At 63.6% G+C, this 53,250-nt stretch carries 68 protein-coding genes, 1 tRNA gene and 1 riboswitch (1 of these 70 only partly in view); of the genes, 37 read left to right on the top strand and 32 right to left on the bottom strand.

Annotated elements, in window-relative coordinates; translation table 11 throughout:
- A partial coding sequence (locus L630_RS0113345) for a helix-turn-helix domain-containing protein (RefSeq protein ID WP_034330344.1) occupies positions 1-184 on the bottom strand: 184 nt, incomplete at its 3' end.
- Positions 185-250: 66 nt separating this feature from the next.
- Here L630_RS0113345 and L630_RS0113350 point away from each other — a divergent pair.
- From L630_RS0113350 to L630_RS0113370, 5 genes are all read left to right on the top strand, one after another.
- Positions 251-817, top strand: coding sequence for a hypothetical protein (locus L630_RS0113350; RefSeq protein ID WP_144708663.1), 567 nt, complete (start codon positions 251-253; stop codon positions 815-817).
- A 360-nt stretch (positions 818-1,177) separates the two neighbouring features.
- Positions 1,178-1,396 (top strand): helix-turn-helix domain-containing protein, encoded by a 219-nt coding sequence (locus L630_RS23170; RefSeq protein ID WP_024848755.1) that lies wholly within the window; start codon positions 1,178-1,180, stop codon positions 1,394-1,396.
- Positions 1,393-1,671 (top strand): hypothetical protein, encoded by a 279-nt coding sequence (locus tag L630_RS0113360; protein ID WP_024848756.1) that lies wholly within the window; start codon positions 1,393-1,395, stop codon positions 1,669-1,671. The genes L630_RS23170 and L630_RS0113360 overlap by 4 nt, the downstream gene beginning before the upstream one ends.
- A gap of 1 nt (position 1,672) precedes the next feature.
- On the top strand, positions 1,673-1,846 hold the full coding sequence (locus tag L630_RS22875; protein WP_156941762.1) for a hypothetical protein: 174 nt from the start codon (positions 1,673-1,675) through the stop codon (positions 1,844-1,846).
- On the top strand, positions 1,846-2,937 hold the full coding sequence (locus L630_RS0113370; protein WP_051473265.1) for a tyrosine-type recombinase/integrase: 1,092 nt from the start codon (positions 1,846-1,848) through the stop codon (positions 2,935-2,937). Before L630_RS22875 ends, L630_RS0113370 begins: the two co-directional genes overlap by 1 nt.
- A gap of 23 nt (positions 2,938-2,960) precedes the next feature.
- Here L630_RS0113370 and L630_RS0113375 read toward each other — a convergent pair.
- Positions 2,961-3,045 (bottom strand) — tRNA-Leu (locus L630_RS0113375).
- Positions 3,046-3,312: 267 nt separating this feature from the next.
- Between L630_RS0113375 and L630_RS0113380 the strand changes: the two genes are divergently transcribed.
- On the top strand, positions 3,313-3,819 hold the full coding sequence (locus L630_RS0113380) for a disulfide bond formation protein B (RefSeq protein ID WP_024848758.1): 507 nt from the start codon (positions 3,313-3,315) through the stop codon (positions 3,817-3,819).
- Positions 3,820-3,825: 6 nt separating this feature from the next.
- On the opposite strand, the gene L630_RS0113385 is transcribed toward L630_RS0113380, so the two are convergent.
- Together L630_RS0113385 and L630_RS0113390 are read right to left on the bottom strand one after the other, a co-directional pair.
- On the bottom strand, positions 3,826-4,383 hold the full coding sequence (locus L630_RS0113385) for an HNH endonuclease (RefSeq protein ID WP_024848759.1): 558 nt from the start codon (positions 4,381-4,383) through the stop codon (positions 3,826-3,828).
- Positions 4,384-4,481: 98 nt separating this feature from the next.
- The gene (locus L630_RS0113390; RefSeq protein ID WP_024848760.1) at positions 4,482-5,156 is read right to left on the bottom strand and encodes a DNA-3-methyladenine glycosylase; all 675 of its coding nucleotides are present in this window, start codon (positions 5,154-5,156) and stop codon (positions 4,482-4,484) included.
- Positions 5,157-5,242: 86 nt separating this feature from the next.
- Between L630_RS0113390 and gluQRS the strand changes: the two genes are divergently transcribed.
- Entirely contained in the window at positions 5,243-6,121 is an 879-nt protein-coding gene (gene gluQRS / locus L630_RS0113395) for a tRNA glutamyl-Q(34) synthetase GluQRS (RefSeq protein ID WP_024848761.1), read from the top strand.
- Here the strand turns inward: gluQRS and L630_RS0113400 are convergent.
- Positions 6,096-6,407: a hypothetical protein gene (locus L630_RS0113400; RefSeq protein WP_144705171.1), complete on the bottom strand. Its 312-nt coding sequence runs from the start codon at positions 6,405-6,407 to the stop codon at positions 6,096-6,098. The two genes, gluQRS and L630_RS0113400, sit on opposite strands and share 26 nt — an antisense overlap.
- A 154-nt stretch (positions 6,408-6,561) precedes the next feature.
- Between L630_RS0113400 and L630_RS21455 the strand changes: the two genes are divergently transcribed.
- Positions 6,562-7,425: a DMT family transporter gene (locus tag L630_RS21455; RefSeq protein WP_034330346.1), complete on the top strand. Its 864-nt coding sequence runs from the start codon at positions 6,562-6,564 to the stop codon at positions 7,423-7,425.
- Here the strand turns inward: L630_RS21455 and L630_RS21460 are convergent.
- Positions 7,422-8,288, bottom strand: coding sequence for a YihY/virulence factor BrkB family protein (locus tag L630_RS21460; protein WP_034330347.1), 867 nt, complete (start codon positions 8,286-8,288; stop codon positions 7,422-7,424). The genes L630_RS21455 and L630_RS21460 overlap by 4 nt on opposite strands.
- Positions 8,289-8,410: 122 nt before the next feature.
- Between L630_RS21460 and L630_RS0113415 the strand changes: the two genes are divergently transcribed.
- The 6 genes from L630_RS0113415 to L630_RS0113440 all read left to right on the top strand — a co-directional run bounded on the left by L630_RS0113415 (position 8,411) and on the right by L630_RS0113440 (position 12,854).
- Positions 8,411-8,605 carry a twin transmembrane helix small protein gene (locus tag L630_RS0113415; RefSeq protein ID WP_024848763.1) on the top strand — a complete coding sequence of 65 codons (195 nt, stop codon included), beginning with the start codon at positions 8,411-8,413 and terminating at the stop codon, positions 8,603-8,605.
- A 13-nt stretch (positions 8,606-8,618) separates the two neighbouring features.
- A complete protein-coding gene (locus tag L630_RS0113420) occupies positions 8,619-9,200 on the top strand; it encodes a cob(I)yrinic acid a,c-diamide adenosyltransferase (protein WP_024848764.1) in 582 nt (193 codons plus the stop codon).
- Between the two features lie 33 nt (positions 9,201-9,233).
- Positions 9,234-9,995 carry a rhomboid family intramembrane serine protease gene (locus tag L630_RS0113425; protein WP_024848765.1) on the top strand — a complete coding sequence of 254 codons (762 nt, stop codon included), beginning with the start codon at positions 9,234-9,236 and terminating at the stop codon, positions 9,993-9,995.
- Positions 9,996-10,147: 152 nt separating this feature from the next.
- Positions 10,148-10,894 (top strand): electron transfer flavoprotein subunit beta/FixA family protein, encoded by a 747-nt coding sequence (locus L630_RS0113430; protein ID WP_024848766.1) that lies wholly within the window; start codon positions 10,148-10,150, stop codon positions 10,892-10,894.
- A gap of 22 nt (positions 10,895-10,916) precedes the next feature.
- The gene (locus L630_RS0113435) at positions 10,917-11,846 is read left to right on the top strand and encodes an electron transfer flavoprotein subunit alpha/FixB family protein (RefSeq protein ID WP_024848767.1); all 930 of its coding nucleotides are present in this window, start codon (positions 10,917-10,919) and stop codon (positions 11,844-11,846) included.
- A gap of 126 nt (positions 11,847-11,972) precedes the next feature.
- Positions 11,973-12,854, top strand: coding sequence for a 3-hydroxybutyryl-CoA dehydrogenase (locus L630_RS0113440; RefSeq protein WP_024848768.1), 882 nt, complete (start codon positions 11,973-11,975; stop codon positions 12,852-12,854).
- A 9-nt stretch (positions 12,855-12,863) separates the two neighbouring features.
- On the opposite strand, the gene L630_RS0113445 is transcribed toward L630_RS0113440, so the two are convergent.
- Entirely contained in the window at positions 12,864-13,526 is a 663-nt protein-coding gene (locus L630_RS0113445) for a GGDEF domain-containing protein (RefSeq protein WP_186445262.1), read from the bottom strand.
- A 263-nt stretch (positions 13,527-13,789) separates the two neighbouring features.
- Positions 13,790-14,470 carry a TlpA disulfide reductase family protein gene (locus L630_RS0113450; RefSeq protein WP_024848770.1) on the bottom strand — a complete coding sequence of 227 codons (681 nt, stop codon included), beginning with the start codon at positions 14,468-14,470 and terminating at the stop codon, positions 13,790-13,792.
- Positions 14,471-14,510: 40 nt separating this feature from the next.
- Between L630_RS0113450 and argH the strand changes: the two genes are divergently transcribed.
- The 4 genes from argH to L630_RS0113470 all read left to right on the top strand — a co-directional run bounded on the left by argH (position 14,511) and on the right by L630_RS0113470 (position 20,065).
- Positions 14,511-15,920 (top strand): argininosuccinate lyase, encoded by a 1,410-nt coding sequence (gene argH / locus L630_RS0113455; protein ID WP_024848771.1) that lies wholly within the window; start codon positions 14,511-14,513, stop codon positions 15,918-15,920.
- Positions 15,921-15,966: 46 nt separating this feature from the next.
- A complete protein-coding gene (locus tag L630_RS0113460) occupies positions 15,967-16,179 on the top strand; it encodes a hypothetical protein (protein WP_024848772.1) in 213 nt (70 codons plus the stop codon).
- A gap of 11 nt (positions 16,180-16,190) precedes the next feature.
- Entirely contained in the window at positions 16,191-17,456 is a 1,266-nt protein-coding gene (gene lysA / locus L630_RS0113465; RefSeq protein ID WP_024848773.1) for a diaminopimelate decarboxylase, read from the top strand.
- Positions 17,457-17,551: 95 nt separating this feature from the next.
- Complete coding sequence (locus L630_RS0113470) at positions 17,552-20,065, top strand: TIGR02302 family protein (protein ID WP_024848774.1); 2,514 nt, start codon at positions 17,552-17,554, stop codon at positions 20,063-20,065.
- A 4-nt stretch (positions 20,066-20,069) separates the two neighbouring features.
- Here L630_RS0113470 and L630_RS0113475 read toward each other — a convergent pair whose 3' ends face one another.
- Both L630_RS0113475 and rpmB read right to left on the bottom strand, forming a co-directional pair.
- Positions 20,070-20,687: a queuosine precursor transporter gene (locus tag L630_RS0113475; RefSeq protein WP_024848775.1), complete on the bottom strand. Its 618-nt coding sequence runs from the start codon at positions 20,685-20,687 to the stop codon at positions 20,070-20,072.
- An 80-nt stretch (positions 20,688-20,767) separates the two neighbouring features.
- Positions 20,768-21,061, bottom strand: coding sequence for a 50S ribosomal protein L28 (gene rpmB, locus L630_RS0113480; RefSeq protein WP_024848776.1), 294 nt, complete (start codon positions 21,059-21,061; stop codon positions 20,768-20,770).
- Between the two features lie 198 nt (positions 21,062-21,259).
- Here rpmB and L630_RS0113485 point away from each other — a divergent pair, with 198 nt between their 5' ends.
- The 3 genes from L630_RS0113485 (at position 21,260) to L630_RS0113495 (ending at position 23,628) form a co-directional block, all read left to right on the top strand.
- Complete coding sequence (locus L630_RS0113485; protein ID WP_024848777.1) at positions 21,260-22,009, top strand: DUF3108 domain-containing protein; 750 nt, start codon at positions 21,260-21,262, stop codon at positions 22,007-22,009.
- Between the two features lie 78 nt (positions 22,010-22,087).
- The gene (locus L630_RS0113490) at positions 22,088-22,963 is read left to right on the top strand and encodes an EamA family transporter (RefSeq protein WP_024848778.1); all 876 of its coding nucleotides are present in this window, start codon (positions 22,088-22,090) and stop codon (positions 22,961-22,963) included.
- Complete coding sequence (locus L630_RS0113495) at positions 22,960-23,628, top strand: lysoplasmalogenase (protein ID WP_024848779.1); 669 nt, start codon at positions 22,960-22,962, stop codon at positions 23,626-23,628. The genes L630_RS0113490 and L630_RS0113495 overlap by 4 nt, the downstream gene beginning before the upstream one ends.
- A gap of 6 nt (positions 23,629-23,634) precedes the next feature.
- On the opposite strand, the gene gloB is transcribed toward L630_RS0113495, so the two are convergent.
- Entirely contained in the window at positions 23,635-24,402 is a 768-nt protein-coding gene (gene gloB / locus L630_RS0113500; protein ID WP_024848780.1) for a hydroxyacylglutathione hydrolase, read from the bottom strand.
- 104 nt (positions 24,403-24,506) lie between these two features.
- On the opposite strand from gloB, the gene L630_RS0113505 reads away from it, so the two are divergent.
- Together L630_RS0113505 and L630_RS0113510 are read left to right on the top strand one after the other, a co-directional pair.
- Positions 24,507-25,271 carry a methyltransferase domain-containing protein gene (locus tag L630_RS0113505; protein ID WP_024848781.1) on the top strand — a complete coding sequence of 255 codons (765 nt, stop codon included), beginning with the start codon at positions 24,507-24,509 and terminating at the stop codon, positions 25,269-25,271.
- On the top strand, positions 25,268-25,765 hold the full coding sequence (locus L630_RS0113510) for a peptide deformylase (protein WP_024848782.1): 498 nt from the start codon (positions 25,268-25,270) through the stop codon (positions 25,763-25,765). The genes L630_RS0113505 and L630_RS0113510 overlap by 4 nt, the downstream gene beginning before the upstream one ends.
- Here the strand turns inward: L630_RS0113510 and L630_RS0113515 are convergent.
- Together L630_RS0113515 and metA are read right to left on the bottom strand one after the other, a co-directional pair.
- Positions 25,762-26,730, bottom strand: coding sequence for a glutaminase (locus L630_RS0113515; protein WP_024848783.1), 969 nt, complete (start codon positions 26,728-26,730; stop codon positions 25,762-25,764). The genes L630_RS0113510 and L630_RS0113515 overlap by 4 nt on opposite strands.
- Positions 26,731-26,819: 89 nt before the next feature.
- Positions 26,820-27,758: a homoserine O-succinyltransferase gene (metA, locus tag L630_RS0113520; RefSeq protein WP_024848784.1), complete on the bottom strand. Its 939-nt coding sequence runs from the start codon at positions 27,756-27,758 to the stop codon at positions 26,820-26,822.
- Between the two features lie 56 nt (positions 27,759-27,814).
- Positions 27,815-27,892, bottom strand: a riboswitch (SAM riboswitch).
- Between the two features lie 79 nt (positions 27,893-27,971).
- Between metA and hisC the strand changes: the two genes are divergently transcribed.
- Positions 27,972-29,075 carry a histidinol-phosphate transaminase gene (gene hisC, locus L630_RS0113525; protein WP_024848785.1) on the top strand — a complete coding sequence of 368 codons (1,104 nt, stop codon included), beginning with the start codon at positions 27,972-27,974 and terminating at the stop codon, positions 29,073-29,075.
- Positions 29,076-29,079: 4 nt separating this feature from the next.
- Complete coding sequence (locus L630_RS0113530; RefSeq protein WP_024848786.1) at positions 29,080-30,009, top strand: prephenate/arogenate dehydrogenase family protein; 930 nt, start codon at positions 29,080-29,082, stop codon at positions 30,007-30,009.
- A gap of 4 nt (positions 30,010-30,013) precedes the next feature.
- Here L630_RS0113530 and L630_RS0113535 read toward each other — a convergent pair whose 3' ends face one another.
- On the bottom strand, positions 30,014-30,997 hold the full coding sequence (locus L630_RS0113535) for a DUF2125 domain-containing protein (protein WP_024848787.1): 984 nt from the start codon (positions 30,995-30,997) through the stop codon (positions 30,014-30,016).
- A gap of 65 nt (positions 30,998-31,062) precedes the next feature.
- On the opposite strand from L630_RS0113535, the gene L630_RS0113540 reads away from it, so the two are divergent.
- Positions 31,063-31,584: a gamma-glutamylcyclotransferase gene (locus L630_RS0113540; RefSeq protein ID WP_024848788.1), complete on the top strand. Its 522-nt coding sequence runs from the start codon at positions 31,063-31,065 to the stop codon at positions 31,582-31,584.
- Here L630_RS0113540 and L630_RS0113545 read toward each other — a convergent pair.
- The 4 genes from L630_RS0113545 to ftsE all read right to left on the bottom strand — a co-directional run bounded on the left by L630_RS0113545 (position 31,571) and on the right by ftsE (position 34,887).
- A complete protein-coding gene (locus L630_RS0113545) occupies positions 31,571-32,371 on the bottom strand; it encodes a 1-acyl-sn-glycerol-3-phosphate acyltransferase (protein WP_024848789.1) in 801 nt (266 codons plus the stop codon). The two genes, L630_RS0113540 and L630_RS0113545, sit on opposite strands and share 14 nt — an antisense overlap.
- Before the next feature lie 86 nt (positions 32,372-32,457).
- On the bottom strand, positions 32,458-33,171 hold the full coding sequence (locus tag L630_RS21470) for a YdcF family protein (protein ID WP_051473271.1): 714 nt from the start codon (positions 33,169-33,171) through the stop codon (positions 32,458-32,460).
- 89 nt (positions 33,172-33,260) lie between these two features.
- Positions 33,261-34,235 carry an ABC transporter permease gene (locus tag L630_RS0113555; RefSeq protein WP_024848791.1) on the bottom strand — a complete coding sequence of 325 codons (975 nt, stop codon included), beginning with the start codon at positions 34,233-34,235 and terminating at the stop codon, positions 33,261-33,263.
- Positions 34,228-34,887, bottom strand: a complete 660-nt coding sequence (gene ftsE, locus L630_RS0113560; RefSeq protein WP_024848792.1) for a cell division ATP-binding protein FtsE — start codon at positions 34,885-34,887, stop codon at positions 34,228-34,230. The genes L630_RS0113555 and ftsE overlap by 8 nt, the downstream gene beginning before the upstream one ends.
- Positions 34,888-35,066: 179 nt before the next feature.
- Here ftsE and L630_RS0113565 point away from each other — a divergent pair, with 179 nt between their 5' ends.
- From L630_RS0113565 to L630_RS0113575, 3 genes are read left to right on the top strand one after another with little or no spacing between them, the layout of a single operon-like run.
- Complete coding sequence (locus L630_RS0113565) at positions 35,067-35,684, top strand: hypothetical protein (protein WP_024848793.1); 618 nt, start codon at positions 35,067-35,069, stop codon at positions 35,682-35,684.
- Complete coding sequence (gene hpt / locus L630_RS0113570; RefSeq protein WP_024848794.1) at positions 35,684-36,226, top strand: hypoxanthine phosphoribosyltransferase; 543 nt, start codon at positions 35,684-35,686, stop codon at positions 36,224-36,226. The genes L630_RS0113565 and hpt overlap by 1 nt, the downstream gene beginning before the upstream one ends.
- A complete protein-coding gene (locus L630_RS0113575) occupies positions 36,227-36,589 on the top strand; it encodes a response regulator (RefSeq protein ID WP_024848795.1) in 363 nt (120 codons plus the stop codon).
- 79 nt (positions 36,590-36,668) lie between these two features.
- Here the strand turns inward: L630_RS0113575 and L630_RS0113580 are convergent, their stop codons facing one another.
- The 4 genes from L630_RS0113580 to L630_RS0113595 form a co-directional block, all read right to left on the bottom strand.
- On the bottom strand, positions 36,669-37,667 hold the full coding sequence (locus L630_RS0113580; protein ID WP_024848796.1) for an esterase-like activity of phytase family protein: 999 nt from the start codon (positions 37,665-37,667) through the stop codon (positions 36,669-36,671).
- On the bottom strand, positions 37,664-39,553 hold the full coding sequence (gene cobT, locus L630_RS0113585; protein WP_024848797.1) for a cobaltochelatase subunit CobT: 1,890 nt from the start codon (positions 39,551-39,553) through the stop codon (positions 37,664-37,666). The genes L630_RS0113580 and cobT overlap by 4 nt, the downstream gene beginning before the upstream one ends.
- Positions 39,554-39,604: 51 nt before the next feature.
- Positions 39,605-40,585 (bottom strand): cobaltochelatase subunit CobS, encoded by a 981-nt coding sequence (gene cobS, locus L630_RS0113590; RefSeq protein WP_144705127.1) that lies wholly within the window; start codon positions 40,583-40,585, stop codon positions 39,605-39,607.
- 84 nt (positions 40,586-40,669) lie between these two features.
- Entirely contained in the window at positions 40,670-41,287 is a 618-nt protein-coding gene (locus tag L630_RS0113595; protein WP_024848799.1) for a J domain-containing protein, read from the bottom strand.
- A 142-nt stretch (positions 41,288-41,429) separates the two neighbouring features.
- Between L630_RS0113595 and L630_RS0113600 the strand changes: the two genes are divergently transcribed.
- Positions 41,430-41,732: a BolA family transcriptional regulator gene (locus tag L630_RS0113600; protein WP_024848800.1), complete on the top strand. Its 303-nt coding sequence runs from the start codon at positions 41,430-41,432 to the stop codon at positions 41,730-41,732.
- 3 nt (positions 41,733-41,735) lie between these two features.
- On the opposite strand, the gene L630_RS0113605 is transcribed toward L630_RS0113600, so the two are convergent.
- From L630_RS0113605 to L630_RS0113615, 3 genes are read right to left on the bottom strand one after another with little or no spacing between them, the layout of a single operon-like run.
- Positions 41,736-42,611, bottom strand: a complete 876-nt coding sequence (locus L630_RS0113605) for a transporter associated domain-containing protein (protein WP_034330362.1) — start codon at positions 42,609-42,611, stop codon at positions 41,736-41,738.
- Between the two features lie 17 nt (positions 42,612-42,628).
- Entirely contained in the window at positions 42,629-43,759 is a 1,131-nt protein-coding gene (gene aroB, locus L630_RS0113610) for a 3-dehydroquinate synthase (protein ID WP_024848802.1), read from the bottom strand.
- Positions 43,756-44,361 carry a shikimate kinase gene (locus tag L630_RS0113615; protein WP_024848803.1) on the bottom strand — a complete coding sequence of 202 codons (606 nt, stop codon included), beginning with the start codon at positions 44,359-44,361 and terminating at the stop codon, positions 43,756-43,758. The genes aroB and L630_RS0113615 overlap by 4 nt, the downstream gene beginning before the upstream one ends.
- A gap of 143 nt (positions 44,362-44,504) precedes the next feature.
- Here L630_RS0113615 and L630_RS0113620 point away from each other — a divergent pair, with 143 nt between their 5' ends.
- A complete protein-coding gene (locus L630_RS0113620) occupies positions 44,505-44,654 on the top strand; it encodes a hypothetical protein (RefSeq protein WP_024848804.1) in 150 nt (49 codons plus the stop codon).
- Here L630_RS0113620 and L630_RS22880 read toward each other — a convergent pair.
- From L630_RS22880 to L630_RS0113640, 4 genes are all read right to left on the bottom strand, one after another.
- Positions 44,642-44,794 (bottom strand): hypothetical protein, encoded by a 153-nt coding sequence (locus L630_RS22880; protein ID WP_156941763.1) that lies wholly within the window; start codon positions 44,792-44,794, stop codon positions 44,642-44,644. The genes L630_RS0113620 and L630_RS22880 overlap by 13 nt on opposite strands.
- Positions 44,795-45,060: 266 nt before the next feature.
- Positions 45,061-46,023 (bottom strand): PAS domain-containing sensor histidine kinase, encoded by a 963-nt coding sequence (locus tag L630_RS0113630; RefSeq protein ID WP_024848805.1) that lies wholly within the window; start codon positions 46,021-46,023, stop codon positions 45,061-45,063.
- Between the two features lie 194 nt (positions 46,024-46,217).
- Complete coding sequence (locus tag L630_RS22485) at positions 46,218-46,385, bottom strand: DUF1328 domain-containing protein (RefSeq protein WP_024848806.1); 168 nt, start codon at positions 46,383-46,385, stop codon at positions 46,218-46,220.
- A 125-nt stretch (positions 46,386-46,510) separates the two neighbouring features.
- A complete protein-coding gene (locus L630_RS0113640) occupies positions 46,511-47,305 on the bottom strand; it encodes a response regulator (protein ID WP_024848807.1) in 795 nt (264 codons plus the stop codon).
- A gap of 229 nt (positions 47,306-47,534) precedes the next feature.
- Between L630_RS0113640 and L630_RS0113645 the strand changes: the two genes are divergently transcribed.
- Positions 47,535-47,726 (top strand): NepR family anti-sigma factor, encoded by a 192-nt coding sequence (locus tag L630_RS0113645; RefSeq protein ID WP_256366549.1) that lies wholly within the window; start codon positions 47,535-47,537, stop codon positions 47,724-47,726.
- Between the two features lie 2 nt (positions 47,727-47,728).
- Positions 47,729-48,292, top strand: coding sequence for a sigma-70 family RNA polymerase sigma factor (locus L630_RS0113650; RefSeq protein ID WP_024848809.1), 564 nt, complete (start codon positions 47,729-47,731; stop codon positions 48,290-48,292).
- Here L630_RS0113650 and L630_RS0113655 read toward each other — a convergent pair.
- Positions 48,270-48,659 (bottom strand): response regulator, encoded by a 390-nt coding sequence (locus tag L630_RS0113655; protein ID WP_024848810.1) that lies wholly within the window; start codon positions 48,657-48,659, stop codon positions 48,270-48,272. The genes L630_RS0113650 and L630_RS0113655 overlap by 23 nt on opposite strands.
- A 239-nt stretch (positions 48,660-48,898) precedes the next feature.
- Here L630_RS0113655 and L630_RS0113660 point away from each other — a divergent pair, with 239 nt between their 5' ends.
- From L630_RS0113660 to L630_RS0113670, 3 genes are all read left to right on the top strand, one after another.
- Positions 48,899-49,237, top strand: a complete 339-nt coding sequence (locus L630_RS0113660; RefSeq protein WP_024848811.1) for a DUF883 family protein — start codon at positions 48,899-48,901, stop codon at positions 49,235-49,237.
- A 9-nt stretch (positions 49,238-49,246) separates the two neighbouring features.
- Positions 49,247-49,702: a hypothetical protein gene (locus tag L630_RS0113665; RefSeq protein WP_024848812.1), complete on the top strand. Its 456-nt coding sequence runs from the start codon at positions 49,247-49,249 to the stop codon at positions 49,700-49,702.
- 65 nt (positions 49,703-49,767) lie between these two features.
- On the top strand, positions 49,768-49,965 hold the full coding sequence (locus L630_RS0113670) for a hypothetical protein (RefSeq protein ID WP_024848813.1): 198 nt from the start codon (positions 49,768-49,770) through the stop codon (positions 49,963-49,965).
- Here L630_RS0113670 and L630_RS0113675 read toward each other — a convergent pair.
- Positions 49,962-50,873 (bottom strand): diacylglycerol kinase family protein, encoded by a 912-nt coding sequence (locus L630_RS0113675; RefSeq protein WP_024848814.1) that lies wholly within the window; start codon positions 50,871-50,873, stop codon positions 49,962-49,964. The genes L630_RS0113670 and L630_RS0113675 overlap by 4 nt on opposite strands.
- A gap of 186 nt (positions 50,874-51,059) precedes the next feature.
- Between L630_RS0113675 and L630_RS0113680 the strand changes: the two genes are divergently transcribed.
- Positions 51,060-52,142 (top strand): PRC-barrel domain-containing protein, encoded by a 1,083-nt coding sequence (locus tag L630_RS0113680; protein ID WP_024848815.1) that lies wholly within the window; start codon positions 51,060-51,062, stop codon positions 52,140-52,142.
- A 63-nt stretch (positions 52,143-52,205) separates the two neighbouring features.
- On the opposite strand, the gene L630_RS0113685 is transcribed toward L630_RS0113680, so the two are convergent.
- Positions 52,206-53,250, bottom strand: partial view of an alkaline phosphatase family protein gene (locus L630_RS0113685; protein WP_024848816.1) — the 3' portion only. 509 nt of this gene lie beyond the right edge of the window; 1,045 of the gene's 1,554 nt are visible here — the last part of the coding sequence; its start codon lies beyond the right edge, outside the window; the stop codon is at positions 52,206-52,208.

Raw genomic sequence — 53,250 nt, forward strand, 5'->3', positions numbered from 1 at the left:
ACAGCCGCTCGGCATAGGCATCAAGCTTGCTCGGCCGATCCGGCACCTGGAAGCGGGGCTCCACCTCGTCGGATCGCAGGTATTTGCGGATCGTGTTCCGCGACAGTCCCGTGCGCCGTGCAATCTCCCGGATCGAATGTCCATCCCGCAGATGCCAGCGTCGGATAACGCTCAGTAACGCCATGTCTATCACTCCAAAATCCCCTGCGATCAACCAGCAGGGGTGGGTTCAAACATGGGTCACTTCTCAATGGAAAAACCGCCCAATCCCGGGTCAGTTCTCGGCGGAAATCAACAGAATAGCTTTATGGGCGCTGTGGCAGGGATATACGATGCGACTGGCGCACGGATCGGCTTCTTTAACAGGGCCGAAGACGCCGAGTATGTCGTGTCTTTGTCCGCCCACATCGAGGCCCTAGAGGCGCGGCTTGCCGAGGCGAAGGCAGAGCGCGACGAGTACTACGCCCGAGGCTTCGGCCTGCGCTCCCATGTGGTGCGCTACCTCAACAGGAACGTATCAAAAGAAACGCTGCGCGAGGCATTCATGAGGTGGGAGAGCGCATCCGGTACTCGCTTTTCAATCTCCCCGGCCGCCCTTGAAGCCACCCCGCCCGCGCCGATGGTGACGGAGGCGCTGACTATAGCGCACGAGGCGCTTGAAGCGGCAAGCGACCAGATACTGGAAAGCTACAGGACGTGGGTAGCCGACGATAAGGATGCCAAACCCCGATACGGCCAATACCCGCGCTATGACCAGGTAAACGCGGCAATCCGCGTTGTTTCCGAAGCCCTCACAGCATCGGAGGCCAAACAATGATGCGCCTTCTCTGCTGGCTTGGGCTGCATCAGTGGCGACCCACATCCACCTTCACCTGCAACCCTCACGACACCGGCTATTGGTGCCGTCGCTGCTACCGGGAGGCCAAAATGACAGATCCTGGGGGATTGTTCGCGAGGAGGAATACTGGAGTGAAGTGGCTTCTTGAGAAGTGGCGGGCACGACGGAACCTCCGTCGCGCACAAAAATGGGCGGAGGAGAATGGTCGACCACTTGGCCCTCTGCTGCGCATTGATGAGTTCCGCGACGGCAAGAAATTCCGGGTCTACGAACTACCAGCGACAGACAGTCGACCATCTGACGTTCTTTTCGTTCCAGATTGATAGAGGTGCACAAGCGATGTGCAAGTTCTGCGACAAGCGAGAGCAGCGCAGGAAAGCGCTCCTGAATGCGCTGAAGCCTAACACCGTCGTGACGTCAGACCAGCTTGCCGGGGTGCTCGGTGTCACCCCGCGCTCGGTCTATCGCCAGATCCGCGCTCTGCGCCAGTCAGGCATCCGCGTCGATGGTCAAGCTGGCGTCGGCTACATGCTGCGCAGGGAGCGTGCCCGCGCATGAGCATCGCCCGAGAAAACGGCCTCCTGCAGGTCTGCTGTGATTCCTGCCCGGCCAGCTACCCGAACACGTACCTTGCCGAGGATTTCAGCGTGATGATCGCCGACGCGAAGACCGCCGGCTGGATCATCCGCAAGGCAGGCCCGGCACGCGACGACACCGGCACGGCTGACCTGTTCGGTTCCGCGCCGCGCGTCGCCGGCACGAAGCCGGACGAGCCCTACACCCACACCTGCCCCGACTGCGCAAACCCGATCGAAACCGGAGGTTTGTTGTGACATGACGAGATCGCTCGCCATCACCCAGCGCCAGGCTCAGGTTCTTCTGCGCGCCGCCGAGGCCGAGAAGGCGATCGTCGAGGTGAAGATCGACGACAAGACCTTCCGCCTCATCCCGTCCTGCCTCGCGCAGACCGAGCAATCGCTTGCAAAATACAGGGATATCGATCTTTGATGATCACCATGCCGCGCAAGCTGCCGCTCTACGTATTCGCAGAAACGACCCGCCACGGAAAGAAGGCCTATTACTTCCGTCGCGGGAAGGGAAAGCGCGTCCGCATGCCGGATCCGTCCGCAAGAGACTTTGCGGCGGCATACGCGGCAGCGATTGCCGAGCACGCACCGGACAAGGACAGTCACGGCCGCTCGGCCCCGTCTCACTCGCTGCGCTGGCTGGTGCTGCGCTACAAGGAAAGCGCCGCCTGGCGGCAGCTGAGCGACACGACGCGCTACCAGCGCGACAGGATCTTCCTCAACGTGCTCGAGAAGTCGGGCGACGTGCCTTACGTCGCGATCGACCGGCGCACGATGCTGCGCGCCATGGACAAGCGCGCCGACACGCCGGCCATGGCGAACAGTTTCCTCAAGGCGATGCGCGGCCTGTTCGATTGGGCGCTGCGCAATGAGCACGTCCAGGTGAACCCGTGCGACGGCGTCGACCGCGTCAAGGAAGACGGTGAAGGTTTCCCGGCCTGGACTGTCGAGGACGTCATCGCCTATCGCAACTGCCACTCCATCGGCACCAAGCAGCGGCTCGCCATGGAATTCATGCTCCTCACCGGACTGCGGCGCGCCGACATGTCGAAGGTCGGCCGGCAGCACATCCGCGACGGCATCTTCTCGATGCGCACGGGCAAGAACGGCATCTGGGTGACGATCGCGCTGCCGCAGTATCTCCTCGACATGATCGAGGCGACCCCGCTGAGGGGCATGCACCTCATCGGCCAGGAAGAGAGCGGCGAGCCCTATACGGTCGAGAGCTTCGGCAACAACTTCCGCGACTGGTGCGACGAGGCAGGCGTCGACAAGAGCGCGCACGGCCTGCGCAAGCTGTCAGCGACACTTGCCGCCGAGGGCGGTGCAGCCGCTCACGAGCTGATGGCACAGTACGGCTGGACGAAGCTCGCGACGGCCGAGATCTACACGCGCGGCGCCGACCGCGCCCGCCTCGGCAAGAGGAATTCGACGATCGTCGCGGCCCAAATCGAGAACATATCCGCCCCGCACCTTATCCCGGCCGCCCCGCACCTTAAGATAAACATCTGAAAATAAAGGGGATTTTTTGGCGGTGGTGCCCCTGGCCGGGATCGAACCAGCACTCCTTGCGGAACTCGATTTTGAGTCGAGCGCGTCTACCAATTCCGCCACAGGGGCCCATAAGGAGATCCGGCACAGCCGGATGACGCGGACTATACGAGCCGCGGTGCTCGCGTCAATTGCAATTCAACCGCATCTCACGAAACCTTCACGCTTTTGGCAATAAAGCCGGAGGGCATTGCGGCGTGCGGTGCAGTATGGTGAAACATCCCCCGCGCCGAAGAACCAGTGGTTGCACCCGAAAACGAGTCGCTACCGTTCCCCGGCACGCAAGAAGACGAACCGAACCGGCATCTGCAGCTGCCGGAGACTATCGAGGTGGGAATGTCGCTAGCAACTGCAACCGGCCGAACCCAAGCGATCAGCGCCGCACTTTCAGCAGCCGGCATGGCGATCACCGTTGGCACAGCACTCGGCTTTCAGCACATCGGCGGCTTCATTCCCTGCAAGCTCTGCCTCGAGCAACGCATCCCCTACTATGTCGGTGTGCCCGTCATGCTGCTCGCGCTGGTCTCGTCCGTGCTGAAACTGCCGCCGCTCGCCACTCGCGGCCTGCTGCTCGTCGGAGCGCTGCTGATGACCTGGGGCATCTGGCTCGGCGTCTATCATTCCGGCGTCGAATGGGGGTTCTGGCCGGGACCCACCGACTGCGGCGCGGTTGCGCCGTCGTCCGGCGGAGGCAGCCTGCTTGACCAGCTCGATGCGGTGGTTCCGCCATCCTGCGATCAGGCGGCTGGGCGCTTCCTTGGGCTGTCCTTCGCAGGCTGGAACGTGGTCGCCAGCGCCATCCTTGCGGCGATGTCCTATGCCGCGGCTTTCAGGAAGGACTGAGCGGGCCTACGGCTCCAGTTCGACATCCCAATAGAGAAAGTCCATCCAGCTTTCGTGCAGATAGTTGGGTGGGAACAGCCTGCCGTTGTTGTGCAGGTCCTGCACCGTCGGCTGGTACGGAGGCTGCCGCGGCCACATCTGAGCCTGGGCCGGAAGCAGCCCGCCCTTCCTGAGGTTGCAGGCCGAGCAGGCTGCAACGATGTTGTCCCAGGTAGTGGCACCGCCGCAGCGGCGGGGAATGACGTGGTCGAAGGTCAGCTCGTGATGCGCGCCGCAATACTGGCACTGGAAGCGGTCACGCAGGAACACATTGAACCGCGTGAAGGCCGGGTATCGGGACGGCTTGACGTAGCTTTTCAGCGAGACGACGCTGGGCAGCTTCATCTCGAAGGACGGCGACGAGACCGAGTGTTCGTATTCGGCGACGATGTTGACGCGGTCGAGGAACACCGCCTTGATCGCGTCCTGCCAGGACCACAACGACAAGGGGTAGTAGCTTAGCGGACGGTAGTCCGCATTCAGCACCAGTGCCGGCAGGCTGTCTGGTGACACTGCGATCGTCACTAACGTTCCTCCTCGGGCTCGTATTTCGACGATGCAGATAATGTAATCCCGCTGTTGCACTATTGTGAAGCAAGAATCTCACAGTGAATGCTCGGGCATTACCTTGATTTTGCAGCCGCTTCTGCTGTCTCGACTACCGGCGCTGCATCGCGCCCCCGCCATTTGCGCCAGTGTGCCCAGAACAGGCGCGCCGCGACCGAACGCCAAGGCGACCATGATTCGGCCATCGCCGTTAGCTCCCTGATCGTCGGGCGGCCATCGAGCCCCAAAGCATCGGCCACCGCGCCCTGCAGCGCAACATCCCCTGCCGGGAACACGTCGGCATGACCGGCAGCGATCAGCAGGTACACATCAGCCGTCCACGGGCCGATGCCGTGGATGGCAGTGAGCCGCTCCCTGGCCTCTTCCGCGGAAAGATCGGTGAGGGTGTCGAGATCAAGTTCGCCCTCGACGATTGCGCGCGCCAGCGTCATCAGCGTCGCTTGCTTGGGCCGCGACATGCCGGCCTGGCGGAACGCCTCCTCGCCGCAGGTAAGTACGGTCGCAGCATCAAGCGGGTCGACCAGCCGCGTGAAGCGGGCAAGGATTGCGTCGGCGCTCGCGCGCGAGATCTGCTGCGCGGCGATGATCGACACCATAGCCGCAAATCCGCCTTCCGAACGGCGCAGCGGGATTTCGCCCGCCTCGGCGATCACCGGCTGAAGCCTCGGGTCGAGCCGGGCAAGGGCTTGCAGCCCCTTGGCAATGTCGGCCTCGGTTTCGATCCTGCGCATGTCGTCTCACTCCCGGGCTTGCGGGCAGCCCGTGGGAAACGTAGCAATCGTGCATTGGAAGCCACAACCCGTTTCACACCGGCCTCATGACACGTCCTGTCTTCCGCTTCGCGCCGAGCCCGAATGGCGAGCTCCATCTCGGCCATGCCTACTCGGCCCTGCTCAACGACCGGCTGGCGCGCGCGAGCAACGGCAGGCTGCTGCTGCGCATCGAGGACATCGACCTCACCCGCTGCACGCCGGAGTTCGAGGAAGGCATCTACCGCGACCTCAGCTGGCTTGGCATCCGCTGGGAGGAGCCGGTGCGCCGCCAGTCCGAATATTTCGAGGACTATACCCGTGCGCTGGAGACACTGGTCGATGCGGGGCTCGTCTACCCCTCCTTCATGAGTCGCGGTGAGGTACGCGCGATCATCTCGGAATCCGAAGCCGAGGGAAAAACGTGGCCGCGCGATCCCGACGGCGTCCCATTGTTCCCGCTGGCTGAACGGCATCTGTCCGAGAAGGAGCGCCGCTGGCGCATCGCCGAGGGCGAAGCCTATGCCTGGCGCATCCACATCGACGAAGCCGCGCGGCATGTCGGCAGCGCGCTTACGTGGGAAGAACAGGGCGAAGGTCCGGACGGCGAAAGCGGCACCATCCGCGCCAACCCGCAGGCCTGGGGTGACGTCGTCATTGCCCGCAAGGAGGTGCCGACCAGCTATCACCTGTCGGTGGTGATTGACGATGCGCTGCAAGGCATCACTCATGTCGTGCGGGGACGCGACCTCTTCCATGCCACCGGGATGCAGCGGCTCCTGCAGGAACTGCTCGGCTTCAGCGCCCCTGTCTATCTCCACCACGACCTGGTGCTGGCAGACGACGGCCGCAAGTTGTCGAAGAGCCGGCGCGACACCGGACTCGCGGCACTCCGGGAGGCGGGCCTCACGCCGGAGGATATCAGGCGGATGGTCGGTCTGGATTGAGATTGCCCAGCCGTTTGACGAGGGCCTTCAGCAGCATCAGCGCCGTGAGGCAGAGGAACGCGCCGACAAGCCCGCAGGCGACCGCGAACTTCTTGTCAGTGAGGTTCCAGCCGAACCGGATCATCAGGAACATCGAGAAGAAGAAACCCGCGGTGATGACGACCGCGTTTCCGGTAGCACCAAAACCGTCTTCGCCAACGATTGCGTCGAGCCCCAGCGACACGATGAACGAGAGGATGCCGACCATCGATATCGCGAGCAAAAGGCTCATAGCATCGAGTTTCAAGAACATCACAAATCCTTTCCGTCAAACGGATCAGGAAGCCCCGCTGTGTCCCGCACAAGAGGGCGTGAGCATGTGAGGTAATTCTTACATTTTAATTGCTTTCGTTGCTGGTATTGGATCAATAGCACTCTTTCCCGCCTGGACATTCCCTGACATGAAACGCGCCGTTCGACTTATTCCGCCCCTGTTTGTGCTGCTGTGGGCGACAGGTTTCATCGGCGCGCGCTACGCGATGCCGTGGGCCGAACCACTGACATTTCTTGCAGCACGGTTCGCGCTGGCGGCCGGCATTCTTTCCCTGCTGATCGTCGCATTCAGGGCAAAGTCGTTGACCCCGAAGCAGGCGATGCACGCGGCATTTGCGGGCGCGCTGATCCACGGCGCCTATCTTGCCGGCGTATTCTGGGCGATCCGCAACGGCATGCCCGCGGGCCTCTCCGCGCTCATCATCGGCCTGCAGCCGCTGATCACGGCAGTGATGGCCGGCTGGACCCTCGGGGAAAAGGTAATGCCCCGCCACTGGGCAGGCCTTGCCGTCGGCTTCGTCGGCATCGTCATCGTGCTGGCGCCGAAATTTGGCGACGCAATGGGCGGCGTGACGCCGATCACCTTTGCCGCCTGTGTCGCTGCAGCCATTGCCATTAGCGCCGGCACGATTTGGCAGAAGAAGTTCGTCGGCAGCGCTGACCTCGTCACCGCGACGCTGTGGCAATATGTCGGCGCAACCGCGCTGATGGCCGTTGGGCCCCTCGCCTTCGAGACCCGCACCTACACCCTCAACGGCGAGCTGATCTTTGCGATGGCCTGGCTGGTGCTGGTGCTGTCGATCGGCGCGATCTTCCTGCTGATGACGATGATCCGGCAGGGCGAGATGGCCAAGGTCGCTTCACTGTTCTACCTCGTCCCGGCTGTCACCGCCGTTATCGCCTGGGGGCTGTTTGGCGAGACGCTTTCGCCCGTTCAGCTCGTCGGTATGATCATCACGACCGTCGGCGTCGGCCTTGCGACGCGCGCCTAGAAGTCGGCCGGCCGCGTGACCTTGGCCCGCGCGTCGAGATAGCGCCGGATCGCGGCGTTCAGCTCGCCGCCGAGAATGAAGATCGCCGAGACGATGTAGAGAAAGACCAGCGCGACCATGATCGAGGCGAGGCCCGCATAGGTCGTCACGTAGGACGAGAAGTAGCTGAGATAGGTGGCAAACACCGTCGAGCCGACCACCCAGGAAATCAGAGTAAACGCCAGCCCCGGCAGGATGTCGCGCAGGCTGCGCTGGCCGGCTGGCAGCCACAGATGCACAGCCACCAGCGCCAGCACGATGACGACTGAGGCGATGATGAAGCGCCAGATGGTGATGGTGCCAAGATAGGGCCGGATCCACGGCAGGTGTCGCTGCGCGATATCCACCGCGATAGGCGCGACGACCAGCAGTGACGAGACGATCAGAAACCCGGCGGTGGCGATGATGACGAAGGCAAGGCTCTGCGCGCGCAGCCAGAAGATCGACCTTGTGTCGATCACTCGATAGGCGCGGTTGAGCCCGACCCGCAGCGCCTCGATACCGTTCGAGGCGAAGAAGGCGGCCGCGATGATACCGATCGTCAACACGTCGCCGCGCGGCACCGTCAGCACGCTCGTCACTTCCCGCGCGATCGGCTCGGCGATCGTGTCCGGCCAGGTGTCGAAGACGAGGTGGACGGCTGTGTCGGAAAAGGCCTGCGCGCCGAGAAAGCTTGCCAGAGACGTCGCAAAAATCAGGAACGGGAACAGCGCCATGAGCGCCGACAGCGCCAGATGGCTCGCCAATGCCCATCCATCATCGTTGTTGAAGTGCCCGAGAGCGTCACCCAGGATCCGTTTCGTAACAGCAAGTGAGCGAAGCATCTGTCCGGCCGATTGTGTCGCTGGCGCGAATATGGGAAGGAAAGCCCTCAAAAGGCAAGCGTGGGGATGGGAACGCCCCTTGCCGGTAGCCAGTTCCCGGCCGCGCAGGAGGAATAAGGCCCGTGTCCACAGCTTTCAACATCATCGCCGTCATCTTCATGATCGCGGTCGTGTTCGTTCTGATCCGCGGTCTCATCAACATGATGCGCGGCGGGTCAGGCCGGACTTCGAACAAGCTGATGCAAGCGCGCATTGCCCTGCAGTTCTTCGCGCTCGTGTTCCTGCTGCTGACGATCTATTTCGCCCGCAATAGCTAAAAGGTTTCGCTCCATGGTCGTCCTGAACAAGATCTACACCCGCACCGGCGACGATGGCACGACTGCGCTTGGCTCGGGCGAACGCCGGCCAAAATATGACCTGCGCATCGCCGCCTACGGCACGGTCGACGAGGCGAACGCATGCATCGGCATGGCGCGCATCCACACGGCCCAAAGCCACCCGGAACTCGACGCCATGCTCGGGCGCATCCAGAACGACCTGTTCGACCTCGGTGCCGATCTTGCGACGCCCGACACCGGCGAAGACCTTGGCTACGAACCGCTGCGGATCATAGCCTCGCAGGTGGAACGCCTCGAGGCCGACATCGACGCCATCAACAAGCCTATCAAGCCGCTTCGCACCTTCGTCCTGCCCGGCGGCTCGCCGGCCGCGGCCGCGCTTCACCTTGCCCGCACCGTCGCCCGTCGCGCCGAACGGCTGATGGTCGAGCTTTCGCACAAGGAAGGCGAGAAAGTCAGCGCCGAGGCGATCAAGTATATGAACCGCGTCTCCGACTTCCTGTTCGTTGCCTCGCGCGCCGTAAATGACAATGGGGACAGCGACGTGCTATGGGTGCCCGGGAAGAACCGGTAGCCCGCTTACGCGTGCGGGAGGAGAGCGGAACGCATGTTCATACCCCTGCATGACGCCAACGAGTTCCGCTACATCAGGGTCCAGTACGTCACGATGGCGATCATCGCCGTCAACGTCATCGTCTACCTTCTGACCACGCTCGGTAGCGAGGATTTCGTCAACGCCGCGGTCTTCGGCTTTGGCTACATTCCGTCGACCATCTTCGACATCGCCGAGCGCCCACCGGAGATGGTGATCGTCCCCGACGACTGGACGTTCCTGACCTACTCCTTCCTGCACGGCGACATCTGGCATCTCGGCGGCAACATGCTGTTCCTCTGGGTCTTCGGCGACAATGTCGAGGACGCGCTCGGACACTTCCGCTACCTGATCTTTTACTTTGCCTGTGCTGCCGCGGGCGCACTGATGCACGGGCTGATCGCGCCGGATTCGGAGGCACCTCTGATCGGCGCTTCGGGCGCCATCGCCGGCATCGTCGCGGCCTACCTGATCCTGCATCCGCGGGTGAAGGTCTGGGTGCTGGCGCTCGGCCGTATCCCGCTCAGGCTTCCCGCCTGGATCCTGCTTGCTTTGTGGATCGCTTTCCAGTTCGCAATGATCTTCATCGGCGGAGACGAGAGCATTTCCTGGGCGGCGCATGTCGGCGGCATCATCGCGGGCGCCGTGCTGGTGCTGATCCTGCGCCGACGCCCGATCCCGATCGCCGACGAGATCATCGTCACGCCGCGCGCGGTCGAGGTCGAGCGTCCTGCCAGCCCCGAGGCAGAGGTCCGTTCACCCTGGGGGCGCCATTAGGTCACCCCCTTTCAAACGGTTTGATCTTACCGTTTGTATTGACGGCTGTAAGCCGGATGACTACAGCCCTACCCATGTCGTTTTCCGGCAAGCAAGCAGCTTCAGCGGCTGTTAGCCAGTCCTGACGAGTTTCTCGGAGAGGTTTCTTACCCATGAAAGTACTAGTCCCAGTCAAGCGGGTCGTAGACTACAACGTTAAGATCCGTGTGAAGTCGGACGGCTCTGGCGTCGAGCTTGCCAACGTCAAGATGTCGATGAACCCGTTCGACGAAATTGCCGTCGAGGAAGCGATCCGCCTGAAGGAAGCCGGCAAGGTCGAGGAGATCGTCGTCGTGTCGATCGGCCCGGCTCAGGCTGCCGAGACGATCCGTACGGCGCTGGCGATGGGTGCCGACCGCGGCATCCTCGTCAAGGTCGACGATGTGGTCGAGCCGCTGGCGGTTGCCAAGATCCTCAAGGGCGTGGTCGAGGCCGAAGGCCCGCAGCTTGTCATCCTCGGCAAGCAGGCGATCGACGACGACGCCAACCAGACCGGCCAGATGCTGGCAGCCCTCCTCGGCTGGGGCCAGGGCACGTTTGCCTCCAAGGTCGAGCTGGGCGATGGCTCTGCCAAGGTCACCCGCGAGGTCGACGGCGGCCTGCAGGTCGTCGACATCAAGCTGCCGGCGATCGTCACCACCGACCTTCGCCTCAACCAGCCGCGTTATGCCTCGCTGCCGAACATCATGAAGGCGAAGAAGAAGCCGCTGGACGAAAAGACCGCGGCCGATTTCGGCGTCGACGTTGCCCCGCGCCTGAAAGTTCTGAAGACCGAGGAGCCGGGCGGCCGCAAGGCGGGCGTCAAGGTTAAGGACGTCGCCGAGCTCGTCGCTTCGCTCAAGTCCGCTGGCGTCATCTGATTTCGGGAAAGGGAGTTTTACCATGGCCATTCTTCTCGTTGCCGAACACGACAACGCCACCCTTTCCGACCAGACCGCGAAGGCACTCACGGCTGCTTCGCAGATCGGTTCGGACGTTGACGTCCTCGTCGCCGGCAAGGGCGCGCAAGCTGTCGCCGATGCCGCTGCCAAGCTGGCCGGTGTGCGCAAGGTCCTGCTCGCCGATGCCGACGAGCTCGCGGAGCGTCTTGCCGAGCCGACGGCGGCCCTGATCGTCTCGCTTGCTGGCGGCTACGACGCAATCGTTGCGCCTGCGACCACCACCGGCAAGAACGTGCTGCCGCGCGTTGCAGCTCTGCTAGACGTCATGCAAATCTCGGAAATCATCGAGGTCGTCTCGGCTGACACCTTCAAGCGTCCGATCTATGCCGGCAACGCCATCCAGACCGTGCAGTCGAGCGACGCCAAGAAGGTCATCACCGTTCGCACCGCGTCCTTCTCGGCCGCTGGCGAAGGTGGTTCGGCTGCGATCGAGACGGTTGCCGCTGCTGCAAACCCGGGCGTTTCGACCTTCATCGAGAACAAGCTGTCAGAGAGCGATCGTCCGGAGCTGACCTCGGCCAAGATCATCATATCGGGCGGCCGCGCGCTCGGCTCTGCCGAAAAGTTCCAGGAAGTGATCCTGCCGGTTGCCGACAAGCTCGGCGCTGCCGTTGGCGCATCGCGCGCCGCAGTCGACGCGGGTTATGCCCCGAACGACTGGCAGGTTGGCCAGACCGGCAAGGTCGTCGCGCCTGAGCTCTACATCGCCGTCGGCATTTCGGGTGCAATCCAGCACCTCGCCGGCATGAAGGACTCAAAGGTCATCGTCGCCATCAACAAGGACGAGGAAGCGCCGATCTTCCAGGTCGCGGACTACGGCCTCGTCGGTGACCTCTTCACCATCCTGCCGGAGCTTGAAAAGGCGCTCTGAGCGGGCATGGTAGCCTTCGGCTACTCATGCTAATGAACCCAAGGGCGGGGTAGACATTTGTCGCCCCGCCCTTTTTCATCTGACACACATACGGGCCGGTGAACGGCGTACGACGGGATCATCACGATGACGGGCAAGATCGCAACGATTGGTATCATTGGCGCAGGTCAGATGGGTGGCGGCATTGCACATGTGTCGGCGGTGGCCGGCTACACTGTGAAGCTCTACGACATTTCGGCCGAGCGGATCGAAGCAGGCATTGCCACGATCAGCGGCAACATGGCTCGCCAGGTATCGTCCGGCAAGATGGAGGAGAGCGTCCGCCAGGGCGCGCTGTCACGCATCATCGGTGCGCCGGAACTCAACGACCTCGCAGACTGCGACCTCGTCATCGAGGCTGCGACCGAAGACGAGACCATCAAGCGCAAGATCTTCGCGCAGCTCTGCCCGATCCTGAACCCGGAAGCGATACTGGCAACCAACACCTCCTCGATCTCGATCACGCGCCTTGCGGCGCAGACCGATCGTCCGGAACGCTTCATCGGCATCCACTTCATGAACCCGGTCCCGGTCATGAAGCTGGTCGAGGTCATCCGCGGCATCGCTACCGAGGAGAGCACCTTCGAGACCGCCAAGGAATACGTCACCCGCCTGGAAAAGACGATGACGGTGGCCGAAGACTTCCCGGCCTTCATCGTCAACCGCATCCTGCTGCCGATGATCAACGAGGCGATCTACACGCTTTATGAGGGCGTCGGCACCGTCGAGGCGATCGACACGGCGATGAAGCTTGGCGCGAACCACCCGATGGGCCCGCTGCAGCTCGCCGACTTCATCGGCCTCGATACCTGCCTGTCGATCATGCAGGTGCTCTACGAGGGGCTTGCCGATTCCAAGTACCGCCCCTGCCCGCTGCTGGTGAAATATGTCGAGGCCGGCTGGCTTGGCCGCAAGACCGGTCGCGGCTTCTACGACTACCGCGGCGAGCAACCGGTTCCGACGCGCTAAGCTGCGCCGTCAGCGCGGCGGGCGGTTCTGGTTCGCCTGCCGCAGGCGCGGCATCGCCCGAGCTTCAAAACCTTCCTCAAGCGTGGCGACACGCACCCGGTCGCGGCCCTGTTCCTTGGCGACGTAGAGTTCGTCGTCCGCCACAGCGAACAGTTCGGCATAGGTCGTTGCGCGGGAATGGACCGCGCAGCCGACACTCATCGTCAGCCGCAAGTTCTCCGCACCATGGTACGGCACGAATGTAGCCGCGGAGACGGCTGCACGGAGCCTTTCCGCAAGTTCGACCGCAATCGGCACCGTCGCGTGCGACAGGTAGACGCCGAACTCCTCGCCGCCGATACGTCCGCAAATGTCCTCCGGCCGCACAACCGAGCGGATCGCAGAGGCAATCACCCTGAGCGCCTCATCACCGCGTTCATGGCCGTAAGTATCGTTGATCGCCTTGAAGTAGTCCGCGTCCATGATCAGGAACGCGCCTTCCGCTGAGCCGTGCAGCCACTTCTCAACGCGCGTCTGGAAGGTGCGCCGGTTGAGGCAGCCGGTCAGGCTGTCCAGCGAAGCCAGATCGTTGAGCTTGTGATTGGCGATCGCGAGTTCACGCAGCTTCAGCGAGTGAAGGAAGAACAGCGGCGCGGCGATGATCAGCGGCAGGATGAAAGCTGTGATTATCACCCGCCGAAGATCCCCGGGCGGAAGATCCCGGAAGTTGAACCAGACGAACACCACGCAGATCGCGGCACAGATCAGTGGTCCCAGGGCCGTCCACATCAACACACGGCGCCAGGCTCTCGGTGACACGCCGTAAAACCGCGACAGCATTCTCGCCTCTCTTCCGGGAGGACACAGGTCCCCAAGAAGGACGGTCGCAATACATTCGTAAATATGCAGTTATTGAGGCACCTTCCCCATCGGCAATCCCAAGCGAAGCGGCTAGGCTACCGCGCCGCCGCGATCAGCCTCTTGGCATCCTCGCTCGCCCACTCGGCCGGGCCATTCATCGCGGCGAGCATGCAGCCGTCCTCATCGATCAGCAAAGTCACCGGCAGGCCCATAGCCAGGCCCTTGCGCTTGAGATCGTTGAAGAGGCCAAGGGTGGAGTCCCGGTAATAGCCGAGCGCGTAGACGCCGGTTTCTTCGAGGAAGGCCTTCGGCTTCTCGTCGCCGCCGGTGTCGACGTTGACTGCCACCACCTCGAACGTGTCGCCGCCGAGTTCCTGCTGCAGCTGGTTCAGCGCCGGCATTTCTTGGCGGCATGGCGCGCACCAGGTAGCCCAAAGGTTCATGAGCACCATCTTGCCGGAAAGGTCGGCAACGCTCATCGGCTTGCCTTCCGGAGAGTTGAACTTGAGGTCCTGCAACGGCCGCGGCGGCTTTGCGCCCATCATCGCGGCGACCTCGCCGCGCGCCGCGCCGTCGATCGCGTCAGCGCGTTCCTGCTTTGCCGCGCATGACTTTTCCTCGGCCGTCATTGATGTTTCATCGACCGCGACCTGCGCTGCGTTGTTGCCAGAACTGCCGCCCATCACGTATACGCCGAGGGCGCCTGCGATCATGCCGGCCACGACGGCGACTGCGATCAGGCGGCCCGTCGGCAAATGAAGCTTTCCGTTTGCCATTCCATCAGTCCAGTCACTTTCCGGGGTCCGGGTTAGCACGATGAACGAGAACAAGACCAGCAACCAGATGTGGGGCGGACGTTTTGCCTCTGGACCGGCCGCGATCATGGAGGCGATCAACGCCTCGATCTCGTTCGACAAGAAGCTCTACGCCCAGGACATCCGCGGTTCCATTGCTCACTCCGAAATGCTGGCCGAAACGGGCATCATTTCGAAGGAAGATCAAGAAAAGATCGCTCACGGGCTGAACACGATTTTGTCGGAGATCGAGAGCGGCAAGTTCGAGTTCTCGACCCGTCTCGAGGACATTCACATGAATGTCGAGGCGCGGCTCGCCGAGCTGATCGGCCCGTCGGCTGGTCGCCTGCACACCGCCCGCTCGCGCAACGACCAGGTTGCCGTCGACTTCCGCCTCTGGGTCAAGGAAGAGCTGCAGCGCGTCGAGGGCGCGCTGGTCGCCCTGATCGGCGCATTCCTCGATAAGGCAGAGACGCATGCCGCGACTGTCATGCCGGGCTTCACGCATCTGCAGACCGCGCAGCCGGTGACCTTCGGCCATCACTGCATGGCCTATGTCGAGATGTTCGCGCGTGATCTGTCGCGCGTCCGCGACGCGATCGAACGCATGGATGAGTCGCCGCTTGGCGCCGCTGCGCTTGCCGGCACCGGCTTCCCCATCGACCGCCACATGACGGCGAAGGCGCTCGGCTTCCGCGAGCCGACCCGTAACTCGATCGACAGCGTCTCCGACCGCGACTTCGCGCTTGAATTCCTGTCGCTGGCTTCGATCTGCGCCACCCACCTGTCGCGCCTTGCCGAAGAGATCGTCATCTGGTCGACGCCGCAGTTCGGCTTCATCCGCCTGTCGGACCAGTTCTCGACCGGCTCCTCGATCATGCCGCAGAAGAAGAACCCAGATGCGGCCGAGCTGGTGCGCGCCAAGACCGGCCGCATCAACGGCCACCTGATCGGCCTGCTGACGGTGATGAAGGGCCTGCCGCTCGCCTATTCCAAGGACATGCAGGAAGACAAGGAAGCGGTGTTCGACGCCGCCGAGACGCTCGACCTGATGATCGCCGCGATGACCGGCATGGTTACCGACATGACGGTCAATGAGGCCGCCATGAAGAAGGCTGCCGGCTCGGGATACTCGACGGCGACCGACCTCGCCGACTGGCTGGTGCGCGAGGCCGGCCTGCCGTTCCGCGAGGCGCACCACGTCACGGGCCGAGCCGTGGCCCTTGCCGAGCAGAAGAAGGTTCCGCTCGAGAAGCTGTCGCTGGAAGACCTCAAGGCGATCGACGAGCGCATCACCGACGCCGTCTTCGGCGTGCTCTCAGTCAACGCCTCGGTCAAGAGCCGCGCTTCCTTCGGCGGCACGGCCCCGGCGCAGGTCCGCAAGCAGATCCGTTACTGGCGCGCACGCCTGAAACGGGGTGCAAGGCGCTGAAAACTTCGCTAAAAGGCTTCAGGACATAATCGGGACGGACGGGCTCATGCGCGCGGGACATCTGATCAGGACGACACTGGTGCTTGTTGCCGTGGCAACGGCAGTCACGGCCTGTGGCCGGCGCCCGAGCCAGCTTGAGACGCCCTACGAGGCATCCGAGCGCCTGCGCAAGGAAGCCGAGCAGAACAAAGAGCCGGTTCCCCCGGCTCGCCCGCGTCCGGAAACCGACAAGCCCTTCATTCTTGACCGCCTGATCTAGGACCCACTCCCGTGGACCATTTCAACTACCGCAACGGCGTGCTCCACGCCGAGGATGTGCCCGTGCCGGCCATCGCCGAAGCCGTTGGCACGCCGTTCTACATCTACTCGACCGCCACGCTGACGCGTCACTACAACGTGTTCGCGCAGGCGTTTTCCGACCTCAACGCCCTCGTCTGCTACGCGATGAAGGCCAATTCGAACCAGGCAGTGATCCGCACGCTCGCCAAGCTCGGCGCCGGTGCCGACGTGGTCTCGGAAGGCGAGCTGCGCCGCGCGCTTGCCGCCGGCATCCCGGCCAGCAAGGTGGTCTTCTCCGGCGTCGGCAAGAAGGCACGCGAGATGGACTTCGCGATCGCTGAAGGCATCCACTGCTTCAACGTCGAGTCGCTCCCGGAGCTTGAGGCGCTGTCCGCCCGTGCGGTTGCCGCCGGCCGTGAGGCGCGCGTGTCGCTGCGCATCAACCCGGACGTCGATGCAAAGACCCACGCCAAGATCTCAACCGGCAAGGCCGAGAACAAGTTCGGCATTTCGTGGAAGGACGCCCGCGCGGCCTATGCCAAGGCAGCGTCGCTCCCGGGCCTCAGGGTCGCCGGCATCGACATGCATATCGGCAGCCAGATCACCGACATGCAGCCGTTCGATGACGCCTTCGCGCTGCTGGCCGAGCTGACCCGCACGCTGCGCGAGGACGGCCACGACATCCGTCATGTCGATGCGGGCGGTGGCCTCGGCATCCCCTACCGCACCGACAATGCGCCGCCGCCGGTGCCGGACGACTATTCCAAGATCGTCAGCAAGCACCTCAAGCCGCTTGGCGTTGACGTGATTTTCGAGCCTGGCCGCATGATTGTCGGCAATGCCGGCATCCTCATCTCCGAGGTCATCTTCCTCAAGGAAGGCGAGGCCAAGAACTTCCTGATCGTCGACGCGGCGATGAATGATCTGATTCGTCCGACGCTCTACGAGGCCTTCCACGACATTGTGCCAGTCAGGGAAGCCCCTATGGACGCGCCGCGCCTGACCGTCGACGTGGTGGGCCCGGTCTGCGAGACCGGCGACTTCCTCGGCCAGGACCGCAACCTGCCGCGCCTTGCTCCCGGCGACCTGATCGCCGTGCGCACGGCCGGCGCCTATGGCGCCGTGCAGGCCTGCACCTACAATTCGCGGCTTTTGGTTCCCGAGGTTATGGTCGACGGCGACCGCTACCACGTCGTTCGCCCGCGCCAGACCTACGAGGATCTAATCGGCCTCGATTCGGTGCCGGACTGGCTGTAGCGAAGGCATCACGATTTCGCGCTCGCCTCGCCTTCGCCGCGTTTGCTGCTATTCTCGAAGGAAGGACGGCGCGAAGGCGCGCCTGAAGGGAGCGGATGGCCGGACGGGAAACCACCCATCGCACTGACCTGCTGCCGCGCAGGCTCGCCCGCACGCGCGGCGCCGTCTGGGCAGCGTTGGTGGTGGAACGCGGCTGGCCGCTGGTCCTTCCCCTCGTTGTTACCGCCAGCCTTTACGTTAGCCTTTCGTGGTTCGGCGTCTTCCGCATCGTGCCCGACTGGGCGCGCCTTGGACTGCTTGGCCTCTTTGCGGTCGCCACGCTCGCGGCACTGTTTCCCCTCCGCTACTTCCGGATGCCCTCGCCTGCGGAGATCGACCGGCGCATCGAGGCAGCCAACCGGCTGGAGCACGCGCCGGTCCTGACCCAGAGCGACACGCTCTCTCCAGCCTCGCAGGGGCCGTTTGCGCAGGCGCTGTGGCGCGAGCACCAGCGGCGCATGGCCGAGCGCCTCGACAACCTTGCCGGCGATCTGCCGCGCCCGCGCGTGCCGGAGCGCGATCCTTGGGCGCTGCGGGCAATCGCCCCGCTCCTCCTCTTCATCGCCTTTGCCTTCTCCTCGGGCCCGCTCGGCGGCAATCTCACCGACGCCTTCCGCAGCCACGCCCTTGCCGAGCGGGTGCCGGTGCGCATCGATGCCTGGGTGACACCGCCCGCCTACACTGGCAAGCCGCCGCTGTTCCTCACCGCGCAGAAGGCGGGCGAGGATGCACCGGTTTTCCAGGTGCCGACGGGCAGCACCGTCGCCGTTCGGGTTGCGGGAGGCACGGGCGAGGAGACGTTGACCTGGCTCGACGCTCACACGGGCGCAGAGACGGCGGTGCCGCAGGAAGAGGCAACGGACCAGCCCGCACAAGAAGCGACTACTCCTGTATCCCGTGCATCATCGAAGCAGTTTTCCGGCGTCCTCAGCGACGACGGCATGCTCACCCTCCGCTCGGGCGGCTCCGAGCTTGAGAGCTGGGCCTTCGCGATCATCCCCGATGCAGCGCCCGTCATCCGCTTCGTCGACGAGCCGAAGCGCGCGCTCAATGGCGCGCTCGAACTCACCTACGAGATCGAGGACGATTATGGCCCCAAGGCCGCCCGCGCGGTCATCGAACTCGCGGAAGAGCAGGCACCGGAGGCAATACCGCTTTACGAGGCTCCGGAAATGCCGCTGACGCTGCCGCGCCGCACGGGCGACGGCAAGTCCGCCCGCACCTCAAGGGACCTCAGCGAGCATCCCTGGGCCGGCACGACGGTAAACCTCACCCTCGAGGTCGAGGACGGCGCTGATCAGAAGTCGCGGAGCGAGACGAAGACAATTGTCCTGCCCGAGCGCCCGTTCGCCAATCCCTTGGCGAAAGCCCTGGTCGAACAGCGCCGCCTTCTGGCACTCGATGCCAACTCCAAGCCTTACGTGCTCGCGCTGATGGACGCGATAACGGTGCGGCCGGAGGACACGATCAAGAACCTCTCCCACTATCTCGGGATCATGACCGCCCGCTCGCGCCTGAAATACGCGGCGACCGAGGACGCCCTGCGCGACGTTGCCGACTATCTCTGGGAGATGGCGCTGGTGATCGAGGACGGCGCGCTGTCGGCCGCCGAGCGGCGGCTCAGGCAGGCGCAGGAAGCCCTCAAGCAGGCGCTGGAAAACGGCGCCAGCGACGAGGAGTTGGAGCAGCTGATGGCGGAGCTGCGCGAGGCTATGCGCGAGTTCCTGCGCGAACTTGCCGAGCGTGCCGCGCGCGACCCGAACATGGCGATGCAGATGCCGGGCAACATGCAGGAAATGCGCCCCGGCGATCTCGAACGCATGCTCGACCAGATCGAGAACCTTGCCCGCTCCGGCTCGCGCGACCAGGCGATGGACCTTTTGCAGCAGCTTCAGGACATGATGAACAACCTGCAGACCGCCCGTCCACAGCAGCAGCCTGGCGGCGAGCAGAGCGAAATGCAGCAGCAGATGAACAAGCTGGGCGACATCATGCGCCGCCAGCAGGAGACGATGAACGAGACCTTCCGCCTCGACCAGCAGCAGCAGGGCGAGCAGCAGATGACGCCCGAACAGTTCGAAGAGGCGATGCGCCAGCTTCAGCAGCAGCAGGGCCAGCTGCAGCAGGACCTGCAGGAGTTGCAGGAGGCGCTGAAGGGTTTTGGCCTAGAGCCCGGAGAGGGCTTTGGCGAGGCCGGCGAAGCAATGGGCCGCGCCGAGGGTGCGCTTGGCGAAGGCCAGGGAGAGGAAGCCGTCACCGAGCAGGGACAGGCTTTGGAAGCCCTGCGCCGCGGCGCACAGGACATGATGCAGCAGCTTCAGGCCATGGAGGGCGAAGGCCAGGATGGCCCGGGTCAGCAGGGGACGCGCCAGCAGAGCTCTGATCGCGACCCGCTGGGGCGTCCGCGCGCCACGACCGGACCGGATTTCGGCCGCTCGGTGCAGGTGCCGGACGAGATCGACGCCCAGCGCGCGCGGCAGATTCTTGAAGAGATCCGCCGCAGGCTGGGCAACGCGCTCAGCCCGGAGGTTGAGCGGAACTATCTGGAAAGACTGCTCGAGCTGCGCTGATCGGTCAGGCGCGAACCGGACGGATGATGTTCAGCAGCGCGCCGTAGGGCACCAGCATCACGATCGACTGTACGATCTTCACGCAGAAGTCACCGAAGGCGAGCGACATCCACAGCGGCACCTCGGTACCGAAGAAGAACGGTACGCGAAACCCGAGCGAGCCGTCTTCGAGGCCGAAGGCGGTATCGAGGACCGACCAGCTGTCAGCGAAAGCGACCGAGAAGAACAGCACCGTGTCGATGCACGAGCCGAGTAGCGCGCCCGAGAGCGGCGCAATCCACCAGCGGAGGCGGCGCAGGCGGTCGAACACCACGACGTCGAGCAGCTGCGCCATCAGGAAGGCGCTGCCGGAGGCGATCGCAATGCGTGGGGTGGCAAGGAAGATCGAGATCACCACCGCAATCGCAAAGCCGGTATAGACCACCAGCCGGGCGGAGCGCGGGCCAAATCGGCGATTGGTGAGGTCGTTGACCAGGAAGGCGAGCGGATAGGTAAACGCGCCCCAGGTCAGGATGTCCTGCAGGCCGAGATGCTCGAAAGGGAACTGGACGAGGAAGTTGGAGGCTGCAACGACAGCAGCCATCGCGGCCACGAAGGGCCAGACCTTATCGGTAGAAGTCATTTTTTTATCCTGGGAGATGGAACCAGTCGGCGGGCACAAAGGCCCGCCGCAAAGGAAAATCAGTAGTCGCTAAGGACTGCTTACACAGCCTGCTCGGCGAGCTTCTTCGAGATCTGCTTCTTCAGCAGGCGAGCGCGCTGCGACAGATCGTTCGTGTCAGCCTTGAGCAGGAACGCGTCGAGACCACCGCGGTGCTCGACCGAACGCAGGGCGTTGGCCGAAATACGCAGACGGACGCTCTGGCCCAGGACCTCGGACTGCAGGGTGACGTCGCACAGGTTCGGCAGGAAGCGGCGACGGGTCTTGTTGTTGGCGTGGCTCACATTGTTGCCAGTCAGCACAGCCTTGCCGGTGAGTTCGCAAGCGCGGGACATGTTACTTACCTTCGTTTCGTTGCCGACCAACACCAACTGCCGTAGCGTCTACGCACGGCGCGCGGGCAATTACAGGCGGCCTCCTGGAAAAAGTCGCCGTTCCATAGTGGCAAATGGCGCTCGGGTCAAGCGCAAGCTGCCTCAGGCACGGCCGTGGCACTTCATACTATCGCCGGATTTCCCCAGCAAGCGTTTCTGATGAAGCCGCTTGTAAAAGTCCTGTCGCTGCTTCTTCTGCTTGCCGCTCCGGCGGCGGCGCGGGCGCAGTCGTTCCACGCCGACTACTCGATCACCCTGCTCGGCATGCCTGTGGGCAAGGCGACCTTTGTCTCAAACTTCTCCGACAAGGCGTTCAGGATCGACGGCCAGCTGTCGAGCGCGGGAATCGCGCGGCTGTTTGCCAGGACAACCGGAACGGCCCGCGTCGAGGGCACGATCCGCCGCGACGGCGTCGAGCCCAGGCATTTTTCGTCAGAGTACAAGTCCGGCAAGAAGCACAGCGTCACCGCCATCCGATACGCGAAAGGCAGGGTCGCGAGCTACGAGAACAGGCCGGAGCCGCGGAAAGGTCGGACCTGGGTCGAGGTTTCCAACGCGCATCTTGCCCGCGCGCTCGATCCTCTCTCGGCAACCCTGATCCGCACCAGCGATCCGGCCAAGGTTTGCAACCGCACCATCAGCTTCTTCGACGGCGAGCTACGCGGCGATCTTGCGCTCGGTGGGCCGAACTTGTCCGAGAACGGCACCGTCACCTGTGCCGCACGCTTCACCCCTGTCTCTGGCTATCGCCAGGGCCGCAAGCAGATCGAGTACATGCGCACGCAAGGGCGCATGAGCATCACCTTCGCACCGCTCGGTTCGACCGGCTTCTATGCCCCGATCGACGCAAGGGTCGGCACCCAGATCGGCACGCTGCGCATTACAGCCACCCGCGTCGCCGCCCGCTGATTCGCGCAATGCGCCGCTTGCCGTCCCCTGCGGCACCGGCTAACCCTTCCGCCACATCGAAGTGCAATGGAGGGGAACTTGGCACGCGCCACGCTTATCGGATTTTCCGCCGTCATCATGTGGGCGTTGCTGGCGCTTCTGACAGCGGCGTCCGGAAGCGTTCCCCCGTTCCAGCTCTCGGCAATCACCTTCGCGATCGGCACGGCGGTGGGACTGGTGATGCGCGCCATGACGCCTGCCGCGAAGCACGATCCGATCCCGCCAGTGGTCTGGGTGATCGGCATCGCCGGCCTCTTCGGCTACCACTATTTCTACTACACCGCGCTCCGCAACGCGCCGGCCGTGGAAGCGAGCCTCATCGCCTATCTCTGGCCGTTGCTGATCGTTGTCGGCTCCGCGCTGCTGCCTGGCGAGAAGCTGCGCTGGTTTCATGTCGCGGGGGCGGCACTGGGGCTTGCCGGCGCGTTCCTGATCGTCACGCGCGGCGGCACGCTCTCCTTCGACCCGCAATACTCGTTCGGCTATATGATGGCCGCCGTCTGCGCCGTCACATGGTCGAGCTACTCGCTCCTGTCGCGGCGCTTCCCCTCGGTGCCGACCAGCGTCGTCACCTGGTTCTGCGCCGCCACCGCCATTCTGTCCCTCATCTGCCATCTGTTGCTGGAGGAGACCGTCTGGCCGCAGGACACCGGCCAGTGGCTGGCCGTGGTCGGCCTTGGCCTGATGCCGGTGGGTGCGGCGTTCTACGCCTGGGACCACGGCGTTAAGCGCGGTAACATCCAGGTGCTGGGAGCGGCGAGCTATGCCGCCCCGCTCCTCTCGACGCTGGTGCTGATCGTGGCCGGCGCGGCTGAGCCAAGTTTCTACATTCTCGCCGCCTGCGTGCTGATCACAGCCGGAGCCGTACTAGCGGCCAAGACCATGCTGTTCGGCCGCAAGGAACCTGCAGAATGATGCCCTTCCCCGGCGGGATCGAATCGCTTGCAAACGGCACGCTGATCTTCTCGGCCGGGGCGTCGTTCTTCTACTTCCTCAAGCAGGCGCAGCCGCCTTCCTGGCGTCGCACGGTTGCCAAGGCGGGATCGATCGCGCTGCTTGCCCTGCTGGCGCTGCTCGAGAAGGGTCCGCTGCTGCTCTTCGTGGCGCTGGTCCTCAGCGCCGCCGGCGACGCGTTTCTCGCGCAGGAAGGGGAGAAGCCGTTCCTGCTCGGGCTCGCGAGTTTTCTCCTCGCCCACCTCGCCTATGTCGCGCTGTTCTGGCAGCTGGGATCTGACCTCCTGCTCATCGCGCAGGAGCCGTGGCGGCTGGGGGTGGTGGCGGTCGCCCTTGCTGCGGCTCTCTGGCTGCTGCGGCGCCTGCTGCTGGCGGTGGCGCCCCCGTTGCGCCTGCCTATCGCCGTCTACACCCCGGCGATCATGGCGATGCTGATCGCGGCGGCCACCGTACCGGCACCGCTGGTCATCGGCGGCGCCGTGCTGTTCGTCGCTTCCGACTTCATCCTTGCCGCGCAGAAGTTCCTGTTCGCGCCGGCCTCACAGCATCGCGAATGGGCGGGGCCGGCGGTCTGGATCCTCTACTATTTTGCGCAGCTGGCGATCACCCTCGCCGTCCTGCTCTGACCCGCGTCAGAAGTTGTCCTTGCGCTTGCGGATTTCCGCGAACACCTCCACGTCGCTCGCGTTCTCCATGCCGAGGTTGCGGCGAATCGCCGGATCATGCGGGCGCAGGAACGGATTGGTTGCCAGCTCCTCGCCAATCGTCGTCGGTAGCGTCGGGCGCCCATCCGCGCGCATCTCCTCGATCTTGCGAGCTCGTTCCTGCAGAGCGGCGTTGGTGGGGTCGATGGTGACCGCGAAGCGCGCGTTCGACAGCGTGTATTCGTGGCCGCAATAGACAACGGTGTCGGCCGGTAGCGCCGCGAGCTTCTGCAGCGAGGCGTGCATGGTCGCCGGCGTTCCCTCGAACAGGCGGCCGCAGCCCAGCGCAAACAGCGTGTCGGCGGTGAACGCGACCTTCGCGTCCCTGAGCCAGTAGGAGACATGGCCGGCCGTATGACCCGGCGTCTCGATCGTTTCGATGGTCTGGCTGCCGAACTGGATCTTTGAGCCCTCCGCCACCGTCTCGTCGATGCCGGGGATCTTTGCCGCTTCGGCTGCCGGGCCATAAATCTTCAGACCGTAGCGCTGCTTGAGCGCAAGGTTGGCCTGGACGTGGTCGGAATGATGATGGGTGGTGAGCAGCAGGCTCGGCGTCCAGCCGGTCCGCTCGACGGCCTCGCTGATCGGCCGCTCCTCCGGAGCATCGATCAGCATGACGGTCCCGGTCTCGCGGTCGCGCACCAGCGCCCCAAAATTATCCGACAGACACATGAACAGTTCGACATCGACAGCCATTTGCGCACTCCCTCATTCGCCGGTGGAATGTATGTGCGTCGTCTTGCCTTGTCACGCGGCGACGTCGCCTTGCAGCGCCTCGCGACGCTCGCTACGGTTTGACCATGCTGTCCGACATCATCGAACTGCGATCGTTCTACAATTCGACGCTGGGCCACCTTGCCGAGCACTCGATCGCACGCGCCATCGAGCAGGTCTGGGCCAAGATACCGAACGAGCGCCTAGTTGGCCTCGGCTACGCGCTGCCATGGCTCGACCGGTTGCGCGAAGGGACCGAGCGGGTGCTGGCCCTGATGCCGGCGAGCCAGGGCGCGGTGAACTGGCCGGCCAATGGCCCCTCGGCCACCGCGCTGGTGTTCGAAGAAGAGCTGCCCCTCTACGATTCGTCGATCGACCGCATCCTGATGGTGCATGCGCTGGAGCATGCGGAAAATCCGCGCGAGACGCTGATGGAGGCCTGGCGCGTGCTGGCGCCGGGCGGACGACTCGTCATCGTCACGCCCAACCGCCGGGGCGTCTGGGCCCGCTTCGAGCACACGCCCTTCGGCACCGGTCGGCCTTTTTCCCGCGCCCAGCTGAACGCGCTCCTGCGCGAGGCCAACTTCACGCCGGGCCCATGGGCCGACGCGCTGCACTTCCCGCCCTCCAAGAAGCGCTGGATGATGCGCATGCATGGCATGTTCGAAGGCGCCGGCCGCCGCTTTTGGCCCATCTTCGCCGGCGTGCTGGTTGTCGAGGCGCAGAAGCGCGTCTATCAGGGCGTGCCGGTCTCGGCGCGCGCTTCGCGCCGCGTCTTCGTTCCGGTGCTCTCGCCGCAGGGCGCAACCGGCGCCGCGGCACGTCAGGCAGTTGGAAAAGGCGACGCATGACCGTCAGGCCGATCGTGAAATACCCGGACGTGGCCCTGCGCACGCCATGCACGCCGGTCGAGACCTTCGATGAGGAACTGCGCCAGCTTGCCGATGATCTTCTCGACACGATGCGGGCCGCACCCGGCGTAGGCATCACCGGTCCGCATATCGGCGTCTTGAAACGCATCACGGTGATCGAGCTGTCGCCGGAGGATGGCGTGCGGGTCTATGTGAACCCGGGGATCGAGGAAGCATCCGAGACGCTGCAGCGCCACACCGAAGGCAGCGTGTCGATGCCGGGAGTCACCGACGAGCTCGAGCGGCCGGACCGGGTCAAGGTCCGCTACCAGACGCTCCTCGGCGAAGAAAAAACCGAAGAGGCGGCCGGCTTCCTTGCCACTTGCCTGCAGCACGAGATCGACCAGCTCGACGGCATCTTCTGGCTGCAGCGCCTGTCGCGAATAAGGCGCGAGCGCGCCGTTAAACGGTGGCAGAAGCTGCAGCGCGGCTAGGCGCCGACTTGCGGCACCGAACCGAAAACCGACCAGCCCAGTCGTTCCGAAAGCCGCTCCAGCGCGATGGTGCCGAGCAGCGAGTTGCCGTTGTCGTCCAGCCCCGGCGACCAGACGGCAATCGAGGCAACGTGAGGCACGACTGCAAGAATGCCACCGCCAACGCCGCTCTTTGCCGGCAGGCCGACGCGGTAGGCAAAGTCCCCTGCCCCGTCATACTGGCCGCAGGTCAGCATCAGGGCGTTGATACGGCGGACACGATGCGCTTCCTGCAACGAGATCTTCTTCTTGCGTCCGGAAGGGGACAGCATCAGGTAGCGCCCAGCCAGCGCCAGCTGCCGGCAGGTGAGCGCGATCGCGCACTGGCGCACATAGAGCTTCATCACGTCTTCGACGTCGTGATGCAGGTTGTCGAACGACTTGGCGAGGTTGGCGAGCGCGCGGTTAGTGTAGCCACCCTTCGCCTCCTTGTCGAAGACATCGGGATCGACGTCGAAATCCTTCCCGCCAATGTGATCGGCCAGGAACGCCGCGACATCCTCGTGCTGCGGCTTCTCGCGGTCGAGCAGCATGTCGGCAATGACGAGCGCTCCAGCGTTGATGAAGGGATTGCGCGGGATGCCCTTTTTGCGCTCGAGGTCGATAATCGAGTTGAACGGATCGCCAGACGGCTCGCGCCCGACGCGCTTCCAGACGTCGTCGCCATGCGCCTCCAGTGCCATCGTCAGCGCGAAGACTTTCGAGATGCTCTGAATGGGAAACGGGTGGCTGGCCTCGCCGCCCTCGATCACGTCGCCATCGGCCGTAACGACGCAGACGCCGAAGCGGTTCACCTCCAGCTCGCTCATCCCTTCGATGTGGTCGATGAGTTTGCCGAAGCTTTCGATGACTTCCATTTCCGCGACGACGGCATCGACCGCGGCGCGGACCTGATCGGGATCGACCTTGTTGTTGCTGTTCGGCATGAGGCTCCTTCGGCTTCTGGCGGGCTGAGCCAAACGCCAGCCGGCCGAAGGGGTTCCTCATCTACCGGCCAAGCCCGTCCAGAGCCGTTTCAGACGGTCTCCTTGACCCGTCCCTTGCCGATCTCGGCGAGGTCGTACGTCGTCGTCTGATAGACCTGGTTGATCCAGTTGCCGAACAAAAGATGCGCGTGCGAGCGCCAGCGATTGAGCGGCGGGCGCGATGGGTCGTTGTTCGGGTAGTATTCGTGCGGGACCTCGATCGGCACGCCCAACCCCACGTCGCGGTCGTACTCTTCCTTGAGGGAGGTCGAGTCGTACTCGATGTGGTTGAACATGTAGAGCCGGTTGCCCATCTCCTCAGCGACCATGCACGGGCCTGTCATGTCCGATTCCATCAGCAGCTGAAGATCTTCGTGCTGGCGGATGTCCTGCGAGCGCACCTCGGTCCAGCGCGAAACGGGAATGGCGAAATCATCGGAGAAGCCGGTGAGGTACGGCGAGCTGGGCGCGTTGTTCCGGTGGCGGAACACGCCGAACGCCTTCTTCGACAGCGGGTATTTCGGGATGCGGTGGAAGTGCCACGCTGCCGCCATCGCGCCCCAGCAGATGAAGAAGGACGAATGGACGTTGGTGGTCGTCCAGTCGAAGATCTGCTTCAGCTCATCCCAGTAATAGACTTCCTCGAACGGCAGCTTCTCGACCGGCGCGCCGGTGACGATGAAGCCGTCGAACTTGCGGTCTTTGACCTCTTCCCAGGTCTGGTAGAAGGCGATCAGGTGTTCTTCCGGGGTGTTTTTCGCGGCATGGCTGCCGATGCGCACCAGCGTCAGCTCGACCTGCAGCGGCGATGCGCCGATGAGTCGCGCGAACTGGGTCTCCGTGCGTATCTTGTTCGGCATCAGGTTCAGCAGGCCGATCTGCAGCGGACGGATGTCCTGCCGGAGCGCCGTGCGCTCGTCCATAACCTGCACGCCTTCTCTGACGAGGACGTCGCGGGCGGGTAGCTGGTCGGGGATCTTGATGGGCACGGCAACAACTCCAGAAACTGAAAAGACCGGCGGCGTATGCGCGACCGGTCCCAACGGAATTGCTGCGATCGGTCCTTTAGCAACTTATTTTACGTGGCTGCAAGCCGACCGGCCAAATCACCACGGAACGCGGCATATTTAGGATCGCTGAACCTTTGCGTCAACGCCAAAGACTTGGTAGAGGCAAGCACACCTTCCAACTGGATAGCAGCCATGACCACCGAGCTTCGCCCTGAACCACGCCCCGGCGTGATGGAGATCGACGCCTACGTGCCCGGCAAGAGCCACGCACCGGCGGGGGTCGCGAAGGTCTATAAGCTGTCGTCCAACGAAAATCCGTTCGGCCCCTCCCCCAAGGCCATCGCGGCCGCACAGGCGGTGACGGAGAAGCTTGCGCTTTATCCGGACGGTTCATCGCGGAAGCTGCGTGAGGCGATCGCGAAGACGCATGGCCTCAACGTCGCCAACGTCATGGCCTTCAACGGCTCCGACGAGGCACTGGCGCTGCTCACCCGCATCTATGTCGGCGAAGGCGACGAGGGCATCTACAGCCAGTACGGCTTCCTGGCCTATCCGATCTACATCCGCTCGGTCGGCGCAAAGCCCGTGATCGCGCCGGAGGTCAACGAGACGGCGAACGTCGACTCGATCCTCTCCTGCGTCACCGAGAAGACGCGCATCGTCTTCCTCGCCAATCCGAGCAACCCCACCGGCACCTACATGCCGTTCGACGAGGTGCGCCGCCTGCACGCCGGCCTGCCGAAGAACGTGCTGCTCGTGATCGACGCGGCCTATGCCGAGTTCGTGCGCCGCAATGATTACGAGGCAGGAGTAGAGCTGGTGGCGGCCAATGAAAATGTCGTGATGACCCGCACCTTCTCCAAGGTGCACGGGCTCGGCGGCGCGCGCATCGGCTGGTGCTATGCGCCGGCGCACATCATCGAGGCGCTGGAGCGCGTGCGCGATCCGTTCAACGTCAACGCCATGGCGATCGAAGCCGGCACGGCGGCGATCCTCGATCGCGAACACGTCGAGTTCTGCGTCACTCACAACGAGAAGTGGCTCAACTGGACGACGGAGGAGCTGACGAAGCTCGGCCTTCGCGTCACCCCCAGCGTTGCCAACTTCATTCTGATTCACTTTCTGGAAGACGGGAAGCACACCGCCGAGGAGGCGGAGGAGTATCTGGCGCGGCGCGGGTATATTCTCAGGCGCGTTGCGGCATACGGCCTTCCCAACGCGCTGCGTATGACGATAGGCACCGAAGAAGCCAATCGCGGCGTAGTCGCCGCACTCGCGGAATTCCTGAAAGACTGAAAAAATGACCGAAAAGATGTTTGAACGCATCGCCCTGATCGGCATTGGCCTGATCGGCTCCTCCATCGCGCGCGTCGTGCGCCGCGAGGGCCTCGCCGGCGAGATCGTCATCTCCACCCGCAGCGCTGAGACGCTAAAGCGCGCTGAGGAACTTGGCCTCGGCGACCGCTACGAGCAAAGTGCTGCCGAAGCCGTGAAGAACGCGGACCTCGTCATCGTCTCCGTTCCCGTCGGCGCATCAGGTGCAGTGGCCGAGCAGATCGCCGGCGCTCTCAAGCCCGGCGCTATCCTCACCGACGTCGGCTCGACAAAGGCCTCGGTGATCGCGCAGATGCAGCCCCACGTGCCTGAAGGCGTGCACTTCATCCCGGGCCACCCGATCGCTGGTACCGAGCATTCCGGTCCGGATGCCGGCTTTGCGGAGCTGTTCCGCAACCGCTGGTGCATCCTGACCCCGCTGCCGGAGACCGATCAGGCGGCGCTCGACAAGCTCTCAGCCTTCTGGACCGCCTGCGGCTCCAACATCGACGTCATGCCGCCGCAGCACCACGACATGGTGCTCGCAATCGTCTCTCACCTGCCGCACATCATTGCCTACAACATCGTCGGCACCGCGGACGACCTTGAGACGGTCACCAAGTCGGAAGTCATCAAGTACTCCGCGTCGGGTTTCCGTGACTTCACCCGCCTCGCGGCGTCGGACCCGACCATGTGGCGCGACGTGTGCCTGCACAACCGCGATGCGATCCTGGAAATGCTGGCGCGTTTTTCGGAAGACCTCGCCTCGCTGCAGCGAGCGATCCGCTGGGGCGATGGCGACAAGCTGTTCGACCTCTTCACCCGCACCCGCGCCATCCGCCGCTCGATCATCGAGGCTGGCCAGGACGTCAGCGCGCCAGACTTCGGCCGCATCGCGGCGGCAAAGCCCGCCTGACCAGTCAGAACAGCGGCGGGATCGCGCCGAGTGAGACGAAACCAATGCGGACCTTCCCGCGCGAGATCTTCAGCGGGAAGGTCGGCTCCTCGCCAAGCATCGCAATCGTGCCGACTGCGAGCTCAACCTGCTCGCGGTAGGCTGGCAGCAGGCTGACCAGCAGCTCGCCCAACGCGCGGGGATTGCGCACCTTCACCTGCAGTTCGGCGTCGATCAGCCCGTCGATGCCGACGGCGAAAGGTCCCGACACTTCCGCGCCGCTGCCCTTGTCATCGATGGAAACGGTGAGATTGCGGATGTTAACGCTGGATTCGCGTCCGCCCGACTGCCAGCGCTCAACGAAGAAATCTGCAAGGCCCGCCAGCGGCGGCAGCTTGTCGGTGCCGACGAAGTTCGGGTCGAAGCGCAGCTCGTTGAAGCGTACGGCAAGGTCGTAGCCCGCGTCGGCGTCCGGACGCGCATGGAATTCGGCATGGCCCGCGCGCCCGAGCAGCGGCGGCACGTCGCCCGGCTCATCCAGTCTCACCTCGACATTGCGGCCCTCGACCGAGACACGCTCGGGCAGCGGCGAAGCAATACGGACGCTGGCTCGCATCGACTCCCACTTGAGGTCGAGCGTCGGTATGCCCGGCGTCTCCAGCGTCGCCGGCCCGTCGAGTTCGCCGATCACGAGGTTCGGCTGATAAACCTGCGCCGCCGAGCGGAAAGCCCCCGCCTGGAAACGGATAGCGGCCTTGGGGTCCTCGAACATCACCGAGCGGCAGAACACGCCAAGCCGGAAGGGATAGCCACGAACCTCAAGGCTTTCGCAATTCGCACGCCGACCGCTGGCGTTGGCCCCGTCGACGGCCGTCTGGACGCGCTCGCCAACCTTTCCTGCGGCGTAGTACCATCCGCCGCTATAGAGCGCGATGGCCGCAACGATCCCGAGCAGGAGCCAAAAGAAGCGCCTGCTGTAGTTGACCGGTTTATCATTGCTTGACGCCATGGCGCGGCTCTCGTTAACCCTCGTCGGTCGGCACGCAGCCGAAAATTCGAATCTGGATTTGCGATATGGGCGATTTTTGGGTGTTTGGCTATGGCTCGCTGATGTGGCGGCCGGGCTTCGCCCATACAGAGACGCGCAAGGCGCGCCTTTGCGGCTACCGGCGGGCGCTGTGCATCTCCTCGCACATTCACCGCGGCACGGTCGAAAAGCCGGGGCTGGTGCTGGGCCTCGACCGCGGCGGTTCCTGCGTCGGCATGGCCTTCCGCGTGCCGGGCGAGCTTTCCGACGAGGTGATGGGGTACCTGCGAGAGCGCGAGCTCGTCACCAACGTCTATCTCGAAAAGCGCCTGCCCGTCCGCTTCGATGACGGCTCACGCGCGGAAGCGGTCGCATATGTCGTCGACCGGTCTCACATCCAGTACGCAGGCCATATCGACGTCGAGGAGGCCGCGCGCATCGTGTCGGGTTCCGTGGGTCTGTCGGGCCGCAACGAGGACTATGTGCTGAACACGGTCGACCATCTGCGCGCGCTCGGCATCCGCGACCGCTGGCTGGAAAGCGTGGCGCAGCGCCTTAACGCTTCCTGACCGGAAGCTCCACGCCGAGTTCCTTCAGGCGCCTGATCGCCGTCTCCGGCAGCGCCGGCGGGTTCTCCGACGTCGCCGCCTCGATCAGGAAGGCATCACAGCCTGCCTCGGTCTCGGCGATCAGCCGCTTCATGAAGGCATCCTTCTCCATGCCCGGCTCGATCGGCGGCAGGAACTTCGCCTTCAGCGCGCCTGGATAACGCAGGAACTTGCGGCGCGGCCAGTAGAGGCCCGCGACGTGAGCGACCGGCACCACCGGCACGTTCAGCGCCGCGTAGATCTCGGCAATGCCCCACTTGTAGGCGGGCTCGGCGCCCGGCGGGCGGCGGGTGCCTTCCGGGTAAATGATGAGCTGGCGCCCGTCATCCATCCGCTTCCTGGCCTCCACCAGCGCCTGCTTGAGCGCCTTTGAGCGGCTGCCGCGGTTGATCGGGATCATCTTCACCTTCTTCAGGTACCAACCGAAGAAGGGGATCCACATCAGCTCGCGCTTGAGGATGTAGACGGGGTCCGACAGGTACGGGAAGAACGCGATCGTGTCCCAGAACGACTGGTGCTTTGGCGCCAGGATGAACGGTCCGTCCGGCAGGTTCTCAAGCCCGGAAATCTCCGACTTCGTGCCAGCCAGCCACTCCTGCAGCCTGAGGCTGGTGCGCGACCAGAAGCGCGGCACCCACCACGCCTTCCGGCGCGGGGCAAGGAAGAAGAACGGGGTGAACACGATCATCTGGACGATGAGGTTCAGATAAAAGGCGGCATTGAACGCCAGCGACCGGATTACGAGCATGAAAACGTGCCTGCGGAGTGTCGTGCGCACGTTGGTTACACCAGTCGCGTCCAAAGGGAAACGTGCCGCCCGGCGAAAGACTGCCGTCAGCTGCCGCGTTGCGTCTGCGTGTGCTCGGGCTGCGCCCTGCCCGCGACCTGCCGGAGGTCCGGCACCACGCGCCGGAACAGCGCGGCGATGTACTTGGCGTATTCGGTGAACAGCACCCGGTTCGTGATCCACTCGCCGCCTTCGAGATGCGTGTTCACCACCGGATAGGGGAACAGCTCCGCCTCAGTCATGTAGCGCTTAAGCTCCAGCAGGCTACGCGGCATGTGGTAGTTGTTGGTGACGATGATCACCTTGTCCCAGTTATGGCTCTCGACCCACTTGGCGCTCTCTTCGGCATTGCCGATCGTGTCGAGCGCGGTGTGATCGAGGTCGACACAGCAGTTGAACAGCCGCGAATCGCCGCCGGTCGCGCGGCGCAGATCACTCAGCCGCGCCTTCGGGTGCACGCCGCTGATCAGCAGCCGCTTACCCTTTCCTGCCTCGAGCAGATCAACCGCCGCCGTCAGGCGCTTCTCGCCGCCGGTGAGCACAATGATCGCATCGGCCGAGGGAAGGTCGGTCGGCGTCGTCAGGCGTGCGATATGGGTGGCAAAGGCTGCGAAGCCGCCGAGGAAGGCGAGCGAGCCGCCGACAAGGAGCAGTGCCAGGGCCGCAAGGAGCCTGCGCACCGGGCGGCTTGGCCTGACCCGGTCTGCGTGGGCGTCAGCCACGATCTCGGGCGACGCCTTCCTGTCGATTGGCCCCGTCATGTGCATATGGTTACCCGCCAATCGTGGCATTGAACAGGTCTTTGCGCGGACCCGCGATGGCGCAACGATGGTCTTTCATAGTCCGAAGCCTAGTCATGGGCGCTCGGGTCGATGTCGCCGAGATACGAAACGACCGTGATGTGAGAGGTGAGCGCGGTCAGCCCGCCGATCAGGATGACGACCAGCGCGACGCCGAGATAGCCGGCACTACCGATCGCGAAATTGCCGAACAGGGCCGTCGCCTGGTCGGCCTGAGGCGTCGCAAGGTTCCAGGACGACCACCACGAAAAGCCGATGAAGACGATGATGGCGGCAAGACCGCCAGCGGCCGCGCCCTTCATGCCAGTCAGCAGGAAGTGGCGGCGGAATTCGCGGGCGATGAACCCTGCCTCGGCGCCGACGAAATGCAGCACCTCGATGATGTGTCCGTTGCCCGCCATCGCGCCGCGCGTAGCGAAGACGATTGCCAGTACCGTGGCGGTCAGCATCAGCAGCAGCACCGAGAAGCCGATCGTCACGGTCGTGTTCGCCATGGCAATCAGGCGGTCGACCCAGGTGCGGTGGTCATCGAGCGTTGCCTGCGGCACCTCTGCCGTGACGGCCTGTCGTAGCGCCGGGAAGTCCGGCGGATTTGCCGGATCGATGGTGACGATGACGAGACGCGGCACGGGCAGCTCGTCGATGTCGAAGCCGGTGCCGAGCCATGGCTCGAGCAGGCGGATCGTCGCCGCCCGGTCGACGATCGTTGCCTGCCGCACGCCGGGGAATCCGGCTGCGACCTGCTGTGCGGTGGCAAGTGCCGCCTCGATGTTGAGTCCATCGACCGGCTTGATCTGGATGGTCGCCTCGCGGGCGATCTGCGATTGCCACATCGCCGCCGTATCGCGCACCAGCGTCACGGCGCCGAGTGTCAGGCATGACAGGAAGGTCATGATCGCGATGACGAGGATCAGCGCATGCCCGGCGACGTTGCCGGGCGGCACGATAGGCGCCTGCTTGCGATAGGAGCGCGCCGCTCCGCGGCGTCTCGCCGGCGCGCCTGGCAGGGTGGCGGGATCAGTCATGGATCTCGAGCCTCCCGCCGTTGAGAACCATGCGGCGCGCGTCAACCTGCTCCATCAGCGCGACATCGTGGGTCGCGATGACGACGGCCGTGCCGAGGCGGTTGAGCTCGATGAAGAGGCGCAGCAGGCGGCGGGCGAGCGGCGGATCGACATTGCCGGTCGGTTCATCGGCGAGCAGGATCTCGGGCTGTTCAATCAGCGCGCGGGCGATAGCCGCACGCTGTTTCTCGCCGCCCGACAGCACCGGCGGCAGCACATGCATGCGCTCGCCAAGGCCCACCCACTTCAGCAGCTCGATCACGTCAGAGCGGTAGCTCGACTCCTCGCGCCCGCGCACGCGCAAGGGCAGCGAGACGTTCTCGTAAGTGGTCATGTGGTCGAGCAGGCGGAAGTCCTGGAAGACGATGCCGATGCGCCGGCGCAGCATCGGCAGCTCTTTGCGCGGGATGCGCGACAGGTCCCTGCCGAAGACGGTGATAAGTCCGCGAGTTGGCTTCAGAGACATGAACAGCAGGCGAAGCAGCGTCGTCTTGCCCGCACCGGACGGCCCGCTCAGAAACTGGAAGGAACGTTCGGGCAGATGGAAGGAAATGTCACGGAGTATTTCCGGACCCATTCCATATCTGAGGCCGACATTCTCGAAGCGGATCACCGGAAATCCTTGTTCATCAACGGTTTGGCCGGGGCGCCCCGCGAAGAGTGATGAGCCCCGAACTTCGTCCCCGCGTGGTTAATGCCCGGTTAACATCTGCACTCAAAGGCAAAATTGCAGCGAAGCGTTAACCTATAGAGGCTACCCACAGAATGAACCGCAAGAGGACGGTCGGTCGCATGAGCAACGACAAACCACGCCCGGTTTCCGGCGAAATCATGACCGATGTCCGGACCCGCGCGGGCTTCGTCCGCGAAGCAGAAGACGTCATCGATGCCGACATCGAAGCGACCGTCACACCCACGCAGGAACACCTCGCGGTGGCACGGCGATCCGCCCCGAAAGGGCTTGATTTCCTCAGACCCGGCGCCTCGTCGAGGGCCGGCCGGAGAAGCGGCAGCGCCGTGTTCTGGACCATCGGTCTTGGCCTCGTCGCGCTGGCGTTCTGGACCTCGGGCGGTCATGCGCTGGTGCGCCAGCAGGTAGCAACGCTGAAGCCGGCGGCGCAGGCGGCAGGTCTGCGCATCGGCGACGTCACCAGCCGCGTCGAGCGGCATAAGGGACGCGATATACTGTTTGTGGCAGGACAGGCGGGTAACCACGGCTCAGCTGTCCAAACTTTGCCAAACTTGGAGATCGTGGTTAGATCGAACGACGGAGCCATGACAAGTTATTATTTGGGGACAAACGACGTGGCTCTCGCGCCCGGCGACCGCTATTCCTTTTCGAGCCGCGTGGTGGCGCCTAGAAACGGGGTAAGAACCGTCTCCGTAACTTTCCGGGAGTCCAAGCGCTGATGCCTATCGTACGCGGGAAGGAAATCGAGGTCCTTTACAGCGCCTCAACGATCGCAAGAAGGAACCTGGAGCTCGCCAAGGCGATTGGGGAGCGGGAGTATGAGGACCTCCTCGTCATCTCGATCCTGAAAGGCTCGTTCATTTTCGCGGGCGACCTGATCCGCGCGATGCACGATACGGGCCTTTCGCCGGAAGTCGAGTTCATCTTCATTTCCAGCTATGGCACCGGCACGACTTCGGGCGAGGTCCGCGTGCTGCGCGACATCGACAATGACGTGAAGGGCCGCGACATCCTGCTGGTCGACGACATCCTGGAGTCGGGCAAGACGCTGAAGTTCACCAAGGAACTGATGCTGTCTCGCGGTGCCAAGAGCGTGTCGATCGCAGTGCTGCTCGACAAGCGCGAAAAGCGCCAGACCGATCTCGACGCCGATTTCGTCGGCTTCGAGTGCCCGGACTACTTCGTCGTGGGCTACGGCATGGATGTCGCCCACGCGTTCCGTGAACTTCCGTTTGTAGGTATCGTCAAGGGAGACGCCTGAGTGGCCCGTATTCTGATTGTCGAAGACGACGATTCGGTCCGCACCTTCACCGCGCGCGCGATCGCCGCTGCCGGTCACGAGGTGGAAACGGCGGAGGACGGCGATCTCGGCCTGTCCCAGATCCGTGAGGCTGCAGGCAGCTACGACCTCGTGCTGTCCGACATCCGCATGCCGGCCATGGACGGCATCGAGATGGCCAAGCGCGCCGCGGGCGAATTCCCGGGCCTGAAGATCCTGCTGATGACCGGCTATGCCGAGCAGCGCGAACGCGCCTCGGACCTAGAGGAGATCATCATCGACGTGGTGCCGAAGCCGTTCACGCTGATGGAAATCCGCTCCAAGGTGCAGATGGCACTGCAGTAAGGGATCAGGTAAGTAAGGGCTTGGTGGCTTAGGGGAAAATGTAGGCCCTACTGCCCTAGCCCCCTACTCACCTACTCACCTATTCCCCTAGCAGAAATTCCAGATACAGCGTTCGCTGCAGGAACGACTGGTTGTCGTCGGACATCACCGACACGACCAGCTTGCCGTCGTCGCGCCGCCAGATGTCCAGCGCTTCCATATTGTCGATGCGCGAGGACAGGTCCGCTTCCATCAGCACTTCCCCGTCCACTACCGCGCCGGGGCGAATCGAGCCTCCGTCGATGCGGCGAAGGCGCATGCCGACGCTGATCGGCCGCGTGAAGCGGCGTTCGAGCAAGATGAGATCGCCCCCCTGCAGGAAGGCGCCATCGGTGACGTCAAAACTGTCGCTGCGCGCGACCTTGAAGATGCCCTTGCGCGGACCTTCGAGCACGGCGGCGAAGATATTTCCGTCGGCGTCGATGCTGCGCTCGGCAATGACGAGGCGCGCGCCCTTGAGCGGCGAGGCCTCCGGCGCCCGCACCACCGTCTCCATTCCAGCGTTATAGCGCAGCTCGCGGCGCGGGATGAGGAAGTCGAGATCGCGGACCGGTTTGCCAGCGCCTTGGGGGCCGACGCGGTACTCGGTCACCCTCGCCTCACGCTCGAACGAGACGGTCGCGACACCATCGTGAAAATGCATGCCCTCGGCGTCGACATGCGGCTTGTCATCAATGATCTCTCCGGCAGCATCGACCATCGGCTGCATGCGGAAGTTCGACACGCCGACCGGTACGCCGACCTGACGTTCGATGGTGCCGAAGAACCAGTAGCCGTGGTCGGCCACGCCGACGAAGTCGGACCCCGGCTTCATGAAGCGCATGGCGGAGAATTGGCCAAACTGCGAGGCACGTGCGCGCAGCTCGAAGCCACCAATGAATTCGAGCTTGCCGAAACGGTTGCTGCTGGCGCCGATCTGGAAGCTGGAGAACGGCACCGAGCGCGTCTCGATCGCGACCGGTGCTGCATCTTCTGCAATGGCTCCCGATGCGCCCAGCGCGCCAGCGAGAAGCCCTAGCGCAAGGACGAGAGCCTTCACGCCCGGCGGGCCATGCGGCGCACATCGCGCCGCGTTTCCTCGCCGAACAGCGAGGCAAGCTGTTCGGTCATCGCGCCGGCCAGTTCCTCCGCGTCGACGATGGTGACGGCGCGGCGGTAGTAGCGCGTGACGTCGTGGCCGATGCCGATGGCCAGGAGTTCGACCGGCGAACGCGTCTCAATCAGTTCGATGACACCGCGCAGGTGCTTCTCCAGGTAGTTGCCCGGATTGACCGACAGCGTCGAGTCATCGACCGGCGCACCGTCCGAGATCACCATCAGGATCTTGCGCTGCTCAGGGCGCGCGATCAGGCGGCTGTGCGCCCACAGCAGCGCCTCGCCGTCGATGTTTTCCTTCAGCAACCCCTCGCGCATCATCAGGCCGAGGTTGCGCCGCGCGCGGCGCCACGGCGCATCGGCCGACTTGTAGATGATGTGGCGCAGGTCGTTGAGGCGGCCGGGATTGGCCGGCTTGCCGTCCTTCAGCCACTTCTCGCGCGACTGTCCGCCCTTCCAGGCGCGGGTCGTGAAGCCGAGGATCTCGACGGAGACGCCGCAGCGTTCCAGCGTGCGGGCAAGAATGTCGGCGCAGGTCGCGGCAACGGTAATCGGACGGCCGCGCATCGAACCGGAATTGTCGAGCAGCAACGACACGACCGTGTCACGGAACTGCGTGTCGCGCTCCCACTTGAACGACAGCGGCTGCATCGGGTCGATCACGACGCGCATCAGGCGCGCCGTGTCGAGCACGCCCTCCTCGAGGTCGAATTCCCACGAGCGATTCTGCTGCGCCATCAAGCGGCGCTGCAGGCGGTTGGCCAGACGGCCGACCACGCCCTGAAGGTTCGCGAGCTGCTTGTCGAGGAACGCGCGCAGGCGGTCGAGCTCTTCCTCGTCGCAAAGTTCCTCGGCACCGACCGTCTCGTCGAACTGGGTCGTGTAGATCTTGTAGTCGATGTCCTTCGGCAGGTTGGCGAAGGGATTGTCCTGGCGCTTGTTCTCGCCCGGCGTCTCGGCATCGAGGTCCTGGTCGTCCGCAAGATCGTCGGCGCTGGCGTCGGAGGTCTCGGTCTCGCCGGTCTCCTGATCCTCGCTCGTCGTATCGCTTTCCTCGGACTGCGACTCCTCAGAGCCGGAATCGTCCTCGCCGCCTTCCTCCGAGTCTTCCTCGCCCTGCGGGGAGTCGTCGTCCTCGTTCTCGTCGTCGGCTTCCTCGTCCTCGCCAAGCTCCTCGGCCATCTCCATGGCAGCCAGCATTTCGCGGACGACACGGGCAAATGCCTGCTGGTCCTCGAGCTTGTCGACGAGGGTATCGAGATCGCCTCCGGCCTTGTCCTCGATCCACGGGCGCCACAGCTCCACGACCTGGCCGGCGCTCTCGGGTGCCGCACGGCCGGTCAGCCGCTCGCGCACGATCAGCGCAAGCGCATCCTCGAGCGGCGCCTCGGCCTGTTCGGTGATGGCGGCATAACTCGCCTTCGCGTAGCGATCCTCGAGCATCTGGGCGATGTTGTCGGACACACCCTTCATCGCGCGGCTGCCGATTGCCTCGACGCGAGCCTGCTCGACCGCGTCGAAGACCGAGCGCGCGAGCTTGCCCTCGGGGGCAAGCTTCATGTGGATTCGGGGGTCGTGGCGCGCACGCCGCAGCGCCATCGAGTCGCCAAGGCCGCGGGTCACCGCGACGTCGGTCGCGTTCGCCTTCTTCGGAAGGTCGGGTAGACGGGCGATGTTGCCGGCAAGAACAGGCTTGTCCTTGCTGAAGGAGACCTCCAGCGTGTTGTCGCCCGAGATCGCACGCATGGAGACGGACATCGCCCGCTTGAACGAGTCGATGTCGCCGCCCTTTGCGGAGCGGTTGCGCGTGTTATCTCCCGGACCTGCCATTCACATCGTTCCCATGCCGCGGTGGCGCCGATGCCCCACCGCCCCCAACGATTAAGCCAGCACCACGTTCGCAGCGCTCTCCGGCAATTCCTCGCCAAATGCGCGCTGGTAGAACTCGGCGACGGTCGCCCGCTCGAGCTCGTCGCACTTGTTGAGGAACGTCAGGCGAAACGCAAAGCCGACATCGCCGAAGATCTCGGCATTCTCGGCCCACATGATGACCGTGCGCGGGCTCATGACGGTCGACAGGTCACCGTTGATGAACGCGGAGCGTGTCATGTCGGCGACGCGGACCATCTTGTTGACGATATCGCGGCCCTTGTCGTCGCGGAAGTGCTTTGCCTTCGCGAGGATGATGTCGACTTCCTTGTCGTGCGGCAGGTAGTTCAGCGTCGTGACGATCGACCAGCGGTCCATCTGCGCCTGGTTGATCTGCTGGGTGCCGTGGTAGAGGCCGGTGGTGTCGCCAAGGCCGACGGTGTTCGCGGTCGCGAACAGGCGGAATGCCGGGTGCGGGCGAATCACGCGGCTCTGGTCGAGCAGCGTCAGGCGGCCCGAAGACTCGAGTACGCGCTGGATCACGAACATGACGTCCGGGCGGCCGGCGTCGTACTCGTCAAACACCAGCGCGACATTGTTCTGGTAGGCCCACGGCAGAATGCCATCCTTGAACTCGGTAACCTGCATGCCATCGCGGACGACGATGGCGTCCTTGCCAACGAGGTCGATACGCGAGACGTGGCTGTCGAGGTTGATGCGCACGCACGGCCAGTTGAGGCGCGCGGCGACCTGCTCGATGTGGGTCGACTTGCCGGTACCGTGGAAGCCCGACACCATCACGCGGCGGTTGTAGGCAAAGCCGGCCAGGATCGCGAGGGTCGTCTGGCGGTCGAACAGGTAGTCCGGATCGATGTCGGGGACGTGCTCGGTCGACGTCGAGTAGGCAGGTACGACCATGGAGGAGTCGAAACCGAACGTGTCTCTCACCGAGACGGTCGTGTCGGGCAGGTTGGCGATTTCACGTTCGGCCATAATGTTCAAGTCTCCACACGCGGAAGCTGGCACTCCGCCGGCAAATCCCAAAATATCCGGAGGCGTATCTAGCAGACGGAGGACCTAGCACAAACCCGCTTGTTTGAGCACGCGATATGCCTGCAGCACATCGCGTAACCGGTCTTCTGAGCCCCTGTCGCCACCATTTGCATCAGGGTGATGAAGTTTCACGAGCTCCTTATAGCGCGCCTTTATTTCCGCGCTAGTCGCCTTGGCGTCGAGGCCCAGTGTTTCCATCGCTTTGGCCTCAAGCGACTTCAGCTTGCGCTCGCGCGGCTGGTTGGCGGTGGCCTCGTCGTGGAACATGCCAAACGGGTCGCGCATGCGGTTGTAGTACCCTGCGGCACCCGAGCGCTTCTCCGAGAAGTTGGGCGAGAAGGCCGTCGCCGCATTCGCCCCCATCTTCCAGGTCGGGCGATGGCCAGTCAGCGCCTCCTTTTGGAAGCGAGCGATGTCGGAATCGGGCAGGCCGGAGAAGTAGTTGAAGTTCTTGTTGTACTCCCGGACGTGGTCGAAGCAGAACTTGAAGTACTCGCCCTCGCGCATCCGGCCGACCGGCGCGCGGTGCGTGCCCGGCTCGTTGCATCCGTCCCACTGGCAGACAGGCGCATTCGCCTTCGCCTCTGCCTGCCGGTCAGGGCGAATCCGAATCTTCTCGAAATATTTCGAATACGGTTTCATGCAGCTCAGATGAGAGGTGATACGGCGATTATGGGCCGTTCGCACCCTGATACAAGAATTGACATTTACGGGATCATCGCCCAACCGCCTGAATCGACCGCGACGGTCGCGCGTAAGCCACATATGGTGAAAGGAACCCGCCTTGTCCATCCAGTCGACGATAGAAGCCAAACTGAAGGAAAAATTTTCTCCGTCGCGCCTGGAGGTGCTCAACGAAAGCCATCTGCATGCGGGGCATCATCATGGTGACTCGGGTCATCACGCATCGTTTGACGGCACTGGAGAAACCCATTTCCGTGTCCGCATCGTGGCAGAGGCGTTCAATGGCCTGAACCGTATTGATCGTCATCGTGCGATCAATGCGCTGCTGGCGCCGGAACTTGCCGCCGGAGTTCACGCGCTGGCGATCGAAGCGGCTGCGCCCGGCGAACCGACTCGCTGGTAGGCGTCAGGACCCGGCAGTTTCTGCCGGCCGGATGCGAATTCGTGTAATGCGATTCTTTTCGCGCTTCATGACGATGAAGCGCTTGCCGTGGAAGGTGAAGGCCTGGCGCTCACGCGGGATCGTCTGCGTTTCGTGAATGACGAGCCCGGCGATCGTCGTCGCCTCCTCATCCGGCAGCTGCCAGTTGAGGGCGCGGTTGAGGTCGCGGATCGCCACCGAGCCTTCCACCACCACCGAGCCGTCCGCCTCCTGGCGCACGCCCTGGACCGATACGTCATGCTCGTCGGCGATGTCGCCGACAATCTCCTCGAGGATGTCCTCCAGCGTCACCAGCCCCTGCACCTCACCGTATTCGTCGACCACGATGGCGAAATGCACCTTGCGGCGGAGGAACGCGTTGAGCTGGTCCTGCAACGTAGTGGTATCCGGCACGAACCACGGCTTGCTGGCGATCTTCAGGATATCGATCCTGGAATAGTCGTTGCCGGCGTCGATCAGCGCGCGCAGCAGATCCTTGGAATGGACGACGCCGACGATGTTTTCCTTCGACCCGCGCCAGAGCGGCATGCGGGTGTGCGGGCTTTGCAGGAGTTCGCGCACCACGACTTCCGGCGGCGAGTCGACCTCTACCGAGCGCATGTCGGTGCGGTGGACCATCACGTCGCAGACTTCGAGTTCGGCGAGTTCGGCAATGCGGCCGATCCGGTCGTCGCGGGCGGTCGCGCTGTCGTTCAGAGGTTCCACGTCCGCATGGCGCGCATCGTCACCGCCATGAGTGCCTGGCTTTGCCGTCGGGCGCACCTCATAGCCGAACAAAGCCAACAGCTGACGATGAAACACCACTGCCAGTACCAGCAGTGCCAGGGGTCCAAACGTCAACGCCGCTTCGAATGGCTTCATGCGCGTCCCGGCTGAAGAATGTTCTGAAGGAAAGCTAGCACTTCCGAGGGCGGCACGTCTCGCGCAACGAACGACTGGCCGATGCCGTTCGTGAGGATGAAGGTCAGCGCACCCCGCGACACCTTCTTGTCCTGCGCGATAAAGTCGAGCATGCGCTCGGCACCCGGCAGCTCGCCTGGGATCTCCAGCGGCGAGACCGGCAGGCCAACGGCGCGCAGATGCGCCTCGACACGATGGGCGTCGTCCATCGAGCAGAGGTTCAAGCGGCTCGAGAAGCGATGCGCGAGCGCCATGCCGATGGCGACGCCCTCGCCATGCACCAGTCGCGTGCCGTCATACTGTGTCGCCGCTTCCAGCGCGTGGCCGAAGGTGTGGCCGAGGTTGAGGAGCGCGCGGTCGCCCGTCTCGAACTCGTCACGCGCAACGACCTCCGCCTTGGCGCGGCAGGATTCCGCAATGGCATGGGTACGGGCTTCGCCCCCTGAGAAAACGTCACGCCAGTTGGCTTCGAGCCATGCAAAGAACTCCGGCCGGTCGATCAGGCCATACTTGGCAACCTCGGCATAGCCCGCGCGGAACTCGCGCTCCGGCAGCGTGTCGAGTACGCCCGTGTCGGCCAGCACCAGGACCGGCTGCTGGAATACGCCGACGAGGTTCTTGCCGCGCTGGGTATTGATGCCCGTCTTGCCGCCGACCGACGAGTCGACCTGCGCGAGCAGCGATGTCGGCATTTGGATGAATTTCATGCCCCGGCGAACGATGCCCGAGACGAAACCGGCGAGGTCCCCGACCACTCCGCCGCCCAGCGCAATGACGACATCGCCCCGCTCGAACTTTGCCGCCAGTACCTCGTCGACGACGCGTTCGAGCGTCGCAAAGTTCTTCGACTTCTCGCCCGGCGCTACCTTGATGATGGTCGCCGCGATGCCCGCCCCTTCAAGGCTCGCAGCCAGCGCAGTGCCATGCGCGGCGGCGACATTCTCGTCCGTGACGATGGCAGCGCGCGCCTTCGGCAGCCGTTCGCCAATCAGACGGCCAGCGTCAGCGATGAGGTTGGGGCCGATCAGGATGTCGTAGCTGCGCGAGCCAAGCTCGACCCGGACGGTGCGTTGCTGCAAGTTGGTCATGCCGGGTTCCCGTCTTCCTGAGAGGCCGCGTCAATGCGTTCAAGATGTGCGAGTAGCGCTTCCATCGCCTCGCCGGCGATAACCTCTCGGCGCGCATCACGCGTCTGCACGGTGATGTCCGCCAGCGCATAGACCGGGTAGCGGTCGTTCATCAGCTTCTGCATGACCCCGCGCGGATCCGGGTTCTTGAGCAGCGGACGGTTCTGGCGCTTCGAAACGCGCTCCATCAGCGTGTCGAGATCGGCCTTCAGCCAGATCGAGATGCCGCGCTGAGCGATGGCCTCGCGCGTCTGCGCGTTCATGTAGGCGCCGCCGCCGGTAGAGACGACTCGCGGCCCTTCCTGCAACAGCCGTTCGATAACCCGCTGTTCGAGCGCGCGGAATTCCGGCTCGCCGTATTTCTCGAAGAGCTCCGGCACCGTCATACAGGAAACGGTTTCAATCTCATGGTCGCTGTCGATGAACGGCAGGTCGAGGGCGGCGGCAACCTTGCGACCGATTGCGGTCTTGCCCGCGCCCATCAGGCCGACGAACACGATCACCCGCTGACCGAGGCGTTCGCGAATGGATGCTGCGATGTCCGGAAATGCGTGCTCTGTCATGCTCTCCGCCTTTCACGGCGGTAACGACATGAAAAGGTGCACCTCGTCAAGCACCGGCAGGACGATGTCCCGCGTGCTTGCAATGCCAACGCACCGGTCCCATAACGGGACAAACCTTCCGGACCCCGAGAATCGGACTGCTGATGCCCACCCTCTTCCGGTTTGTGACGACCCTCATCTTCCTCGCGGCGCTCATCTATGGCGCGATGTACGCGGTAGTTCTCTATGTCGAACCCAACAAGGGCGAGATGACGGTGCGGATTCCTGCGGAGAAACTGAATCAGGCTCGCTGAAGCAGCCGCAGGATCTTTTCGAAATAGGCGAGGAAGAAATGCCAGCGGCTCTTCGGAGCCGCACCGCGGGGCGATGCGGCCCGGTGATCGGCCATGGCCATGCGCGCAGCCTCATGAACCAGGTTCATCTGACTACTCATTGCTCCTCCTCAGAGTGACCTTCTGCGCCCTCGCAACGCCACGTCGCGAGATGAAGTTCCTCCGCAAAAAATTTTTGGCGAAGGCGGAACCGAAGATCAACACCTACGTTAAGTGGATGACGGTCCCGCTACGTGCAGCCCCTCTGAACGCCCCCCCAAATCGCACGTAGCGGGGCTGTCGAATTCAGAAAGTCAGACGTGCAGTGCCGGCCAACAGGTCGGCTTTTTCGTATTTGGCATCCGGGAGAGGTACAGGCCGGGAGGCCTCAGCTTTCGAAGTTTGCTGCCGGCACTACCAGGCGATAGTCGAGGCGCTTGTCGCCGACGCTGAGTTGAGCCTTGCCGTCAAGAGAGAGCGGCACAACGCGCTCCAGCGCAACGCTGCCAAAGCGGCGCTCCTCGCGCATCTCACGCGCATCGGTTTCCTCGCACCACTGCAGGATCAGCGATGGTGCGGCCTCCCCATTCGTCTTTTCGATCTGGCTGGTCAGGATGACCCGGCCATTCGGCTTCGAGAGTGCACCGTGGCTCAGCGAGTTCACGACCAGTTCGTGCAGGGCAAGACCGATATGCAACGCGGCGTTCGGGTTGAGATAAACGTCGTTGCCGTCGAACCGCACCTCATTCCCGGAATCGGTCAGGAAGCGATTGACTTGACCGTCGACCAGCTCGCTCAGCATGGCGCCACGCCAGTTGGACGAGGTGACAAGGTCCTGCGATGAAGCGAGCGACTGCAGCCTGCCGCGGAAGCGTTCGAGAAACGTTTCGATGCCGGACGAGTAGCGACCGGTCTGGGTGGCGATCGCCTGGATGATGGCTAGCAGGTTCTTGGAACGGTGGCTGACCTCGCGCAGGAGCGTGCGCAGCGTCTGCTCGCGATTCTTGCGCTCGGTGACCTCGACGATTGTGGTGACTATGCCCTGGATAACGCCGTCGTCGTCGTGGTCGGCATCGATCCACATATCGTACCAGCGCGCGCCCTCGGCGACGCTGTCGCGAAACTCCATAGTCTCCTGCACGCCGCTGGCGAGCACCGCGCGCTTCAGTTCAAGCGCGCGTTCGGAGGCGAGAGGCGGAAGAAATTCCCCGTCGGTGCGCCCGGCAACGTCGCCCTGGGCCCATCCTTCGGGAATGTTCTGGGCCCATCGGACCCTGAGGTCCGGAGTCTGATAGATGACGATGATACCTGTATTGCGCAGAGCGCGCAGCAGGCCGCGTCTTACATCCACTGTTGCACCCCGTTTAGCATCAACTGCATGTCGACATGCTCCCAATGGGTATTACGCGTTCAAAATGAACGAATAATCTCTCAAGTAGTTCCTTGACTGCAATATTCGACAGCAGCGGCGGAGCGCACTCTGAGGGGTATGCGCGCTCCGCCTCTCCGGCCGGGTTGGAGACCTACCCGCGCCGAAGCAGGTGCCTAACCCGCACGGCGCATGAGGCCTGCCACCAACGAGATCACCAGGAAGACCAGGAAGATGAAGAAGAGGATCTGGGCAATTCCGGCGGACGCCCCTGCAATTCCACCGAACCCAAGCGCACCGGCGATGATGGCCACGACGAGAAAAACGAGTGTCCAGTAGAGCATGACCTATCTCCTTGAAATTTGTAAATGAATAACGGCTCGTCGCCACTTTGGTTCCGCATGCTCTGCCCCATCGCAAACAGGCCGCACAAGGCGGCCTGAAGCGTCAGAATTTTGGCGGAACGATGTCAGGCGGCGGCTTTGGCCTGCCTGTCGAAGAAGAGCGCCTGGCTGATGAGCGCCTTCACCATATCGGGGTTGAACGGCTTCGTCACAAGGAAGGCCGGCTCTGGCCGTTCGCCGGTCAGCAGACGCTCCGGGAAGGCAGTGATGAAGATCACCGGAACCGGCGTGCCGGCGAGGATCTCGTTGACCGCGTCGATGCCGGAGGAACCGTCGGCCAGCTGGATATCAGCCAGCACCATCTTCGGCTGCTTGGACGCGAACATCGCCACAGCTTCCTTGTGGGTGCGGGCGGTACCGACCACACGGTGGCCAAGGCTCTGGACCATTTCCTCGATGTCCATAGCAATCAGCGGCTCGTCCTCGATGATGAGGATGTCGGTCGCAACCTGGCGCGAGATCTCCTCGCTTGCTTCGGCGAGAAGCTGCGAGAACTTCGCCTCATCCACATCCAGCACCTCCGCGGCCTCGGCCTCGGAGAAGCCTTCGACCGCAACGAGCAGGAAGGCCTGGCGCGGCAACGGTGCCAGAGCAGCAAGATTTGCAGACGCGCGGCTTTCCCAGCCGGGCTGCGCCTCCTCTGCCGGAACGCGCACGTTCACCGAGGTGAAGAGCCGGGTGAAAATCCGATAAAGCGCAATGCGATCGCTGGAAAGTTCAGGAAATACGCTTACGTCGGCAATGATGGCCTCAAGTGTTGCGGCAACAAGCGTGTCGCCACTTGACTGAGAGCCGGTCACAGCGCGCGAAAAACGCCTCAGATACGGTAGATGCGGCGCAATCCGTGCTGAAAGGCTCATAGAAATCGTCTCCCTCAATGACGCAAGATTAGCCCCGTTACGGGGCCTTGAGGCAAACAAACGCCAGCTGAAGAAAAAAGTTCCGCGCTTGTGGGAACGATTGTGCATATTCCGCGTTTCCTGAGCAACCCTGCCAAGGGTGGGCGTGAGCTATGGCATAGAGCGCTGTGAAGCGTGAAGGGAAATCAAGCTAGCGGGGGCGAAAAGAGCCAGCATGAAATCCAATACGATGGCGGCCGCGGGAGGCCGCAAACAACCGACAAACCAGGCCGACCCTCTCGGACCCAATTCCGAGATCGGCCGCAAGCTCAAGCAATATTATGACGACCTTGTCTCCGAGGAAGTTCCTGATCGGTTCGCAGATCTTCTGCGCCAACTAGATGAGCGGACTCAGCCCCAGCCGGCACGCGACGGAGAATAGTCATGACCCAGGCCGATACCGGGAGCGGATCGAGCTTCAAGAGCGAACTCTTGGGCGCAATTCCAAGTCTGCGCGCATTTGCGATGTCGCTTGCACAGAACGCCGACAAGGCGGACGATTTGGTGCAGGAGACACTCGTGAAGGCGTGGGACAAGCAGGCCTCGTTCCAGCCCGGCACGAACCTGAAGGCTTGGGTTTTCACTATTCTGCGCAACGAGTTCTACTCGCAGATGCGCAAACGAGGACGCGAGGTGCAGGACAGCGAGGGCATTATGACAGAGCGTCTCGCGGTCCACCCCAGCCAGCACGGCTCGATGGACCTCGACGATTTCCGCACCGCGCTTGAAACGCTCCCCGAGGATCAGCGCGAGGCGATCATCCTGATCGGTGCCTCCGGCTTTTCCTATGAAGAGGCGGCGTTGATCTGCGGTGTGGCCGTCGGCACGATCAAGAGCCGTGTCAGCCGCGCGCGCAGCCGCCTGCAGGAAATTTTGGGCGTCTCAGGCGAGGCTGACTATGGCCCCGATTCGATATCGGCCCAAGTCATGGGCTCGAGTGCAGCCTGATATCGCGACTGGAGGCGATTGCTGCTTCCAGCGCGCGGATAAGGTCGGGACCGGCGAAGGGTTTGCCCACCACTTCGACACCCGAAAACTCGCTGAACATTTGCGCATCGTCCGCATGGCCGGTGGCAAACACGAACGGCACGTTCTGCTCCCGCAACTCCTTCGCAAAGTCGAAGGTTGGCGTTCCGGACAGCATCACGTCGAGCACTGCCGCGTCGATCCTGACGTCGGCGAACGCCCTGAGATCATTGAAATTACGGACGATCGAGACGCTGGCCGCCCCCTGTTCCCGGCACAGATCCTCCACATCCATGGCAATCAGGAACTCGTCCTCTAGGACGAGAACATGAAGCCCGTTCAGCGGCATCGTGTTCAACTGAGCGCCTCCCTGTGCTGGGTTAAGTTGTGGCGCAGCAGGCAGCGCTTGTCGATCATTAAGAATAAATTCTCGGATGACGCAACGGAAGTTGAAGATCTCCCGGCAGAGGCACGACCTTCTTCTTTGCTTCATCTACCGACGGCGTTGAGCTAGCCTGTCGTTGGCGGGCGCCGGAACCCCGGCTTCACCCGTGCGTTGATCACCGTTTAGCAGTCAAGGAGTTTGCAATGGCAACAGGACCACGGGCGGCTGCCGGAGCCGGCGCCGAAAACACCACCACGTCAGTAGCCGACCTGGAAGCCGAAATTGCACGGCTTCGCGCAGACGTTGCGGCGCTGGCAGAGCAGCTCTCCCGAACCGGAGAACATACCTATTCGGCAGCGCGGCGGGTTGCGAGCGAAGGCGCAGAACAGTTGCGTGCGAAAGGCGAGGCGGCGATCGACGCGCTCAAGTCCAACGCCAGCGAAATCGAACAGCAGATCGCCGAGGCCGTGCGCGAGAAGCCGATCACTGCGCTCGCGATAGCGGCCGGCATTGGCTACCTCCTCGCGGTCCTGCGTCGCTAGGGCCGCCCCATGCTGACCACACTCATTACCGGCCTTGTCTCAGGCGAGGCAGCGGAGTCGCTTGGCCGCATGCGCAAGGCGCTGGTGATGTACATCATCGCCGGCGCTCTTTTGCTGTGCGGCGTCACCTTCCTGCTGCTCGCGGCCTTCATTGCCGCGGCGCGCAGATTCGGTGCCATTGAAGCGGCGCTTGGCTTCGGCGGCGCATTCGTACTGGTCGCGCTGCTGGTGTTGCTGATCCATCGTCTATCGGCAAAGTCGAAGGCAAAGAAAGCCGCCCAGCGGCGCCAGAGCGAGATGGCGGCAGTTGCGAGCGCAGCTGCGGTCGCTGCGCTTCCGACGCTGTTGTCGAGCAGCAAGGGCCGCTCGGCGGCGCTGTTGGCGCCTGCACTTGCGGCTCTCGGCTGGGCAATCTGGCGAGAGAACACCCGCAGCCGCCGGAAAATGAGCCGCGAGGGGCTGTGAGCCGGAACAAGCGTGAGAGCCGCGCATTCACTCCGGGAGACCACTAGTCACCCGGAGTTTTTTACATGGAAAGAAAAATTGAGCCGAACAAGGCCCGCCAGGGCCGCAGCGGCTGGCCGGTTCTGATGATCCTGATCTGCGCGCTGGTGCTCGTGGCGATCGGCTGGGTTGGCGTCGAACTTTTCGGCGAGGCGATCGAGCCTTCCAACACCGTCGGCGGCGATCCGAGCCAAGCCCCGGCTCCCGCAACGCCGACCAACTAACTGGCCGACAGCGCCTCGGAGGGCACCAGAACGTAGAGTGCCCCCGGCAATATCTTCAGGCGCGTCACGGTATCGATGGGGCAGATTTCTCCATCAATGGCACAGCCGTAGCGCTTGTGCGGGGAAAGCAGGCGCAGCACTACCTCATGCGCCTGCATCACCTCGATCGTATCGATGGCCTTCCAGCGCCCGAGCGCTACCTGGATCGCCATGCGAAAGATGTCGCCCGGCCGCCGCGCGCGGGTGACATAGACGCCGAGCACCCCGCCTGCCGGATCGTCGGCATAGGGCAGATGCCCCTCCCCGAACACATTGTTGCTAATACCGATTCCGGCCGTCTTTCGTCCGATCCCCACGCCATCGAGTTCGAGCTCGACGCGCAGCCGAGGCGGCCTGAACATCGCCTTCAGCCCGGCGCGTACCGACGCCCAGATTTTGCCGATCCGCGAATTGAAAACGTGCTGTTCGCGAATGCGGATGACCTTGGCATGCAGACCAATCGAGAACTGGTGGACGAAGATGCGATCGTTGGCGGTCGCAAGGTCAACCTTGCGAATGACGCCGGTTGCGAAGGCCGCCACTGCTAGATCGAGGTTTTGCGGAATGCCCAGGCTGCGAGCGAAAAGGTTCATGGTTCCCGCGGGCAGGATCGCCAGCGCCTTGTCGCTGCCCATCAGCTTTCCTGCGGCCGTCGACACCGAGCCATCCCCACCGCCCACCATGATGACGTCGCAGTTGCTGGCAAGCGCCTGGTCGAGGTGTTCCTCGAGATCCTTGCCCTCGATAATCGAAACATCAGCTTGGTGACCCGCTGACTGAAACGCTTCGCGCAGCTCGTCCTCGAACCGCACAAGATCAAGGGTCCGCAGCGTGCCGCCGTCCCTGTTGAGGATCACCTGAAAACGCATTCGCCAGCAACGTTGCCACGATCATTTCGTTCCTCCGCACGAATGGCGGGAACGATTGAAGTTGCGGCGGAACTTGATGGGCCGGTCAACGTTGTCGACCTGTGAAGGCCGCGCCCCGGGCCTCCCTCTGCGAAAGTTTGGCCGGGACGCGGTCGTGCAAAGGAACATGCACAAGGAGACTCTAACATGATCCGCAATCTCTTGGCGACTACCGCAATTGCCACCCTCGTCGCCACCTCCGGCGCATTCGCGCAGGCGACCACGACCACCGAACCGATGGCCCAAACCGAGCAGGCTGCTCCGAAGGTCAAGCATGCCGAAGGCTACCTCGCCAGCAACCTGATGGGTGAGACCGTCTACAACGGCACCGGCGACGACGCCGAGAAGATCGGCGAAGTCACCGATCTGGTCATCAAGCAGGACGGCCAGGTCGAAGCCCTGGTTGTGGGTGTTGGAGGCTTCCTTGGCATCGGCCAGAAGGACGTTGCCCTTGAGTTCGCTGTTGCCGAATGGGCGGAGCGTGACGGCGACGAATGGCTCGTGATCCCGACCAACAAGGAGGCGCTCGAGGCGCTGCCTGACTTCGACCGCTCTGCCTTTACGCCGCAGGATGCGACCGCTGAGGTTGGCAACACCACTCCGGCCACCGGCCAGGACATCGGCGTAGCAACAAACTCGTCGTCCGGCGCAGCAGCACCGGCGACCGACAGCACCGCAGCAGCCACCGCGGCTGACGGTGCGGCGGGCTCCTCCGACAACATGGCAGCCGCTCCCGCTACCGGTACGGACAATGCCGCCGGTTCTTCCGACACGACGGCCGCCGCTCCGATGACCGACTCCGATAATGCCACCACCGGCGCCGCCAACGACACTGCTGCCACCAATCTTGGCACCGACAGCACCGAGACTGCCGCTATCGACCGCTCGACCCTCAGCGACGTTGATGCCGGTTCGCTGAGCGCCGACAACATCATCGGCACCACGGTCTACGGTCAGAACGACGAGAACGTTGGCGAGATCAGCGACGTCGTCCTGTCGCAAGACGGGAAGGTTGAGGCGGTGATCGTCGATGTGGGCGGCTTCCTTGGCGTCGGCGAGAAGTCGGTGGCGGTCAGCATGGACAATCTCGCCTTCATGGCTGACGGCGACGGCAACCATTACCTCTACACTTCGATGACCCAGGAACAGCTGGAAGCCCAGCCGGCTTACGATGAAGGCACCTTCGCCGAGCATCGTGACGACCAGTTGCTGGTAGTCCCGGCACAGTAATCCGCGAGCGGCGGACCTGAAGCGGGCTCGCATCCCAGGATGCGGGCCCGCTTTTCGTTTGTCTTAGGCGCGATGTGCTAGCGCAAAGGTGCCGGCGACGCCGCCGTCGGTCAGGGCCGACAGGGCCAGCGACTGATCGAGATGGCGCGCCCGCCATTCGAGCAGCTTTTCGGCAAGTTCGACGCGCGCCGAGAGGTACGCCGGATCGTTGGCGACGTTGCGCGTCTCCTGCGGATCGTTGACCAGATCGAACATGACCGGCGGCAGCCCGCCGCCGAAGTGGACGTATTTGTAGCGCTCGGTGCGGATGACCGCGAGGTTGAGGCCCCGGGAGTCGACGCCGAAATGCGCCTCCATCTTGCCGCTCTCGACGGAGCGGAAGTCATGCTCCCAGTGGGCAGCGTCGCGCCAGTCCGTCGGCTCCTCGCCTGCGAGGAACGGAGTGAGCGCGCGCCCGTCGAGATGGGCTGGCACCTCCATACCCATCGCCTCGATCAGGGTCGGCATGATGTCGACCGCCTCGGTGAACTTGTTGATCTTTACGCCGCGTGCCTTCTGGCGAGGGTCACGGACGACGAGCGGCAGATGATAGCTGCCGTCGAAGAAGCCGCCTTTGCCGAGGATGAAGTGGTCGCCCATCATCTCTGCGTGGTCGCTGGTCAGAACGATCACGGTATTGTCCCACATGCCGGCATCCTTGATCGCCTGCCAGATGCGGCCGAGCTGGAAGTCCATCTCCGTGATCATGCCCCAGTAGATCGAGCGGATCAGGCGGAAGTCGTCTTCGGTAAGGTCAGACACCTTCGCATCGGCGCTCGGCACGAAGTTGCGCGCCTTCTGCGACGACATCGCCAGCGCATGCAGCGGATGGATAGCCGCGTCCTCGTCGCGACCTTGCGCGCGGGCAAAGCCCGGACCTGAGGCCGGATCGTACATGGTGTTGTACGGTGCCGGCACGACGAACGGCGGATGCGGGCGGATGAACGAGACATGCGCGAACCACGGGGCAGCCCCCTCCTGCTCGCCGAGCCAGCGGATGAACTCGTCGGTAATGAAGGCCGTCTCGGTCTCGTCCTTGGAGTAGACGGGCGCGGCGTTGGTGATCTTG

It is taken from the genome of Aminobacter sp. J41 (assembly GCF_000526635.1).
Classification (GTDB): Bacteria; Pseudomonadota; Alphaproteobacteria; order Rhizobiales; family Rhizobiaceae; genus Aerobium.

Coding starts and splice junctions, on each gene's coding strand:
- L630_RS0113350 (WP_144708663.1), top strand. CDS start 251: ATGGAAAAACCGCCCAATCCCGGGTCAGTTCTCGGCGGAAATCAACAG.
- L630_RS23170 (WP_024848755.1), top strand. CDS start 1,178: ATGTGCAAGTTCTGCGACAAGCGAGAGCAGCGCAGGAAAGCGCTCCTG.
- L630_RS0113360 (WP_024848756.1), top strand. CDS start 1,393: ATGAGCATCGCCCGAGAAAACGGCCTCCTGCAGGTCTGCTGTGATTCC.
- L630_RS22875 (WP_156941762.1), top strand. CDS start 1,673: ATGACGAGATCGCTCGCCATCACCCAGCGCCAGGCTCAGGTTCTTCTG.
- L630_RS0113370 (WP_051473265.1), top strand. CDS start 1,846: ATGATCACCATGCCGCGCAAGCTGCCGCTCTACGTATTCGCAGAAACG.
- L630_RS0113380 (WP_024848758.1), top strand. CDS start 3,313: ATGTCGCTAGCAACTGCAACCGGCCGAACCCAAGCGATCAGCGCCGCA.
- L630_RS0113390 (WP_024848760.1), bottom strand. CDS start 5,156: ATGCGCAGGATCGAAACCGAGGCCGACATTGCCAAGGGGCTGCAAGCC.
- gluQRS (WP_024848761.1), top strand. CDS start 5,243: ATGACACGTCCTGTCTTCCGCTTCGCGCCGAGCCCGAATGGCGAGCTC.
- L630_RS21455 (WP_034330346.1), top strand. CDS start 6,562: ATGAAACGCGCCGTTCGACTTATTCCGCCCCTGTTTGTGCTGCTGTGG.
- L630_RS21460 (WP_034330347.1), bottom strand. CDS start 8,288: ATGCTTCGCTCACTTGCTGTTACGAAACGGATCCTGGGTGACGCTCTC.
- L630_RS0113420 (WP_024848764.1), top strand. CDS start 8,619: ATGGTCGTCCTGAACAAGATCTACACCCGCACCGGCGACGATGGCACG.
- L630_RS0113425 (WP_024848765.1), top strand. CDS start 9,234: ATGTTCATACCCCTGCATGACGCCAACGAGTTCCGCTACATCAGGGTC.
- L630_RS0113430 (WP_024848766.1), top strand. CDS start 10,148: ATGAAAGTACTAGTCCCAGTCAAGCGGGTCGTAGACTACAACGTTAAG.
- L630_RS0113435 (WP_024848767.1), top strand. CDS start 10,917: ATGGCCATTCTTCTCGTTGCCGAACACGACAACGCCACCCTTTCCGAC.
- L630_RS0113440 (WP_024848768.1), top strand. CDS start 11,973: ATGACGGGCAAGATCGCAACGATTGGTATCATTGGCGCAGGTCAGATG.
- L630_RS0113450 (WP_024848770.1), bottom strand. CDS start 14,470: ATGGCAAACGGAAAGCTTCATTTGCCGACGGGCCGCCTGATCGCAGTC.
- argH (WP_024848771.1), top strand. CDS start 14,511: ATGAACGAGAACAAGACCAGCAACCAGATGTGGGGCGGACGTTTTGCC.
- L630_RS0113460 (WP_024848772.1), top strand. CDS start 15,967: ATGCGCGCGGGACATCTGATCAGGACGACACTGGTGCTTGTTGCCGTG.
- L630_RS0113470 (WP_024848774.1), top strand. CDS start 17,552: ATGGCCGGACGGGAAACCACCCATCGCACTGACCTGCTGCCGCGCAGG.
- L630_RS0113475 (WP_024848775.1), bottom strand. CDS start 20,687: ATGACTTCTACCGATAAGGTCTGGCCCTTCGTGGCCGCGATGGCTGCT.
- rpmB (WP_024848776.1), bottom strand. CDS start 21,061: ATGTCCCGCGCTTGCGAACTCACCGGCAAGGCTGTGCTGACTGGCAAC.
- L630_RS0113485 (WP_024848777.1), top strand. CDS start 21,260: ATGAAGCCGCTTGTAAAAGTCCTGTCGCTGCTTCTTCTGCTTGCCGCT.
- L630_RS0113495 (WP_024848779.1), top strand. CDS start 22,960: ATGATGCCCTTCCCCGGCGGGATCGAATCGCTTGCAAACGGCACGCTG.
- gloB (WP_024848780.1), bottom strand. CDS start 24,402: ATGGCTGTCGATGTCGAACTGTTCATGTGTCTGTCGGATAATTTTGGG.
- L630_RS0113505 (WP_024848781.1), top strand. CDS start 24,507: ATGCTGTCCGACATCATCGAACTGCGATCGTTCTACAATTCGACGCTG.
- L630_RS0113510 (WP_024848782.1), top strand. CDS start 25,268: ATGACCGTCAGGCCGATCGTGAAATACCCGGACGTGGCCCTGCGCACG.
- L630_RS0113515 (WP_024848783.1), bottom strand. CDS start 26,730: ATGCCGAACAGCAACAACAAGGTCGATCCCGATCAGGTCCGCGCCGCG.
- hisC (WP_024848785.1), top strand. CDS start 27,972: ATGACCACCGAGCTTCGCCCTGAACCACGCCCCGGCGTGATGGAGATC.
- L630_RS0113530 (WP_024848786.1), top strand. CDS start 29,080: ATGACCGAAAAGATGTTTGAACGCATCGCCCTGATCGGCATTGGCCTG.
- L630_RS0113535 (WP_024848787.1), bottom strand. CDS start 30,997: ATGGCGTCAAGCAATGATAAACCGGTCAACTACAGCAGGCGCTTCTTT.
- L630_RS0113540 (WP_024848788.1), top strand. CDS start 31,063: ATGGGCGATTTTTGGGTGTTTGGCTATGGCTCGCTGATGTGGCGGCCG.
- L630_RS0113545 (WP_024848789.1), bottom strand. CDS start 32,371: ATGCTCGTAATCCGGTCGCTGGCGTTCAATGCCGCCTTTTATCTGAAC.
- L630_RS21470 (WP_051473271.1), bottom strand. CDS start 33,171: ATGACGGGGCCAATCGACAGGAAGGCGTCGCCCGAGATCGTGGCTGAC.
- L630_RS0113555 (WP_024848791.1), bottom strand. CDS start 34,235: ATGACTGATCCCGCCACCCTGCCAGGCGCGCCGGCGAGACGCCGCGGA.
- L630_RS0113565 (WP_024848793.1), top strand. CDS start 35,067: ATGAGCAACGACAAACCACGCCCGGTTTCCGGCGAAATCATGACCGAT.
- hpt (WP_024848794.1), top strand. CDS start 35,684: ATGCCTATCGTACGCGGGAAGGAAATCGAGGTCCTTTACAGCGCCTCA.
- cobT (WP_024848797.1), bottom strand. CDS start 39,553: ATGGCAGGTCCGGGAGATAACACGCGCAACCGCTCCGCAAAGGGCGGC.
- cobS (WP_144705127.1), bottom strand. CDS start 40,585: ATGGCCGAACGTGAAATCGCCAACCTGCCCGACACGACCGTCTCGGTG.
- L630_RS0113595 (WP_024848799.1), bottom strand. CDS start 41,287: ATGAAACCGTATTCGAAATATTTCGAGAAGATTCGGATTCGCCCTGAC.
- aroB (WP_024848802.1), bottom strand. CDS start 43,759: ATGACCAACTTGCAGCAACGCACCGTCCGGGTCGAGCTTGGCTCGCGC.
- L630_RS0113615 (WP_024848803.1), bottom strand. CDS start 44,361: ATGACAGAGCACGCATTTCCGGACATCGCAGCATCCATTCGCGAACGC.
- L630_RS0113620 (WP_024848804.1), top strand. CDS start 44,505: ATGCCCACCCTCTTCCGGTTTGTGACGACCCTCATCTTCCTCGCGGCG.
- L630_RS22880 (WP_156941763.1), bottom strand. CDS start 44,794: ATGAGTAGTCAGATGAACCTGGTTCATGAGGCTGCGCGCATGGCCATG.
- L630_RS22485 (WP_024848806.1), bottom strand. CDS start 46,385: ATGCTCTACTGGACACTCGTTTTTCTCGTCGTGGCCATCATCGCCGGT.
- L630_RS0113640 (WP_024848807.1), bottom strand. CDS start 47,305: ATGAGCCTTTCAGCACGGATTGCGCCGCATCTACCGTATCTGAGGCGT.
- L630_RS0113645 (WP_256366549.1), top strand. CDS start 47,535: ATGGCGGCCGCGGGAGGCCGCAAACAACCGACAAACCAGGCCGACCCT.
- L630_RS0113650 (WP_024848809.1), top strand. CDS start 47,729: ATGACCCAGGCCGATACCGGGAGCGGATCGAGCTTCAAGAGCGAACTC.
- L630_RS0113655 (WP_024848810.1), bottom strand. CDS start 48,659: ATGCCGCTGAACGGGCTTCATGTTCTCGTCCTAGAGGACGAGTTCCTG.
- L630_RS0113660 (WP_024848811.1), top strand. CDS start 48,899: ATGGCAACAGGACCACGGGCGGCTGCCGGAGCCGGCGCCGAAAACACC.
- L630_RS0113665 (WP_024848812.1), top strand. CDS start 49,247: ATGCTGACCACACTCATTACCGGCCTTGTCTCAGGCGAGGCAGCGGAG.
- L630_RS0113670 (WP_024848813.1), top strand. CDS start 49,768: ATGGAAAGAAAAATTGAGCCGAACAAGGCCCGCCAGGGCCGCAGCGGC.
- L630_RS0113675 (WP_024848814.1), bottom strand. CDS start 50,873: ATGCGTTTTCAGGTGATCCTCAACAGGGACGGCGGCACGCTGCGGACC.
- L630_RS0113680 (WP_024848815.1), top strand. CDS start 51,060: ATGATCCGCAATCTCTTGGCGACTACCGCAATTGCCACCCTCGTCGCC.